The sequence below is a fragment of the Pseudomonas sp. KD5 genome (assembly GCF_012932895.1).
In the GTDB taxonomy this organism is placed as follows: Bacteria; Pseudomonadota; Gammaproteobacteria; order Pseudomonadales; family Pseudomonadaceae; genus Aquipseudomonas.
Genome location: NZ_JDWJ01000014.1, coordinates 55,839 through 111,690, shown reverse-complemented (window position 1 = coordinate 111,690; position 55,852 = coordinate 55,839). Strand labels below are relative to the sequence as shown.

General features: G+C 59.9%; 57 protein-coding genes (2 of these 57 only partly in view). 36 read left to right on the top strand and 21 right to left on the bottom strand.

The genetic code is table 11. The features are described from left to right. On the bottom strand, positions 1-734 hold the 5' portion of the coding sequence (locus AF70_RS26205; protein ID WP_028940249.1) for a sulfite exporter TauE/SafE family protein. 73 nt of this gene lie to the left of the window's left edge; 734 of the gene's 807 nt are visible here — the first part of the coding sequence; the start codon lies at positions 732-734; its stop codon lies beyond the left edge, outside the window. A 42-nt stretch (positions 735-776) separates the two neighbouring features. Further along, on the bottom strand, positions 777-1,112 hold the full coding sequence (locus AF70_RS26200; RefSeq protein ID WP_026331709.1) for a helix-turn-helix transcriptional regulator: 336 nt from the start codon (positions 1,110-1,112) through the stop codon (positions 777-779). A 103-nt stretch (positions 1,113-1,215) separates the two neighbouring features. Between AF70_RS26200 and AF70_RS26195 the strand changes: the two genes are divergently transcribed. Then, the gene (locus tag AF70_RS26195; RefSeq protein ID WP_019579412.1) at positions 1,216-2,079 is read left to right on the top strand and encodes an MBL fold metallo-hydrolase; all 864 of its coding nucleotides are present in this window, start codon (positions 1,216-1,218) and stop codon (positions 2,077-2,079) included. A gap of 68 nt (positions 2,080-2,147) precedes the next feature. Here AF70_RS26195 and bkdR read toward each other — a convergent pair whose 3' ends face one another. Beyond that, on the bottom strand, positions 2,148-2,636 hold the full coding sequence (bkdR, locus tag AF70_RS26190; protein ID WP_017339472.1) for a Bkd operon transcriptional regulator BkdR: 489 nt from the start codon (positions 2,634-2,636) through the stop codon (positions 2,148-2,150). A gap of 185 nt (positions 2,637-2,821) precedes the next feature. On the opposite strand from bkdR, the gene AF70_RS26185 reads away from it, so the two are divergent. The 5 genes from AF70_RS26185 (at position 2,822) to AF70_RS26165 (ending at position 8,991) form a co-directional block, all read left to right on the top strand. Beyond that, positions 2,822-4,057 carry a 3-methyl-2-oxobutanoate dehydrogenase (2-methylpropanoyl-transferring) subunit alpha gene (locus tag AF70_RS26185; protein ID WP_019579413.1) on the top strand — a complete coding sequence of 412 codons (1,236 nt, stop codon included), beginning with the start codon at positions 2,822-2,824 and terminating at the stop codon, positions 4,055-4,057. 1 nt (position 4,058) lies between these two features. Continuing rightward, positions 4,059-5,117, top strand: a complete 1,059-nt coding sequence (locus tag AF70_RS26180; protein WP_019579414.1) for an alpha-ketoacid dehydrogenase subunit beta — start codon at positions 4,059-4,061, stop codon at positions 5,115-5,117. Continuing rightward, entirely contained in the window at positions 5,118-6,392 is a 1,275-nt protein-coding gene (locus AF70_RS26175) for a dihydrolipoamide acetyltransferase family protein (RefSeq protein WP_028940248.1), read from the top strand. It abuts the gene before it with no gap. Between the two features lie 3 nt (positions 6,393-6,395). Beyond that, positions 6,396-7,781 carry a dihydrolipoyl dehydrogenase gene (gene lpdA, locus AF70_RS26170; protein ID WP_028940247.1) on the top strand — a complete coding sequence of 462 codons (1,386 nt, stop codon included), beginning with the start codon at positions 6,396-6,398 and terminating at the stop codon, positions 7,779-7,781. A gap of 190 nt (positions 7,782-7,971) precedes the next feature. Continuing rightward, the gene (locus AF70_RS26165) at positions 7,972-8,991 is read left to right on the top strand and encodes a branched-chain amino acid aminotransferase (RefSeq protein ID WP_019579417.1); all 1,020 of its coding nucleotides are present in this window, start codon (positions 7,972-7,974) and stop codon (positions 8,989-8,991) included. A gap of 148 nt (positions 8,992-9,139) precedes the next feature. Here the strand turns inward: AF70_RS26165 and AF70_RS26160 are convergent, their stop codons facing one another. Beyond that, entirely contained in the window at positions 9,140-10,099 is a 960-nt protein-coding gene (locus tag AF70_RS26160) for a hypothetical protein (RefSeq protein WP_028940246.1), read from the bottom strand. 508 nt (positions 10,100-10,607) lie between these two features. Between AF70_RS26160 and AF70_RS26155 the strand changes: the two genes are divergently transcribed. Further along, entirely contained in the window at positions 10,608-10,949 is a 342-nt protein-coding gene (locus AF70_RS26155) for a hypothetical protein (RefSeq protein ID WP_028940245.1), read from the top strand. Here AF70_RS26155 and AF70_RS26150 read toward each other — a convergent pair. Further along, the gene (locus AF70_RS26150; RefSeq protein ID WP_028940244.1) at positions 10,939-11,865 is read right to left on the bottom strand and encodes a LysR substrate-binding domain-containing protein; all 927 of its coding nucleotides are present in this window, start codon (positions 11,863-11,865) and stop codon (positions 10,939-10,941) included. The genes AF70_RS26155 and AF70_RS26150 overlap by 11 nt on opposite strands. A gap of 104 nt (positions 11,866-11,969) precedes the next feature. On the opposite strand from AF70_RS26150, the gene AF70_RS26145 reads away from it, so the two are divergent. After that, positions 11,970-12,578: a LysE family translocator gene (locus AF70_RS26145; RefSeq protein WP_028940243.1), complete on the top strand. Its 609-nt coding sequence runs from the start codon at positions 11,970-11,972 to the stop codon at positions 12,576-12,578. On the opposite strand, the gene AF70_RS26140 is transcribed toward AF70_RS26145, so the two are convergent. Continuing rightward, positions 12,575-13,339 carry a helix-turn-helix transcriptional regulator gene (locus tag AF70_RS26140; RefSeq protein WP_028940242.1) on the bottom strand — a complete coding sequence of 255 codons (765 nt, stop codon included), beginning with the start codon at positions 13,337-13,339 and terminating at the stop codon, positions 12,575-12,577. The genes AF70_RS26145 and AF70_RS26140 overlap by 4 nt on opposite strands. Positions 13,340-13,420: 81 nt before the next feature. Between AF70_RS26140 and AF70_RS26135 the strand changes: the two genes are divergently transcribed. Further along, positions 13,421-14,524, top strand: coding sequence for a cytochrome P450 (locus AF70_RS26135; protein ID WP_028940241.1), 1,104 nt, complete (start codon positions 13,421-13,423; stop codon positions 14,522-14,524). An 8-nt stretch (positions 14,525-14,532) separates the two neighbouring features. Here AF70_RS26135 and dmeF read toward each other — a convergent pair whose 3' ends face one another. Together dmeF and AF70_RS26125 are read right to left on the bottom strand one after the other, a co-directional pair. Beyond that, positions 14,533-15,459, bottom strand: coding sequence for a CDF family Co(II)/Ni(II) efflux transporter DmeF (gene dmeF / locus AF70_RS26130; RefSeq protein WP_028940240.1), 927 nt, complete (start codon positions 15,457-15,459; stop codon positions 14,533-14,535). Positions 15,460-15,470: 11 nt separating this feature from the next. After that, a complete protein-coding gene (locus tag AF70_RS26125; RefSeq protein WP_028940239.1) occupies positions 15,471-15,746 on the bottom strand; it encodes a metal/formaldehyde-sensitive transcriptional repressor in 276 nt (91 codons plus the stop codon). Between the two features lie 264 nt (positions 15,747-16,010). Between AF70_RS26125 and AF70_RS26120 the strand changes: the two genes are divergently transcribed. Both AF70_RS26120 and AF70_RS26115 read left to right on the top strand, forming a co-directional pair. Next, positions 16,011-17,252: an S-type pyocin domain-containing protein gene (locus AF70_RS26120; RefSeq protein WP_028940238.1), complete on the top strand. Its 1,242-nt coding sequence runs from the start codon at positions 16,011-16,013 to the stop codon at positions 17,250-17,252. Next, entirely contained in the window at positions 17,249-17,584 is a 336-nt protein-coding gene (locus tag AF70_RS26115; protein ID WP_028940237.1) for a hypothetical protein, read from the top strand. The genes AF70_RS26120 and AF70_RS26115 overlap by 4 nt, the downstream gene beginning before the upstream one ends. 266 nt (positions 17,585-17,850) lie before the next feature. Here the strand turns inward: AF70_RS26115 and AF70_RS26110 are convergent, their stop codons facing one another. Then, positions 17,851-18,189 carry an FKBP-type peptidyl-prolyl cis-trans isomerase gene (locus tag AF70_RS26110; RefSeq protein ID WP_018929733.1) on the bottom strand — a complete coding sequence of 113 codons (339 nt, stop codon included), beginning with the start codon at positions 18,187-18,189 and terminating at the stop codon, positions 17,851-17,853. Positions 18,190-18,461: 272 nt separating this feature from the next. Here AF70_RS26110 and AF70_RS26105 point away from each other — a divergent pair, with 272 nt between their 5' ends. From AF70_RS26105 to AF70_RS26090, 4 genes are all read left to right on the top strand, one after another. Then, positions 18,462-18,923, top strand: a complete 462-nt coding sequence (locus AF70_RS26105) for a hypothetical protein (RefSeq protein WP_019579425.1) — start codon at positions 18,462-18,464, stop codon at positions 18,921-18,923. A gap of 216 nt (positions 18,924-19,139) precedes the next feature. Next, positions 19,140-20,213, top strand: a complete 1,074-nt coding sequence (locus AF70_RS26100; RefSeq protein WP_018929735.1) for a sensor domain-containing diguanylate cyclase — start codon at positions 19,140-19,142, stop codon at positions 20,211-20,213. A gap of 171 nt (positions 20,214-20,384) precedes the next feature. Continuing rightward, positions 20,385-21,677, top strand: coding sequence for an MFS transporter (locus tag AF70_RS26095; RefSeq protein WP_019579428.1), 1,293 nt, complete (start codon positions 20,385-20,387; stop codon positions 21,675-21,677). Positions 21,678-21,709: 32 nt separating this feature from the next. Then, complete coding sequence (locus tag AF70_RS26090) at positions 21,710-22,486, top strand: substrate-binding domain-containing protein (RefSeq protein WP_028940236.1); 777 nt, start codon at positions 21,710-21,712, stop codon at positions 22,484-22,486. Here the strand turns inward: AF70_RS26090 and AF70_RS26085 are convergent. Beyond that, positions 22,476-23,390, bottom strand: a complete 915-nt coding sequence (locus AF70_RS26085; RefSeq protein WP_018929738.1) for a LysR family transcriptional regulator — start codon at positions 23,388-23,390, stop codon at positions 22,476-22,478. The genes AF70_RS26090 and AF70_RS26085 overlap by 11 nt on opposite strands. Before the next feature lie 193 nt (positions 23,391-23,583). Here AF70_RS26085 and AF70_RS26080 point away from each other — a divergent pair, with 193 nt between their 5' ends. After that, complete coding sequence (locus AF70_RS26080; RefSeq protein WP_018929739.1) at positions 23,584-25,392, top strand: monovalent cation:proton antiporter-2 (CPA2) family protein; 1,809 nt, start codon at positions 23,584-23,586, stop codon at positions 25,390-25,392. 83 nt (positions 25,393-25,475) lie between these two features. Here AF70_RS26080 and AF70_RS26075 read toward each other — a convergent pair whose 3' ends face one another. After that, positions 25,476-26,048 (bottom strand): cytochrome b, encoded by a 573-nt coding sequence (locus tag AF70_RS26075; protein ID WP_019579431.1) that lies wholly within the window; start codon positions 26,046-26,048, stop codon positions 25,476-25,478. 186 nt (positions 26,049-26,234) lie between these two features. Here AF70_RS26075 and AF70_RS26070 point away from each other — a divergent pair, with 186 nt between their 5' ends. The 7 genes from AF70_RS26070 to AF70_RS26040 are packed head-to-tail and all read left to right on the top strand — an operon-like array spanning position 26,235 to position 32,539. Then, entirely contained in the window at positions 26,235-26,912 is a 678-nt protein-coding gene (locus AF70_RS26070) for a thermostable hemolysin (protein ID WP_018929741.1), read from the top strand. Next, a complete protein-coding gene (locus tag AF70_RS26065; protein WP_019579432.1) occupies positions 26,902-28,383 on the top strand; it encodes an AMP-binding protein in 1,482 nt (493 codons plus the stop codon). The genes AF70_RS26070 and AF70_RS26065 overlap by 11 nt, the downstream gene beginning before the upstream one ends. After that, positions 28,380-29,054 (top strand): TenA family transcriptional regulator, encoded by a 675-nt coding sequence (locus AF70_RS26060; RefSeq protein ID WP_028940235.1) that lies wholly within the window; start codon positions 28,380-28,382, stop codon positions 29,052-29,054. Before AF70_RS26065 ends, AF70_RS26060 begins: the two co-directional genes overlap by 4 nt. Beyond that, complete coding sequence (locus tag AF70_RS26055) at positions 29,041-29,850, top strand: SDR family oxidoreductase (protein WP_028940234.1); 810 nt, start codon at positions 29,041-29,043, stop codon at positions 29,848-29,850. Before AF70_RS26060 ends, AF70_RS26055 begins: the two co-directional genes overlap by 14 nt. Next, on the top strand, positions 29,847-30,491 hold the full coding sequence (locus AF70_RS26050) for a tetratricopeptide repeat protein (protein ID WP_019579435.1): 645 nt from the start codon (positions 29,847-29,849) through the stop codon (positions 30,489-30,491). The genes AF70_RS26055 and AF70_RS26050 overlap by 4 nt, the downstream gene beginning before the upstream one ends. A 12-nt stretch (positions 30,492-30,503) precedes the next feature. Beyond that, positions 30,504-31,166: a response regulator gene (locus AF70_RS26045; protein WP_018929746.1), complete on the top strand. Its 663-nt coding sequence runs from the start codon at positions 30,504-30,506 to the stop codon at positions 31,164-31,166. Further along, positions 31,163-32,539, top strand: coding sequence for an ATP-binding protein (locus tag AF70_RS26040; RefSeq protein WP_028940233.1), 1,377 nt, complete (start codon positions 31,163-31,165; stop codon positions 32,537-32,539). Before AF70_RS26045 ends, AF70_RS26040 begins: the two co-directional genes overlap by 4 nt. Positions 32,540-32,647: 108 nt before the next feature. Here AF70_RS26040 and AF70_RS26035 read toward each other — a convergent pair whose 3' ends face one another. Then, complete coding sequence (locus AF70_RS26035) at positions 32,648-33,007, bottom strand: DUF6124 family protein (RefSeq protein WP_019579437.1); 360 nt, start codon at positions 33,005-33,007, stop codon at positions 32,648-32,650. A gap of 495 nt (positions 33,008-33,502) precedes the next feature. Between AF70_RS26035 and AF70_RS26030 the strand changes: the two genes are divergently transcribed. Beyond that, complete coding sequence (locus tag AF70_RS26030; protein ID WP_218585023.1) at positions 33,503-33,901, top strand: carbohydrate-binding module family 20 domain-containing protein; 399 nt, start codon at positions 33,503-33,505, stop codon at positions 33,899-33,901. 130 nt (positions 33,902-34,031) lie between these two features. Here the strand turns inward: AF70_RS26030 and AF70_RS26025 are convergent, their stop codons facing one another. Then, a complete protein-coding gene (locus tag AF70_RS26025; RefSeq protein WP_028940232.1) occupies positions 34,032-34,958 on the bottom strand; it encodes a LysR family transcriptional regulator in 927 nt (308 codons plus the stop codon). A 133-nt stretch (positions 34,959-35,091) separates the two neighbouring features. Here AF70_RS26025 and AF70_RS26020 point away from each other — a divergent pair, with 133 nt between their 5' ends. Both AF70_RS26020 and AF70_RS26015 read left to right on the top strand, forming a co-directional pair. Then, positions 35,092-36,741 (top strand): GMC family oxidoreductase, encoded by a 1,650-nt coding sequence (locus AF70_RS26020; RefSeq protein WP_028940231.1) that lies wholly within the window; start codon positions 35,092-35,094, stop codon positions 36,739-36,741. A gap of 80 nt (positions 36,742-36,821) precedes the next feature. Beyond that, positions 36,822-38,444, top strand: coding sequence for an MFS transporter (locus AF70_RS26015; RefSeq protein WP_018929750.1), 1,623 nt, complete (start codon positions 36,822-36,824; stop codon positions 38,442-38,444). A gap of 66 nt (positions 38,445-38,510) precedes the next feature. Here AF70_RS26015 and AF70_RS26010 read toward each other — a convergent pair whose 3' ends face one another. Continuing rightward, positions 38,511-38,873 (bottom strand): DUF427 domain-containing protein, encoded by a 363-nt coding sequence (locus AF70_RS26010; RefSeq protein ID WP_019579442.1) that lies wholly within the window; start codon positions 38,871-38,873, stop codon positions 38,511-38,513. 232 nt (positions 38,874-39,105) lie between these two features. On the opposite strand from AF70_RS26010, the gene AF70_RS26005 reads away from it, so the two are divergent. The 4 genes from AF70_RS26005 to AF70_RS25990 all read left to right on the top strand — a co-directional run bounded on the left by AF70_RS26005 (position 39,106) and on the right by AF70_RS25990 (position 42,977). Then, positions 39,106-41,055 (top strand): DNA topoisomerase III, encoded by a 1,950-nt coding sequence (locus tag AF70_RS26005; RefSeq protein WP_028940230.1) that lies wholly within the window; start codon positions 39,106-39,108, stop codon positions 41,053-41,055. A gap of 62 nt (positions 41,056-41,117) precedes the next feature. After that, positions 41,118-41,657 (top strand): GNAT family N-acetyltransferase, encoded by a 540-nt coding sequence (locus tag AF70_RS26000; RefSeq protein WP_028940229.1) that lies wholly within the window; start codon positions 41,118-41,120, stop codon positions 41,655-41,657. A gap of 537 nt (positions 41,658-42,194) precedes the next feature. Further along, entirely contained in the window at positions 42,195-42,524 is a 330-nt protein-coding gene (locus AF70_RS25995; protein ID WP_028940228.1) for a hypothetical protein, read from the top strand. Between the two features lie 150 nt (positions 42,525-42,674). Beyond that, the gene (locus tag AF70_RS25990) at positions 42,675-42,977 is read left to right on the top strand and encodes a hypothetical protein (RefSeq protein WP_019579446.1); all 303 of its coding nucleotides are present in this window, start codon (positions 42,675-42,677) and stop codon (positions 42,975-42,977) included. Between the two features lies 1 nt (position 42,978). Here the strand turns inward: AF70_RS25990 and cynR are convergent, their stop codons facing one another. Further along, on the bottom strand, positions 42,979-43,863 hold the full coding sequence (cynR, locus tag AF70_RS25985; RefSeq protein ID WP_028940227.1) for a transcriptional regulator CynR: 885 nt from the start codon (positions 43,861-43,863) through the stop codon (positions 42,979-42,981). A gap of 118 nt (positions 43,864-43,981) precedes the next feature. On the opposite strand from cynR, the gene cynS reads away from it, so the two are divergent. Next, positions 43,982-44,449, top strand: a complete 468-nt coding sequence (gene cynS / locus AF70_RS25980) for a cyanase (RefSeq protein WP_018929757.1) — start codon at positions 43,982-43,984, stop codon at positions 44,447-44,449. A 196-nt stretch (positions 44,450-44,645) separates the two neighbouring features. Next, the gene (locus AF70_RS25975) at positions 44,646-45,305 is read left to right on the top strand and encodes a carbonic anhydrase (protein ID WP_019579449.1); all 660 of its coding nucleotides are present in this window, start codon (positions 44,646-44,648) and stop codon (positions 45,303-45,305) included. Positions 45,306-45,423: 118 nt separating this feature from the next. Here AF70_RS25975 and AF70_RS25970 read toward each other — a convergent pair whose 3' ends face one another. The 3 genes from AF70_RS25970 to glsB all read right to left on the bottom strand — a co-directional run bounded on the left by AF70_RS25970 (position 45,424) and on the right by glsB (position 48,505). Then, complete coding sequence (locus AF70_RS25970) at positions 45,424-45,774, bottom strand: BON domain-containing protein (protein ID WP_081625598.1); 351 nt, start codon at positions 45,772-45,774, stop codon at positions 45,424-45,426. A 245-nt stretch (positions 45,775-46,019) separates the two neighbouring features. After that, entirely contained in the window at positions 46,020-47,522 is a 1,503-nt protein-coding gene (locus tag AF70_RS25965) for an aldehyde dehydrogenase family protein (RefSeq protein WP_028940226.1), read from the bottom strand. 74 nt (positions 47,523-47,596) lie between these two features. Further along, positions 47,597-48,505, bottom strand: coding sequence for a glutaminase B (gene glsB, locus AF70_RS25960; protein ID WP_018929762.1), 909 nt, complete (start codon positions 48,503-48,505; stop codon positions 47,597-47,599). A 228-nt stretch (positions 48,506-48,733) separates the two neighbouring features. Here glsB and AF70_RS25955 point away from each other — a divergent pair, with 228 nt between their 5' ends. The 4 genes from AF70_RS25955 to AF70_RS25940 all read left to right on the top strand — a co-directional run bounded on the left by AF70_RS25955 (position 48,734) and on the right by AF70_RS25940 (position 52,055). Then, a complete protein-coding gene (locus AF70_RS25955; RefSeq protein WP_019579451.1) occupies positions 48,734-49,363 on the top strand; it encodes a ferric reductase-like transmembrane domain-containing protein in 630 nt (209 codons plus the stop codon). A 190-nt stretch (positions 49,364-49,553) separates the two neighbouring features. After that, entirely contained in the window at positions 49,554-50,069 is a 516-nt protein-coding gene (locus AF70_RS25950; RefSeq protein ID WP_028940225.1) for a DoxX family protein, read from the top strand. A 47-nt stretch (positions 50,070-50,116) separates the two neighbouring features. Further along, positions 50,117-50,815, top strand: a complete 699-nt coding sequence (locus tag AF70_RS25945; protein ID WP_019579453.1) for a dienelactone hydrolase family protein — start codon at positions 50,117-50,119, stop codon at positions 50,813-50,815. Between the two features lie 52 nt (positions 50,816-50,867). Beyond that, the gene (locus AF70_RS25940) at positions 50,868-52,055 is read left to right on the top strand and encodes an MFS transporter (RefSeq protein WP_028940224.1); all 1,188 of its coding nucleotides are present in this window, start codon (positions 50,868-50,870) and stop codon (positions 52,053-52,055) included. Here AF70_RS25940 and metC read toward each other — a convergent pair. The 3 genes in view from metC to AF70_RS25925 are tightly spaced (at most 17 nt apart) and all read right to left on the bottom strand, a layout consistent with a single transcriptional unit that may run on beyond the window. Then, positions 52,052-54,811, bottom strand: a complete 2,760-nt coding sequence (gene metC / locus AF70_RS25935) for a cystathionine beta-lyase (RefSeq protein ID WP_028940223.1) — start codon at positions 54,809-54,811, stop codon at positions 52,052-52,054. The two genes, AF70_RS25940 and metC, sit on opposite strands and share 4 nt — an antisense overlap. Next, positions 54,808-55,404, bottom strand: coding sequence for a cysteine dioxygenase (locus AF70_RS25930; protein ID WP_028940222.1), 597 nt, complete (start codon positions 55,402-55,404; stop codon positions 54,808-54,810). The genes metC and AF70_RS25930 overlap by 4 nt, the downstream gene beginning before the upstream one ends. A gap of 17 nt (positions 55,405-55,421) precedes the next feature. Beyond that, positions 55,422-55,852 carry the 3' portion of an amino acid ABC transporter ATP-binding protein gene (locus AF70_RS25925; RefSeq protein WP_019579456.1) on the bottom strand. 406 nt of this gene lie beyond the right edge of the window, so only the last 431 of its 837 coding nucleotides appear in the window; its start codon lies off the right edge, out of view; its stop codon occupies positions 55,422-55,424.

The window sequence follows — 55,852 nt, the reverse complement described above, 5'->3', positions numbered from 1 at the left end:
CGGGCCGGCACCCGCGCGCAGAGTTTTCGGCCAAGGATCATCCCGACGATGCTGGCGACAATGAACGACACGCCCAAACCATCGATCCGCACCCCGGCGTGAAACGCGCCAATCACCCCGATGATCGAGATCAGGCTGATCACCATCAACGACGTGGCGACGATCCCGCGCATCTGTACATCGGTCAGTTGCTTGAACGCAGGCACTATCAGAAAACCGCCACCGACCCCGAGCAACCCCGAGACGACGCCGGTGACCGCGCCGAGCGCGGCAAGGGTCGCGGTGCATTTGGCGGTCCAGGAAAAACGCCCGGTCTGCTGATCGAGCATGCAGTTTTTCTGGCCCCAGTTGGCGTGGCCGTGATCGCTCGGGCCGGCGTCGAGCTTTTCCGGGCGCAGCATCCGCCAGGCCACCATGACCATCAGCAGGCTGAACAGAATCATCAGGATCTTTTCCGGTAACTGATGGGCGAAGTAGATGCCCACCGGCGAAAACACCGCGCCGAGCAAAGCAATCAACAACGCCGCGCGATAGCGCACCAGGCCATGGCGCAAACCGTCGATCGCACCAACCGCCGCCGCACTGCCCACCGCGAACAAGGCGACGGGCGCCGCTTGGGTCATGCTCAGACCCAGCCCGAGTACCAAGGCCGGCACCGCAAGAATACCGCCACCGGCTCCGGTCAAGCCGAGCACCAGGCCCATGACCAGACCAAAAAAACTTGCCAACAACATAGAGTTTTCTCTTCAGTCGTTCCTGTCGACACGGCGCCGGGATCAGCCCCAGCTTTTCAGCACCGCTCCGCAGTACAGCCCGGACAGCGTCTTCATCACCTGAATCACTTCGTGACTGGCTAAACCATAGAATATGTACTTGCCTTCACGACGGGTCGCGACCAATCCCTCGTCGCGCAGGATGCCCAGCTGTTGGGACAGTGTGGGCTGGCGCACGCCGGTCATTTTCTCCAGCTCGCCGACGTTGCGCTCGCCCTGGGTCAGCTGGCAGAGAATCAATAAGCGGTCCTCGTTGGCCAAGGCCTTGAGCAGCGCGCACGCCTTGGAGGCCGAGGCCCGGAGCTGGGCGACTTCACATTCGGTCAGACTGGATTGCATTTGCAGGATGCCTTCGACGTCACTTAAGCTGCGGACATTATGTTTAAACATAAAGTGTTGCAACCGGTTATTTCCCTCCTGCCCTTTCCACAGGTTCCTGCCCATGTCTGCGCTGATTGAAGCCTTCCTCGACCCTGCATCGTCGACCTACAGCTACGTAATCTACGAGCACGATGGCGGGCACTGCGCGATTGTCGATCCGGTGCTCGATTACAACGCCGCCGCCGGGCGCACTTCGACCGTCCAGGCCGACAAGATCATCGCCTTCGTTCGCCAACACCAGTTGCAGGTGCAATGGCTGCTGGAAACCCATGCCCACGCCGACCACCTGTCGGCCGCGCCTTATCTGCGTCGGGAACTGGGGGGCAAGATTGCGATTGGTCAGTCGATCAGCAAGGTTCAGGGGGTGTTCAAGACGCTGTTCAATCTTGAGCCGGGATTCAGGGTCGACGGTTCGCAGTTCGATCACCTGTTCGCGCCGGACGAGTCATTCCGCATCGGCAACCTCAAGGCCACGGCCCTGCATGTGCCAGGGCATACTCCGGCAGACATGGCTTATTTGATCGACGGCGATGTGATTCTGGTGGGCGACACGTTGTTCATGCCGGACGTCGGCACCGCGCGTTGCGACTTCCCCGGCGGCAACGCCAACCAGATGTTCGCCTCGATCCGCAAACTGCTGGCCTTCCCCGCCAGCGTGCGCCTCTTCGTCTGCCACGATTACCCGCCCGAGGGCCGCGCCCCGCAATGCCAGAGTACGGTTGGCGAGCAGCGCAAAAGCAACATTCATATTCACGACGGCGTCGACGAAGCCTCCTTCGTCGCGATGCGCACTCAGCGTGACGCCGGTTTGTGCATGCCGACGCTGTTGCTGCCGGCGATTCAAGTGAATGTGCGGGCGGGGAATTTGCCGCCCGCGGAAGACAATGGCGTCACTTACCTGAAGATCCCCCTGAACCAACTCTAGCCCCGTAGCAGCTGTCGAGCACCGCGAGGCAGCTGCTACGGCCGCTACAGCCGCTACAGCCGCGATCTTCAATTGGCCAGAGTCAGACCATTCGCCGGCAACGGCAGCGCCGTCTTGTAGCGCACTTGCTTGAGCGCAAAACTCGAACGAATGTTCGCCACCCCCGGCACCTTGGTCAGAAAGTCCATCATGAAGCGCTCCAGCGACTGGATGGTCGGCACCAACACACGGATCAAATAGTCCGGGTCGCCGGCCATCAGATAGCACTCCATCACTTCCGGGCGATCCGAAATCGCCTCTTCGAAATGCTGCAATGCCTCTTCCACCTGCTTCTCCAGGCTGACGTGAATGAACACATTCACATGAAGCCCCAGCAAGTCGGCATCCAGCAACGTCACCTGCTCGCGAATCAACCCTAATTCTTCCATCGCCTTGACCCGATTGAAGCATGGCGTGGGCGACAGGTTCACCGAGCGCGCGAGGTCGGCGTTGGTGATGCGCGCGTTCTCCTGAAGGCTGTTGAGAATGCCGATGTCGGTACGGTCCAGTTTGCGCATGAGATAAAAACACCTGTTTTTTATGTTTATGCAGATTTTTTATCCTCAAATAGCCTCCAGCGCAACGAAACACAGAGAAATATTCTTCTTGGCCCGGCCTATGATTGTTGTAGGACAAGAATTCTTTTACCGAAGAATGACTGCCAGCTCACTACAAGAAATTCACAAGATCGAGCGTAGAAGCCATGAACCAAGCGTACGAACCGCTGCGCCTGCACGTTCCCGAACCTTCGGGCCGTCCCGGCTGCAAAACCGACTTCTCCTACCTGCATCTGACCGATGCCGGCACGGTGCGCAAACCCCCAATCGACGTAGAACCGGCCGATACCGCTGATCTGGCCAGAGGCCTGATTCGCGTGCTCGACGACCAGGGTAATGCCCTCGGCCCATGGGCTGAAGGCGTACCCGTCGAGATCCTGCGTAAAGGCATGCGCGCCATGCTCAAGACGCGGATCTACGACAACCGCATGGTGGTCGCCCAGCGCCAGAAAAAAATGTCGTTCTACATGCAGAGCCTCGGCGAAGAAGCCATCGGCAGCGCCCAGGCCCTGGCCCTGAACATCGACGACATGTGTTTCCCCACCTACCGTCAGCAAAGCATCCTGATGGCCCGCGAAGTGCCGCTGGTGGACCTGATCTGCCAACTGCTGTCCAACGAGCGCGATCCGCTCAAGGGCCGTCAGTTGCCAATCATGTACTCGGTCAAGGAAGCCGGTTTCTTCACCATCTCCGGCAACCTCGCCACCCAATTCGTCCAGGCGGTGGGCTGGGGCATGGCTTCGGCGATCAAGGGCGACACCAAAATCGCCTCGGCGTGGATCGGCGACGGTGCCACTGCTGAATCGGACTTCCACACCGCCCTCACCTTCGCCCACGTGTACCGTGCGCCAGTGATCCTCAATGTGGTCAACAACCAGTGGGCGATCTCGACGTTCCAGGCGATTGCCGGCGGTGAAGCCACCACCTTTGCCGGACGCGGCGTCGGTTGCGGCATCGCCTCCCTGCGGGTCGATGGCAACGATTTCTACGCGGTCTACGCTGCATCCGCCTGGGCTGCCGAACGGGCACGGCGCAACCTCGGCCCGACCATGATCGAATGGGTCACCTACCGTGCCGGCCCGCACTCGACCTCCGATGATCCTTCCAAATACCGTCCTGCCGACGATTGGAGTCACTTCCCGTTGGGTGACCCGATTGCGCGCCTCAAGCAGCACCTGATCAAAATCGGTCAGTGGTCCGAAGAGGAACACGCCGCCGTCAGCGCCGAACTGGAAGCCGAAGTGATCGCCGCACAGAAAGAAGCCGAGCAGTACGGCACCCTCGCCGGCGGCCAGATTCCGAGCGCCGCGACCATGTTCGAAGACGTCTACAAAGAGATGCCGGAGCACTTGAAGCGCCAGCGTCAGGAGTTGGGGATCTGACATGAACGATCACAACAATAATATTCAGTTGGAAACCGCCATGACCACGACCACCATGACCATGATCCAGGCCCTGCGCTCGGCCATGGATGTGATGCTTGAGCGTGACGACAACGTCGTGGTGTTCGGCCAGGACGTCGGCTATTTCGGTGGTGTGTTCCGTTGCACCGAAGGCCTGCAGACCAAGTACGGCACCTCCCGGGTGTTCGATGCGCCGATCTCCGAGAGTGGCATCGTCGGCGTCGCCGTGGGCATGGGTGCTTACGGTTTGCGGCCGGTGGCCGAGATCCAGTTCGCCGACTACGTGTACCCGGCATCGGACCAGATCATTTCCGAAGCGGCGCGCTTGCGTTATCGCTCGGCCGGTGAGTTCACCGCGCCGATGACCCTGCGCATGCCTTGCGGCGGCGGCATCTATGGCGGCCAGACTCACAGCCAGAGCATCGAGGCGATGTTCACCCAGGTCTGCGGCTTGCGCACCGTGATGCCATCCAACCCTTACGACGCCAAAGGCCTGCTGATCGCCTCCATCGAAAACGATGACCCGGTGATCTTCCTCGAGCCAAAACGCCTGTACAACGGCCCGTTCGACGGCCACCACGACCGCCCGGTAACCCCGTGGTCGAAACACCCCGCCGCGCAAGTGCCGGACGGCTACTACACCGTACCGCTGGATGTTGCCGCCATCACCCGCCCGGGCAAGGACGTGACCGTGCTCACTTACGGCACCACTGTCTATGTCTCGCAAGTCGCCGCTGAAGAAACCGGCGTCGATGCCGAAGTCATCGACCTGCGCAGCCTGTGGCCGCTGGACCTGGAAACCATCGTCAAGTCGGTGAAGAAAACCGGACGTTGCGTGGTGGTGCACGAAGCCACCCGCACCTGCGGTTTCGGCGCCGAACTGGTCGCGCTGGTGCAAGAGCATTGCTTCCACCACCTGGAAGCGCCAATCGAGCGCGTCACCGGTTGGGACACCCCCTACCCGCACGCGCAAGAGTGGGCGTATTTCCCTGGCCCGTCCCGTGTGGGCGCGGCTTTGAAACGGGTCATGGAGGTCTGAATGGGCACGCACGTTATTAAAATGCCGGACATTGGCGAAGGCATTGCAGAAGTTGAATTGTCTCAGTGGCACGTCAAGGTCGGCGACATGGTCGTCGAAGATCAGGTGCTGGCCGATGTCATGACCGACAAGGCGATGGTCGACATCCCCTCGCCGGTGCACGGCAAGGTGATTGCACTGGGCGGACAGCCAGGCGAAGTCATGGCGGTCGGCAGCGTGCTGATCAGCATTGAAGTCGAAGGCGCGGGCAACGTTAAGGAATCGACTGCGCCAGCGGCTGTTATTAAAGAAGCACCTGTGGCGGCGCCAAAAGTTGAAGCCGTCGTAGAAAGCAAACCGGCTGCAGCGGCCCCGCGTCCGGCTGCCGCTTGCCAAGGACCGATGGTCGCGCGTGAAGCCGATGAACGTCCGCTGGCCTCCCCGGCCGTGCGCAAACATGCGTTGGACCTGGGCATTCAATTGCGCCTGGTGCGTGGCAGCGGCCCTGCCGGGCGGATTCTGCACGAAGACCTCGAAGCCTATCTGGCTCAGGGTCAGTCGAACGCATCGACGGCCACCGCCGCTTACGCCCAGCGCAACGACGAACAGCAAATCCCGGTGATCGGCATGCGCCGCAAGATCGCCCAGCGTATGCAGGACGCCACCCAGCGTGCCGCCCACTTCAGTTACGTTGAAGAAATCGATGTCACCGCCGTCGAAGAATTGCGTGCGCACCTGAACGAAAAACACGGCGCGACCCGTGGCAAGCTGACCTTGCTGCCGTTCCTGGTGCGCGCCCTGGTCGTGGCCCTGCGCGACTTCCCGCAGATCAACGCCCGCTACGACGACGAAGCCCAGGTCATCACCCGCCTCGGCGCGGTGCATGTAGGCGTCGCCACGCAAGCCGACATCGGTTTGATGGTGCCGGTGGTGCGTCACGCCGAAGCCCGCAGCCTGTGGGACAACGCCGCGGAAATCTCCCGTTTGGCCACGGCTGCACGCACTGGCAAGGCCAGCCGCGATGAGCTGTCCGGCTCGACCATCACCCTGACCAGCCTCGGCGCATTGGGCGGCATCGTCAGCACGCCGGTGCTGAACCTGCCGGAAGTGGCGATCGTCGGCGTGAACAAAATCGTCGAACGGCCAATGGTGATCAAAGGCCAGATCGTGATCCGCAAGATGATGAATCTCTCCAGCTCCTTCGATCACCGCGTGGTCGATGGGATGGACGCGGCGCTCTTCATCCAGGCCATTCGTGGCTTGCTCGAACAACCCGCAACGCTGTTTGTGGAGTAAGGAATGCAACAGACTCTAAATACTACGCTGCTGATCATCGGCGGCGGCCCTGGCGGCTATGTAACGGCGATCCGTGCCGGTCAGTTGGGCATTTCGACCATTCTGGTGGAAGGCCAATCGCTGGGCGGCACCTGCCTGAACATCGGCTGCATTCCGTCCAAGGCGTTGATCCACGTCGCCGAACAGTTCCACCAGACACAGCACCACAGCCAGTACTCGGCGTTGGGCATCAACGTATCGGCGCCGACCCTGGACATCGGCAAAAGCGTCGAGTGGAAGGACGGCATCGTTGATCGCCTGACCACTGGCGTCTCGGCGCTATTAAAGAAACACAAGGTCCAGGTCATTCACGGCTGGGCGAAAGTGATCGACGGTAAAACCGTTGAAGTCGGCGACACGCGGATTCAGTGCGAACACCTGGTGCTGGCCACCGGTTCGACAAGCGTCAACCTGCCAATGCTGCCAATTGGCGGGCCGATCATCTCCTCCACCGAAGCCCTGGCGCCGAAAAGCGTGCCGAAACGACTGGTCGTGGTCGGTGGCGGTTATATCGGTCTGGAGCTGGGGATTGCTTATCGCAAGCTCGGCGCCGAGGTCAGCGTGGTCGAGGCGCAGGATCGTATTCTGCCGGCTTACGATGCCGAACTGACCCATCCGGTGCACGAAGCACTCAAACAACTCGACGTGAAGCTTTACTTGAAGCACAGCGTTGAAGGCTTTGATTCTCAAAGAAATTTACTTCATGTTCGCGACCCGAACGGCGACATCCTGAATCTTGCAACCGATCAGGTGCTGGTGGCCGTCGGTCGCAAACCCAACACCCAGGGCTGGAACCTCGAAGCCTTGAACCTGGACATGAACGGTTCGGCAATCAAGATCGACAACCGTTGCCAGACCAGCATGCGCAACGTCTACGCCATCGGCGACCTGAGCGGCGAACCGATGCTCGCCCACCGGGCTATGGCCCAAGGCGAGATGGTTGCCGAACTGATCAGCGGCAAACACCGCGAATTCAACCCGACCGCCATTGCCGCCGTGTGTTTCACCGACCCGGAACTGGTGGTGGTCGGCAAGACCCCGGACGAGGCCAAGGCTGCGGGGCTGGACTGCATCGTGTCCAGCTTCCCGTTCGCCGCCAATGGCCGGGCGATGACACTGGAGTCGAAAAGCGGCTTCGTGCGGGTCGTGGCGCGGCGTGACAATCATCTGATTGTTGGCTGGCAGGCGGTGGGTGTGGGTGTTTCGGAGTTGTCGACGGCGTTCGGTCAGAGCCTCGAAATGGGCGCCCGGCTGGAAGACATCGCCGGCACCATCCACGCGCATCCGACGCTCGGCGAGGCAGTGCAGGAAGCGGCGTTGCGTGCGTTGGGCCATGCCCTGCACCTTTAAAGACTAACGCAACCCTTGGTAGCAGCTGTCGAGCACCGCGAGGCAGCTGCTACAACGAGGTGCATCGATGGTCGCGGAGTTCGTAATCCGGGCTGCGATTTAGGCCCGGAATGAAGTATTGTTGTCCCCATCCAGAAAAATGTCAGAAGCCTTGAACCGTTTCGACGGTTGTTAAGTGATAGAGGGTGTCATGGGTAACGAAAGCATCAATTGGGACAAGCTGGGTTTTGACTACATCAAGACAGACAAGCGCTATCTGTCGCACTGGCGTAATGGCGAGTGGGACAAAGGCACCCTGACCGAAGATAACGTGCTGCACATCAGCGAAGGGTCTACGGCCCTTCACTATGGCCAGCAGTGCTTCGAAGGCCTGAAGGCCTACCGTTGCAAGGACGGTTCGATCAACCTGTTCCGCCCGGACCAGAACGCCGCCCGCATGCAACGCAGCTGCGCGCGCCTGCTGATGCCGCAGGTGTCCACCGAACAGTTCATCGAAGCGTGCAAGGACGTGGTCCGCGCCAACGAGCGTTTCATCCCGCCTTACGGCACCGGCGGCGCGCTGTACCTGCGCCCGTTCGTGATCGGCGTGGGTGACAACATCGGCGTGCGTACCGCACCCGAGTTCATCTTCTCGATCTTCTGCATCCCGGTCGGCGCCTACTTCAAGGGCGGCCTGACCCCGCACAACTTCCTGATCTCCAGCTACGACCGTGCCGCCCCACAAGGCACCGGTGCGGCCAAGGTCGGTGGCAACTACGCCGCCAGCCTGATGCCAGGCTCCCAGGCCAAGAAGGCGCACTTCGCCGACGCCATCTACCTGGACCCGATGACCCACACCAAAATCGAAGAAGTCGGCTCGGCCAACTTCTTTGGGATCACCCACGACAACAAGTTCGTCACCCCGAACTCCCCTTCGGTGTTGCCGGGCATCACCCGTCTGTCGTTGATCGAACTGGCCAAGACCCGTCTGGGCCTGGAAGTGGTTGAAGGTGACGTGTTCATCGACAAGCTGTCCGACTTCAAGGAAGCCGGTGCATGCGGTACTGCCGCGGTGATCACCCCGATCGGTGGCATCAGCTACAAGGACAAGCTGCACGTGTTCCACAGCGAAACCGAAGTCGGCCCGGTCACCCAGAAGCTCTACAAAGAGCTGACCGGTGTACAGACCGGCGACATCGAAGCGCCAGCGGGCTGGATCGTCAAGGTTTGATCTGACCGGACCTGCTCTAAGCGGCACATAGCCCATCCATCGCTTTGGCGGTGGGTGGGTTTTTTATTGCGCAAAGTATGACTGACTATGTGTGCTCATTCCCTATCACTCGCTGGCGACAATAGGTCACCAGTGGTTTTGCGCGCGTTTATGCGCGCCTGCTGGAATCTTGCAGTGCTTGTAAACGTTCAAGCATGGTCTCCGGACAATGCTTTTTCAGGGCTTGCCAATCAATCGGTTTTGAGGGTGACGCCAAAAATCGAGAAATAGCTTCCTTGTCAAATACTTCTAAAACATAGAAACGACTAGGATCATAAAAACCTAATTCCCTGACTGTTTCATTGGTAGTAATTAGCTTTTTGTCAAAAAATGCAGCCTCTAAGGCTCGAAGAGTGAGGCCAGATTGCCCTGGCTGGTTGATCTCTATCAGCACATCTGCATTAATTACCATCTGAAGATTTTCTTCATACGGCAATACTGCGTCAGTATGATATTTTGATATTGAGGTGGATGAGTCATCCTTCACGATTTGAAATTTAATGCTACACCCTAAGGACTCGAGATCATTAGCAATGCCTTCTATCAGGCGAGCCCGACCTTTATCCCTACCGAGAAAAAAACAACTAGTACAACTGGCAGATCCCTGCCTTTTTGCACTCAGTTTTCTTGCAGCTTCAGCATTGAAAGGAAAGAACTGTTCCAAATAGTCAATACCAAATGACCTGCACTGATCGGGGTCGAAGCTGTAGATTTTGTCAAAAAGCCCTTTCATCTCTTCTACAAACGGCGCATCAACCAAATCTCTGATCAGAAGGACCTTCACGCCTCTGAAAGTACTAATAACACTAGGGTTTAATCCGCGCTTAACTTGCCCCTCATTACAAACCAGTATATCTTCAGCACTTACAAACTTACCTGCATTGACCAACTTACCAAGCCAAGAGACGGACACACTTAGTGGAACTTTCTTTTGAAATGACCTTACAGCACGGTTGATTCTTTTGGCATAAGTCGGAACATGAAACATATGCACATTATTTTTTTCAGCAAGACCATCAATCATAATTTGCTCGTATCGAGCTTTCCAGCCTAAAAAAAACACTCTCATCGATATATTCCAGGTGTTAAATTGCAGGCTACCCAACGGAGTTCAGAATGCCACCAAACAATCAGACATGTAATGGCCAAGATAACAAATCATCACCAAAAACAACGGTACCCAGAACAAACATCGTTAGTCCCATTTGTTTTCACGGACGCAGCAGGCTCCTTTCTACTGGCTGGCCGCTATAAAAGCCGAGACCACGAGCTCCTGAAATTGGCCTACTGCACCAGCCATGGCACATAGCCACCGCACAAGCAGTTTGACACAATGACCTTCCGTTGGTGAAGTGCGCCTTGAAAAATGGACAACATAACCTGACCGCATTGCAGAATTGCGCGGGTAAAAATAGTTTCATCGCCGCAGCGAGCGCCCAATGGGTGATAGCAATTACGAACCTACGCGCAAGTCGTCTGCATGCCCCTCGTCGAATCGGATCAAATCAGCGCCCTGCTTCTCAATTCGTCACTAGACTTGCCACGTGCAACCGCCATCAACAGGTGCCACCAAAACCATGAGTAAATTCTGGCGAAAGTATCTGGCCTTGCTGGAAACAGACTTCACCACGCAAGTGTTCGACAACATCAAGAACCTGCTCGTGTGCGCCCTGCTATTCGCGGCGGGCACCAACGCGTTGCACGGCGGTCATCAGCTGTTTATGGGAATGCTCGCCTCAAACCTCGCCGGCTGGGGATTGATTGCAACGTCAGCACTGCTGATGCTGCTCAGTGTCAGCGACGGCTTGCGTCGGCTGTCCAGGTTGCCGTATCACATGGCGTTCCAGATCATCCTGGGTCTGGTTTACCTGGTGCTCGCGGTGCGGGTGGTGGAGATCGTCTGGGACTTCAGGGCGTAGCGGTCACGGCACGAGGTGTCTGCCAACTCAGCTCATCCTGAGCGATCCGGGCAAACAACCACTCCACAAAGATCCGCGTGTGCGCCGTCACGTCCGGCGCAACACCGTAGTAATAACGCGGCAACGGCATGCGCAACTCGGGTAACGGGCAGATCAGGCGTCCGCTCGAGATATGGCTGCCCAGCAAAGAGGTCGGGCACAGGGCAATGCCCTGTCCATCCACAGCGGCCTGAAGCACCAGGTGCATGTGATCAAACTGCCGGGTTACCTGAGTGGCTGACTGGGATTGACCGAAGTGCATGGCCCAATTGTGCCAGTCTTCGCGACGTGCCTTGGCGGTCAGTAATGTATGCCGACTCAGGGACGTGAGGTCTTCAAGTGGCAGGCGCTCGATCAGCGATGGCGCCGCGACCAGCAACAGTTCGTCTTCGAACAGCGCTCGCGCCTCAATCGCCGGAGCCCAATCGTCACGACCACGGCGAATGACGATATCGAACCCGTCGCGTGCCTGATCGGGTGCCTGGGTCTGGGTGATCACCTGCGGCTTGATGCCGGGGTGCTGCGCAACGAAGTCCGCCAGCCTGGGCGTCAGCCAAAGCATGGCGAAAGACGGACGCACATTGATCTTCACCGTAGGCAGCGAGGCATGCTGCTTGAGCGCAGTGGCGGCATTGGCGATCTGCGACAGCCCGGCGCTGACCTGTTCATAGAAGCGCTGGCCGGCCGGCGTCAGCACCGATTGACGGATACGCCGCTCAAACAGCAGCACCCCCAGGTATTCCTCGAGCAATTTGATGTGCCGGCTGACGGCACTGTGGCTGACATGCAGCTCTTCGGCCGCCAGGCTGAAGCTCTGATGACGAGCAGCAACGGCAAAGGCGCGAACGGCATTAAGGGGCGGTAATAGATTTATCATGTGTCTAATTTAGTCACCTATGCGCTGCAATTAAAGCGTTTGTCACACTCTCGCCGCCACGCCAATCTGCCAACACGCAGCCAACGCCACTGACGGAGCAAGCCATGAACAGTTACGGACTCTTTGTACTCTTCGCCACCCTGACCATTTTGAGCCCGGGGCCGGGCGTGGTCCTGACCCTGTCCAACGCGGTGCGCCACGGTTGGAGGGGCGCCGTGCCGGGCATTCTGGGGATCGCGTCGGGGGCATTTGTCGTCGCTGCCATCAGCGCCACCAGTGTTGGCCTGATACTCAGCACCTCCGCGAATGCCTTTACCGCATTGAAATACGCAGGGGCTGCCTATTTGTTGTACCTGGGCTACAAAAGCTGGCGCTCGGATCGTTTCAGCACGCTGCTTGAAACGCGCCCCTCAAGCCCGGGTTATCGCTTCCTTGAAGCGGCTTCGATGCAGCTTCTGAACCCCAAGGCGGTGTTTTTCTTTTTGGCGGTGTTCCCGCAATTCATCGACACTTCGGCGCACTTCTACAGCCAGTTCATCAAGCTGGTCGCCTCCTACGGCGTACTGGTAATCCTGGTGCACGGCAGCTATGCCTTGCTCGCCAATTCCGCCAAAGGCTGGTTGTCGAGCCCGAAAGGTTCATGGCTGACCGCGAAAGTTTCGGGTGTGACCTTCGCCGGTTTTGGCGTACTCATGGCCTCGACCAGTCGTTAAGTCGCAGGACTGGCAATCACGCGGCGCCTGTTCTCGGTGGATGTGAGTGGCGCTGTCGCTCCCTGAATCGGCAGTTCAACGGCGAACCGGCGACCGAGTTCCTTTCGCCCCACTGCCGTCAACGCCAACGCCCGACTGTCCAGGTCCTGCGTCACCCATTGGCGTTTGATCGCCGTTTGCAACAACGCCGCGCCCAAGGCACCGCCCAGGTGCGGCCGACGCATGCTCCAGTCCAGGCACGGGCAGGCAAAGCGGCGGCGCAAAGTGCCGAGGTCTTTGACGTCGATGCCCAATCCTTCGAACAACGCTTCACCACTGTCGCTCAATCGATAAGCCTGCTCATCGGTTTGCAGCAGCCACCCCGCGTCGATCATCCGGTCATGCAGCACCACCGCCAGCGTGCCGGCCATGTGGTCGTAGCAGGTGCGGGCGAATTGCAGGCGGTCCGGGGTGCGCGTGTTGAACGTCGGCGCGGCGTTCTGGCCGATCACCATCAGTGCTTCGAGTGCCTGGGCCACGCGTTTGTCCGCGAGGCTGTAATAGCGGTGACGGCCCTGAACGTGCAAACGCACCAGCGCCAGCTCCTTGAGTTTTGCCAAGTGCGCGCTGGCGGTCGAGGCGCTGACTTCGGCAACCGCCGCCAGCTCGGTGCTGGTGCGGGCGTGGCCATCCATCAGCGAACAGAGGATTTTCGTCCGCGCAGGCTCTGCAATCGCTGCGGCCACTTGAGAGACGCCAACGTCATGTTGTTCTGCGTTCATATTTCGCTCCCGGACGAATCAAGGCCCTTTCGGACTGGTGATAGTAGCAACACTTTTCAACCATCGATAAGGCTGCGACCCATGGACCCGATCATCGCTGCGACTCACGCCGACCCTTACCCCTACTACGCGCAACTGCGTGCCGAGGGTGGATTGGTTTTTCATCAGGGACTGAAACTGTGGGTGGCCAGCAGCGCCCGAGCGGTCGCCGCCCTGCTGGCGCATCCGGATTGCCATGTGCGGCCGGCGCATGAGCCGGTGCCCAAGGCAATTGCTCAAGGCATGGCCGGCAAGGTGTTCGGTCAGTTGATGCGGATGAGCGAGGGTGAGCGGCAGCGTTGCCCGAGGGCGGCGATTGAGCCGGGGCTGGCGCTGATTGATGTGAATGAAGTCAACTCACTGGTCAGTGCTCGGTTGATTACCCCTGGAGCCGATGGGTTGTACGCGGCGATGTTTCGCGGGCCGGTCTGTGTAGTGGCGGCGTTACTGGGCTTTTCTCCAGCTCAGGGCCGGGCCATCAGCGAACTGACCGCTGACTTCGTCGCCTGCCTGTCACCCCTCAGCGACCAGGCCCAACTGGACGCTGCCCATGTTGCGGCAGAACAGCTGAAGGGATATTTCATCGAGCTTCTGGCTGATCCGAACAATCGAAGCACCCTGCTCGCCGGTATCAGGCAGCGCTTCGCCACCTCGACCGACCCGCAAACCTTGATCGCCAACCTGATTGGCCTGTTCTCCCAGACCTACGACGCCACCGCCGGGCTGATCGGCAATGCGCTACTGGCGTTGAGCCGAAACCCGCAGATCGACTCGACTCAAGTCAACGACCTGATCGCCGAAGTGCAGCGCTTCGATCCTCCGGTGCAGAACACCCGCCGCTTCGTCGCCGCACCGTGCGAAATCGACGGCGTGAACCTGAACCCCGGCGACGTGATTCTGGTGCTGCTGGCCTCGGCCAATCGTGATCCGCAGCTTAATGACGATCCCGATACGTTCCTGCTCGAGCGCCCAAACCGCCGCAGCTTCACCTTCGGCGCCGGCCGTCATCAATGCCCGGGGCAGGTGCTGGCGTTGAGCATCGCCCGCGCGACGCTGACTCAGATCCTGATGATGAAACCGGCTTTGGATCGGTTGACCTGGCACTACCGCCCTTCCCTTAACGGGCGCATTCCGCTCTTTGCCTGAAAAACACCTCAAGCGTTGCGATATTCGACCGTCAGGTGAGACAACTCATGAACCGGCGCCAGACGTTCGCGGATGGCGTCTGTACTGACGCTCGCCGTAGCCACGACACTGACAATTGCGGCTCGCGCCTGGGGCCCGACTTGCCAGACATGAAGGTCACTGATGCGAACATCATCCGTCGATTCAAGCAGCTCACGAATTTCGGCGGCGACGTGCTCGTCAGTGGTGTCGAGCAATACCGCGGCGCTATCGCGCATCAAGCCATAGGCCCATTTCGCGATAACAAGGGCTCCGACGACGCCTATCACCGGGTCCAGCCAGACCCAACCCAAATAGCGCCCGGCCAACAATGCCACGATAGCCAGTACCGACGTCAATGCATCGGCCAGCACATGGACATACGCCGAGCGCAGGTTGTTATCGTGATGATGGTGACCGTGGTTATGGTTGTGATGATCATGGCCGTTATCCCCATGGTTGCCCGCCAGCAGCAATGCGCTGACGACATTCACCACCAGCCCCACCGCCGCAATCACCGTCGCTTCGGTGAAGGCCACGGTGATAGGTTGAAACAGCCGCAGGATCGATTCGCCGGCGATGCCAATCGACACCAGGCCCAGCACCATGGCAGAAGCAAACGCCGCCAAGTCCCCGACCTTGCCAGTACCGAAGCTGAAGCGCGAATTGTTGGCGTGTCGCCTGGCAAAACTGTAGGCCGCCGCGGCGATGCCCAAGGCTACGGCGTGGGTCGCCATATGAAAGCCGTCCGCCAGTAACGCCATGGAGCCGGTGATATAACCGGCGGCAATCTCGCCAATCATCATCACGAACGTCAGCGCCACTACCCACAACGTGCGGCGAGCATTTTCATCGTGGGCGGGCCCCAGAAACAGATGGTCGTGGGTAAAGCGCGAAGCCTGAAGTGTCAGTGTCATGGGGCAGGCCTCTATTTCGAGTAACGGCGGATGGCTTGCAACAAGTCTTCCACGCCTTCGGCGCGTGCTTCGTCGCTGAGGCCGGGACGTGCCACATGTTCACGGGCGTGGGCGTCGATGAACTGATCCATCAGACCATTGACCGCACCGCGAATTGCCGCAATCAGGTGCAGGGTTTTGGCGCACTCGGCATCGGACTCCAGCGCCCGCTCCACAGCCTGGACCTGACCGGCAATGCGCCGGACGCGATTGAGCAAATCGTCTTTGTGTTCGTGGATGTGCGACATACCTATACCCCCTACCCCTATATAGGCGGGCATAGTTACCGATATTGCCAGGGCTGGCAAGTCGGGTTGACTGCGTCATGGCTCAACAAAATAAAAAAACGCCATATCTGTGAGAAGTGATGGCGGTTTTTTCCGACTGAGCCAAGTGCATAGCGACAAGCAGCTTTTGTAACAACGGCCAGAATTTCAGACCGGTCCTACATCTATCAAATGCCCTTTGATATAGCGTCCGCATCGCTTTCAAAAAATGAAACAGGGACGCTCATGGCTCGCAAAACAGACATACCTCGGGTTCAAAACCCACCGTCGGGCGACGGACACCTCATCACCAGCCGCTACATGACCGCCACTGAACTGGCAGAGCGCGAAGCCAGACAAAAATCCTATGACGACATGTTGGCCCGACAGCAGGCATATGAAGACCGCTTTATCAGACAGCCTCAACAGCTGGGCCAATCCAACTCCATAGGTTGTGTGTTCGCCAAAAGCTGCAACCTCCCCGACGGCGTAATCAACCGCGACAGCCCAGCCGGTTTTGTCCCTGTCGAGAAACTGACCGACTACGGAAAATTCTCCCTGCTGGGTGGCCGCGAAAGGGATGCAGCGGGAAACATTCCGCTCAAAAAAATCAGTGCCGGGGCGTTACCTGCTGCGCTGGGGACGCTACTTCTAGGTGGAGTTGGCACTACTGGCACTGGAACGGGTGCGGCTGGTGGTGCAGGTGTCGTGACGGCTGGTGTTGCTGCTGGCGCATTGGTCGGAATGGTCGCATTGCTGTGGCCGTCGAGCTTGGGCGACAGCTCCCTGTACACAGAAGAACAGCTCAAATCGCTCAAGGAAGGTAGAACACGGGTTCGACTGCATGTCGAGCAACAAGCTGATGGCACCTTGAAGGGTTATGGCTACAACACCCAGAAGCGCCGCGATTGGGAAATGATTCCTGTCGTCCGGTTCAAGAGTCAGGGTTCTCAGCAGGTGGCTGACTTTGGTGATGGGATAACTCTGATATGGACGCCAGCGGTTGACCTATCCAGCACCTCAGGGATTCCCCCGCTAGAGGCGGCACCACAAGCGCCTCAGATCTGGATTTATCCGCCTACCGAACAGGCAGATAACATCATCGTCAACCCGATCTACCCGCCTGAGTACAAGGACTTCATTCTTGTATTTCCGGCCGACTCCGGCATTAAACCTCTCTATATAGTTTTGACCCTGGAGTTCGACGCAGCCAGTTACCATGGCAAGACTGACACACCGGTAAAAAGTAAGGGGCCTGTTAACGGACAGGAGGCACTGGATAATTCAGTACAGGTAAAACCTACCTCACCACGTCGAATCGGTGTCGACCCGGACACAAAAGAGATCGTTGTCTTCGATCGTACCGGAGGGGACGTTTACCATGGACATGTCAGACCATGGGATAAACTCCATCAAGATATGAAAAATGCTCTGATCAAGGCAGGAAAAACCGATCACAAAGGCAACATTCAGGGAGTTAAAAAGTGAGCCTTCTCTACCAAGATCCAACAATGAGCCACGAGGAAGCGACGAGACTTCTAGCTAGCAACGTAGAAACCAGCGTTGTTGCTGCATTGATTTCTATTGGCCTGAATGAACAAGACAAGACCTGGGCTCGGAACACCTGTCTGAAGTACCTCGAGAGTGAGTCCGAATCGGTTGCAGCAGCTGCCATCACCGCGCTCGGTCACATAGCCCGCAGACATGCTGATCTGGACGTGGGTGCTGTCATCCCGGCCCTTGAGAAGGTGAAGGAAAAATTTCCATCCCTGGAAGGGATTGTGGCGGACACCCTTGACGATATTGAGACATTCACCTGATTCGCCGTTTAGGCAAAAGAACATTTTTTCCGCGAACCGAACACTGAATTGTGGCGAGGGAGCTTGCTCCCGCTCGGGTGCGCAGCAGCCGCAAAACTGGCGAGTGGAGATTCCCTGAAACGCCGCATGCACAGGTTTCAGGGTCGCTGCGCAACCCAACGGGGGCAAGCCCCCTCGCCACAGCAAGCTCCCTCACCACAGATAGCAAAAACCCCGCTCTCTCCTCTCAGAAACAGCGGGGTTAATCATTTCAATTCACTCGCCCATCAATCATCCCGCGTCAGCACTTCCAGCAATTCAATCTCGAAAATCAGATTCGAATTCGGCGTAATCGCCCCCATCGAGCGCTCGCCGTAGGCCAGGTGCGCCGGCACCAGCAGCTTGCGCTTACCGCCGACCTGCATGCCCATGATTCCCTGGTCCCAGCCCTTGATTACCCGCCCGGTGCCAATCACGCACTGAAACGGTTTGCCCCGGCTGTAGGAAGAATCGAATTCGGTGCCGTCTTCCAACCACCCGCGATATTGGGTAGTGATCAGCGCGCCTTTGACGGCGGCTTTGCCGTCGCCCACTTCAAGGTCGATTACCTGCAATTCATCATTCATTACATTCACTCTATCTGTGCGCTTGCCCGAGCGGGCTTGATGGGCGCCGTTTTCCCAGAAATGCAGGCTATTGGCAACCATTTCGCTCTGCATCCGGCAGTGGTCGTGAACTGGGCACTGTACGAAAACTGCCTGATCGCAACTCGGCGACTTTTCGTACAGACCCTAATTTACACAACAGGACTTATGTAACCCGACAATACGCCGATACCGTGCAGCGGCACGGAAGCACCGAAGCAGCACTTACTCCATAGAAGGCAGGAGCCTGAACAATGTTTGAACACATCTGGCGCAGCATCCATTCCCCGGGCTACTTCCCCAACGTACTGGAGTGGATGATCAATATTCTCCTCAACCCGTTCATGGTGATTATGTGCCTGATGGTCGGAGCGCTGGCCGGTAAATGGTGGAGAGCCATCCCCTACGGCAGCCTCATTTGTTATGTGGTGTTCCTGAGCCGGTCGTCATTCTATCGGTGGGGAAGCATTTTCCCCGAAGCCGGCCTGCCTGCGCTGTTGATTGACGGCGCACTGCTGGCCCTCCTCGGCTTCTATTTGAAAGGCGTACTCAGAACCCGCTCAGAAGCAAAACCCGAAGGCCATTGGTTGCGCTGGCTTTATCAAAGCCTGAAGGTCGTCATGCTGACAGTCATGGTGATGTTCTGGGTACTCGTCGTGCTGGTTGTCGTGACCTTCACCGTCTCGGTCGCGACGCAACCGTCAGTGGTGAACTGACCCACCTCCTGCTTGCCAGGGTCTGTACGAAAAGTCGCCGAGTGTCGATCAGGCAAGGCAAATACAGGCGAAGAAGCGGAGTTTACGGGTTGTAAATGAGCATTCCGAGCCTGTTTTTAACGCATCATGATCGACACGCAGGCAGTTTTTCGTACAGAGCCTTAATATACCCGCCACCTCCCCCACGGTTCGATACGCCATGAGCGCAATTCCTCAATGAGTCAGCTCTGGACCGACGTCACCATCGGCTCGCTGACCCTTGCCCTGATCGTCGCGCTGATTTGGCGCGATCGTTCGCTGCAAAAGCAGTTGGCCGAGTGCCGTGCGCTGATCGATAGCCTCACCGAGGGACAAAGTATCCACCAGGAAGGCGACGCCGAGCGCTTCAAACGCAGCCAATACTTCGCCCGCATCGGCACCTGGGACTGGGAGGTTGATACCGACAAACTCTATTGGTCGGATGCAATCTACGGGATGTTCGGATTCAAGATCGGCGAGGTGACGCCCTCCTACGCCCTGTTCTGTTCCTGTGTGCACCCGGACGACCGGGTCAAGGTCCGCGCCGGTGAATTGCGTTGCCTGGAAACCGGCGAAAACCACGACGAGGAATACCGCGTGGTCTGGCCGGACGGCAGCATCCGCTGGCTGCGGGAGACCGGCAATGTGGTCAAGAATGAGCATGACGCAACGATCAAGATGATGGGCGTGGTCCGCGACATCACCGAGGAAAAAGCCTCCGCCAGCTACCTGCAACACCTGGCCCATTACGACCCGCTGACCGGCCTGCCCAATCGCCTGGTGCTCGAAGAGCGCCTGTCCGCTGCCCTGGAACACGCCCGCCTCAGCGCCACGCGGGTGGCACTGGTATTTGTCGACCTCAATGGTTTCAAGGCGATCAACGACCACTATGGCCATGCGGCCGGCGACCGCGTGCTGATCACCACCGCGACACGCCTGAAGAAGATCCTGCGTTCAACCGACACCGTTGCCCGGATCGGCGGCGACGAGTTCGTGGTCATCCTCCAAGGCCTTCCCCAAGGCAACAGCCTGCAAGACGAAGCCCGCAGCATCTGCCAGAAAATCTTCATCGAACTCGCACCGCCGGTGACCATCGGCAACGACCAGCGCCACATCGGCAGCAGCCTTGGGGTTGCGGTGTTCCCGGACCATGCGCCGAGCATGGACCGGTTGATTCACATTGCCGACCTGGCGATGTATGAGGCCAAGCGCAGCGGGAATAATCAGTATCGGTTGGGGAACATCAGCCCGATACGCGTACACAGCGAATAGCCTTGGGTAAACGCCGCGTCTCTGGGTCGGCAGCATTGATCCGCTTCATGCATCAATACATACCAACTATGCAATTAACATATCGATGTCCCTGCTCCACTATCCACCCCAATAAGAACCGTGCACCGCGTCCAGGCAGTGCACGTCATAAAAGCGGTGGAGTACACGTCAATGACAGCATCAATCCATTCCGGTCGCTCCCGGACCAGTGCGATTTTCCGAGTGACCTCGGGCAACTTCCTCGAGCAATTCGATTTCTTCCTTTTCGGCTTCTATGCCACGCAGATCGCTGCCGTATTTTTCCCTGCCAGCAGCGAGTTTGCGTCCCTGATGATGACGTTCGCGGTGTTCGGCGCCGGCTTCCTGATGCGTCCGTTGGGCGCCGTGATACTGGGCGCATACATCGATGATGTGGGGCGCCGCAAAGGGCTGATCGTCACCCTGTCGATCATGGCCAGCGGTACGATTCTGATTGTGCTGGTGCCCGGATACGAAACCATCGGGCTGTTCGCCCCGGCCATCGTGCTGATCGGCCGATTGCTGCAAGGCTTCTCGGCCGGTGCGGAACTGGGCGGTGTATCGGTGTACCTCGCGGAGATCGCCACTCCCGGCAACAAAGGTTTCTTCACCAGTTGGCAATCCGCGAGCCAGCAAGTGGCGATCATCGTCGCGGCGGCTTTGGGCTATGGTCTGAACCAATGGATGGCGCCGACGATGATTGCCGATTGGGGATGGCGGATTCCGTTTTTCGTCGGCTGCATGATCGTGCCTTTCATCTTCTTCCTGCGCCGTAACCTGGAAGAAACCGAAGAGTTCGCCGCCCGTAAACACCGGCCAAGCATGGGCGACGTGTTCCGCACCCTGGGACAGAACTGGGTCATCGTGTTCGCCGGGATGATGATGGTCGCCCTGACCACTACCGCGTTCTATCTGATCACCGTGTACGCGCCGACCTTCGGCAAAACCGTGCTGCACCTGAACACCTCCGATGCGCTGTTGGTGACCTTGCTGGTGGGCGTTTCGAATTTTTTCTGGTTGCCGATTGGCGGCGCGCTTTCAGATCGCATCGGTCGTCGCCCGGTACTGATCGCCATGGCGTTGCTGACGTTGGCCACGGCCTACCCGGCGCTGACCTATCTGGTGCAAGCACCGAGCTTCATCAACATGCTGTTGGTGCTGCTGTGGCTGTCGTTCATTTATGGCTTGTACAACGGCGCAATGATCGCCGCGCTGACGGAAATCATGCCGGTCGAGGTTCGGGTCGCAGGTTTCTCTTTGGCTTATAGCCTGGCGACGGCGGTGTTCGGCGGTTTCACACCGGCCATATCGACCTTCCTGATCCAGTACACCGGCGATAAGGCCGCACCCGGTTACTGGATGAGTTTCGCCGCGTTCTGTGCCCTGTGCGCGACGCTGTTTCTCTATCGCCGTGCCTCTGGCCGCCTGCAACCGGCCGTGTCGTGAACCACCCAACCTCTAACTGCGAGAGCTACTTGATGAAAAGGTTTTTCAACTTTACCGCCCTGGCCCTGGTGGCCAGTCTCGGTCTGAGTTCGATCGCCCAGGCTGAAGAAATCCGTGTAATGACCTCCGGTGGTTTCACGGCGGCCTACAAAATCCTCGGTCCGAAATTCGCCGAGTCTAGCGGCAACACCCTGGACACCGCCCTCGGTCCATCCATGGGAAAAGCCCCGGAAGCGATTCCCAATCGTCTGGCCCGCGGTGAGAAAGCCGACGTGGTCATCATGGTCGGCTATGCCCTCGACGACCTGATCAAGCAAGGCAAAGTCGATCCCGCTTCACGGGTCGAACTGGCGGATTCGCGGATCGGCATGGTGGTGCGTGAAGGTGCGCCGAAGCCGGACATCAGCTCGGTGGAAGGCCTGAAAAAAACCTTGCTCGATGCCAAGTCAGTCGCCTACTCCGACAGTGCCAGCGGCGTGTATATCGAGGATCAACTGTTCAAACGTCTGGGCATCGAAAACCAGCTCAAACCCAAATCGAAGATGATCCCGAAAATCCCGGTGGGCTCGGTGGTTGCCACCGGCGATTATCAACTGGGCTTCCAGCAGGTCAGCGAATTGCTACCGGTGCCTGGGGTGAGTTTCGTGGCGAAAATTCCGGAATCGGTGCAATCGGTCACCCGTTTCGCCGCCGGTATTCCAGTCGATGCGCAACACCCGGCCGAGGCCAAGGCGCTGCTTGCGTACCTGGCCTCCAGCGCAGCCCAGCCGGACGTAAAAGCGACGGGGCTGGACTCAGTCAGCCACTGACCGAAGGTTGCTGGACTTTCATTTCCACTACAAGACGCTCCAACGCCAATGCCGCCGGGGTTAACGTACGACCCCGGCGCTTGATCAACCCAACATTGCGCATCACCTGCGGATCGGTCAACGGTACCCGCGTCAGAATCGGGTGGTCCGCCGCCGGCATCGCCATCAACGGCACGGCAGCCACGCCCAACCCGGCCTCCACCAGACCGATCATGGTCGTCACATGACGGGTTTCGCAGATGCTCGGCCGCTGCGGCACCACGCCAGCCAGCGCTTGATCCAGCAAAAAGCGATTGCCCGAAGTCTTGTCCAGCGAGATGTAATCCTGCTGATAAAACTCATCCCATGTCACGCTGCTGCGTCCTGCAAGGGGGTGATCTCGTCTGCACGCCACCACATAACCTTCCTGCACCAGCGGCTCGAATTCGACTTCGGCCTCCAGGGTGCCCATGAAGCTCAAGCCGAAGTCCGCTTCACCGTTGACCACGGCACTCAATACCTCGTGAGCACTGGAGTCGAGCACCTTGACCTTGATCCGCGGAAATTGCCGATGGTAGTGGGCGATCACCCGCGGCATGAAGTAGTACGCCGCCGACGGCACACAGGCGACGGTGACATGCCCGAGCCGGGTCGAGGCGACTTCGCTGATGCCCAGTAGCGCCACGTCCAGGTCATCCAGCAGGCGTTCGACGCTGGGCATGAAACCACGCCCGGCCTGAGTCAGGCTGACCCGGCGAGTCGTGCGTTCGAACAATTTCACGCCCAGAGCGTCTTCGAGCTTTTCGATCCGCCGGCTGAGGGCTGGTTGGGAGATGCGTACGGTGTCCGCAGCCTTGCGAAAGCTGCCCTGCTCAACCACGGCGCGAAAGGCTTGCAGATCGTTAAGGTCGAAGTTGATGGTCATGGTGCGCACTCGGGAACGAACAGATTGATCAGCTTATCCTATGAATGTCACTAATTGATGCTAAATGTAACGACATCTTGGCTGCCTGCAAAATTGCCATCGCGAGGCCCAAACATTTTCGTTCATGGCTGACGCATCCGGCTCCAGCCTTTATCCTTATCGCCCCCGCCGTATCGAGTTTTTGGAGTTTCACATGCCCCATGAAGGCAACCTGTTACAAGCCGCTGTCGTCTTTTTGTTCGCGGCGGTGCTCGCCGTTCCCTTGGCCAAGCGCCTGCAATTGGGGGCGGTGCTCGGCTATCTGTTTGCCGGGGTGATCATCGGGCCGTCGGTGCTGGGTTTGATCGGTAATCCACAAAGCGTCAGCCACATCTCCGAACTCGGGGTGGTGTTGTTGCTGTTCATCATCGGCCTTGAGCTGTCGCCGCGACGTTTGTGGGTGATGCGCAAATCGGTGTTCGGCGTGGGCCTTGCGCAGGTGCTGTTGACCGGTTCGGTGATTGGTGTGCTGGCGTTGTTCGTGTTCGGCCAGTCCCTGAACAGTGCCATCGTGTTGGGCCTCGGCCTGGCGTTGTCGTCCACCGCGTTTGGCTTGCAAAGCCTGGCCGAGCGCAAGGAGCTGACCAGCCCCCATGGGCGGTTGGCGTTCGCGATTTTGCTGTTCCAGGACATCGCCGCGATCCCTTTGATCGCGATGGTGCCGTTGCTGGCCGGCGGTGATCACACCAGCAGCGCGGCCGAAGATTTGAACCATGGCTTGCGGGTGCTGGGCAGCATCGCGGTGGTGGTGATCGGCGGGCGTTATCTGTTGCGCCCGGTGTTTCGCGTGGTGGCCAAGACTGGTCTGCCGGAGGTGTCCACCGCCACCGCATTGCTGGTAGTGATCGGCACGGCGTGGCTGATGGATCTGGTGGGCGTGTCCATGGCACTCGGCGCGTTCCTCGCCGGTTTGCTGCTGGCGGACTCCGAATACCGTCACGAACTGGAAGCGCAGATCGAACCGTTCAAGGGCCTGCTGCTGGGGCTGTTTTTCATCAGCGTCGGCATGGGTGCCAACTTGAGTCTGCTGCTCAGTGCGCCGGTCGTGGTGCTGGGGCTGACCCTGCTGCTGATCGCCATCAAGCTGCCGCTGCTGTTTGTGGTCGGTCGACTGGCCGGAGGGTTGGGCAAGGTTAATGCGATTCGTCTGGGGATCGTGCTGGCGGCCGGTGGTGAGTTTGCCTTCGTGGTGTTCAAGATCGGTCGGGATCAGGGCTTGTTCGAACCGCGCCTGTACGACTTGCTGGTGCTGACCATCACCCTGTCGATGGCGCTGACGCCGCTGTTGCTGCTCGCCTGCGCACGCCTGGTCAAACCCAAGGTGCAACCGGTGGAGGTGCCGCAGAAGTTCCGCGAAATCGACGCCGACACGCCCCGCGTGGTCATCGCGGGCATGGGCCGCATGGGTCAGATCGTGGCGCGGATTCTGCGGGCGCAGAACATCAAGTTCATCGCCCTCGACACCTCGGTGGAAACCATCGAACTGTCCCGCAGCTTCGGTGGCGTTCCGGTGTTCTACGGCGACCCGATGCGCCCGGAAATCCTCAGCGCGGCCAAGGTCGAGCAAGCGGAGTTCTTTGTGATCGCCACCGATGATCCGGACACCAACATCAAGACGGCCGAGGTGGTGCACAAGCTGTATCCGCACATCAAAATCATCGCCCGCGCCCGTAACCGTCAGCATGTGCACCGCTTGGTGGATGTCGGGGCGCAGGCGGTGCGGGAGACCTATTACTCCAGCCTGGAAATGACCCGGCGCACCCTGGTTGGCCTCGGGCTGACCCAAGCCCAGGCGGATGCGCGGATCAAGCGCTTTACCCATCACGATGAGCAGGTGCTGGAAGCTCAGCACGCGGTGTATGACGATGCCGCCAAGGTAATGCAAACGGCGCAGGAAGCGCGGGCGGAACTGGCGAAGTTGTTTGAGTCAGATCAGCTGGAGGAGCAAGCGGGTAAGGTTTGAGGTGACAGTGATGGCTTCATCGCGAGCAAGCTCGCGATGAATGATGACGCAGCGTTCGAGGCAACCCTGACGTCCAGGGAAGCTTATCGCTGACGCTCGTTGACACCCGCACTAAATCCCTTGGGCAACATGCGCGTGAGCGTGTTGTCGCGAACCCAGTAGTGATGGACCAACCCCGCCGCCGCATGCAAACCGATCAGCCAGTAACCGGCACTGCCGAGCCACTCATGCCAATGCTTGAATTGCTTGGCCAGCACGGGATCAACCGCCACGGGCGCCGGCAGGAAAAACTCGAAATACGGCATCGGCTTGCCACCGGCGGCCAGCATCAACCAGGCCAATAGCGGCGTTGCAATCATCAGCACATACAGCGCCAGGTGCATGAGGTGCGAGACGCCGGTCTGCCAGGTTGACAGGGCCGGGGTAATCGGTGGCCGGGGCGTGAGACGCCCGAGCAGGCGGACCCAGACCAACGCAAAAATGCTCAATCCGAATAAGCCGTGAAGCCCCAGGAAAAGGCCCCTCGAATCACTTCCACGGGGCAGTAGCCCTTTGATCTCGATGCAGCCATAAACGCCGACGAACAGCGCCAACATCAGCCAGTGCAAGGTGATCGAGAGTTTTCCATACCGGTGTACTGCTGAATCTGGGGTCATACAGAACCTCGTGTAGATCGGTGGCGGCTGCCGACTCATTTCGTGCAGCCTGGATCCGGTTTCGTCGAACCGACCGGCGCCACCCTGCCTGTCCAGTCTTAAGACAATCTGAAGATAACCTTCAGACTTCGTTAAGAATCGCCTTTGATACTCCCCCCAAACTGACTCGGGGAGGCGTTCTTGCCCATGCACGATTTTGACTGGAACATCCCTCTGCCCCTGCACTTCGGTCAAGCCGAAACCTCGCAGATGAGTCTGGTCAGGGCCTTGCCGGACGATGCCCAGCGACCCGTCTTCGAAGCTTTTATCCAGCAGCGTTTTCGCAAGGCCCATGGCGCCGATATCCGCCATTTCATGCCACAACTGTTCGGCCTGAGCGATGAGTCCGACACGCTGTGTGCGGTGGCCGGCTTACGACTGGCCAGTGCCGAACCCTTGTTTCTGGAGCGTTACCTGGACGAGGCGATCGATCCGCTGATCAGCGCCGCTGCCGGCCAACCGGTGGACCGGGCCGGGATTGTCGAGGTCGGTAACCTCGCCGCCAGCGATACCGGCAGCGCGCGGCTGAGCATCGTCGCCATCACCTATCTGTTGGCCATGGGCGGGCTGGAATGGGTGGCGTTCACCGGCAACATCGGGCTGGTAAACAGTTTTCATCGCCTGGGTTTGAAGCCAGTGACGCTGTGCGCCGCCGATCCCGAGCGGTTGGGCGACGACCGTCACCACTGGGGCAGTTATTACGAGAGCCAGCCATGGGTGCATGTCGGCAACATCCGCGCCGGTTTCATTCATCTGCGCAACATCGGCCTGTTCAATCGCCTGGGGCTGCCAACCTCCCTTGAGGAGTCCAGCCATGTCGCCTGAAATGGAGCGTTTCAAACAAACCCTGCGCCATCACGCCGAACATAAAAGCAGCGCGATTGCCTTGTGGGGCGATCAGTTGAAATTGGACTACGCCACGCTGTATGCCGAGGTCATGGATCGCCAACAGCGACTGCGCGATGAGCACGTCAAAGTGGTCGCGCTGGCTCTGGACAACGGCACCGAGGCGATGCTCTGGGACCTGGCCATCCTGTTCGAAGGCCTGACCTGCCTGACATTGCCGCCCTTCTTCAGCCCGGCACAACGCATCCATTGCCTGGAACAGAGCCAGGCCGAACGGGTGATTGCCGAACCGGAACTGGAAGCCGAGCTTCAAGGAGCAGGCTATGAGCACAGTGGTGAATTCTGGCGTCGTCCCTTCAGCGGCCCGAACCTCATACCCGAAGGCACCGCCAAACTCACCTTCACCTCCGGCACCACCGGCACGCCCAAAGGCGTGTGCCTGAGCGCCGAAAGCCTTTTGCGGGTGGCCCGTGAGCTGGATCAGGCGAGCAAGCCCACCCACCCGCGACATCACCTGGCACTGCTGCCCCTGGCGATCCTGCTGGAAAACCTCGGCTGTTATGCCGCGCTGTATGCCGGCGCGACCCTCAGCGTGCCGAGCCAGAAAACCCTGGGCATTCAGGGCGCCAGCGGTGTCGATGTGCCGCGCTTGTTGGGGTGTCTGGCCTCCCGCGCGCCCGAGAGTTTGATCCTGGTGCCACAGTTGTTACTGATGCTGGTCAGCGCCGCCGAGCAAAAAGCGTTCAACCCCCAATCGTTGCGTTTTGCCGCCGTGGGCGGTGCGCGGGTTTCCGAAGAGCTGCTGCACCGTGCCCAACGCATCGGCATGCCGGTGTACGAGGGTTACGGGTTGTCGGAATGCGCGTCGGTGGTGTGCCTCAATCGCCCGGGAGCACACCGCCCCGGCAGCGTCGGCCGGCCCCTGCCCCATGTCGAAATTCGCCTGGCCGACGACGGCGAAGTGCTGGTCAAGGGCTCGACCCTGCTTGGTTATCTGGGGCAAGCGCCCCACCACGATGAATGGTGGCCGACCGGTGATCTCGGCGAATTCGACCCGGAAGGTTTTCTCTACCTCAACGGGCGCAAGAAACATCAGTTCATCACCAGTTTCGGCCGCAACGTCAACCCGGAATGGGTCGAGGCCGAACTCACCCAGCGTCGCCATATCGCTCAGGCGTTCGTCTACGGCGAAGCGATGCCGAGCAACCACGCCCTGCTCTGGCCCCATCGACCGGACTGCACCGATGAAGAGCTGGCCACCGCCGTAGCCGAGGCCAATGAGGCCTTGCCCGATTACGCCCAGGTTCATCACTGGACCCGTCTCGATCAACCCTTCACCCCCGCCAACGGCTTGCTGACCGCCAATGGCCGACCGCGCCGCGACGCCATCGTCGAGCGTTACCGGGCGCAGCTCACTGAATCCGTTTTCCCCGAGGTATCTGCACCATGAGTTTTTTCGACACCCTGCAAGAAGCCACTCATCAGGAACGCCACGAGCTGTTCAATCTGCCGATCATCCGCGATGCCCTTCAGGGCAACGTGAGCCTGGACAGCTACCGCGCCTTCCTCACCCAGGCCTACTACCATGTGCGCCATACCGTGCCGTTGATGATGGCGTGCGGCGCACGTCTGCCGCAGCGTCTGGAATGGTTGCGCAAAGCGGTGTGCGAGTACATCGAAGACGAATACGGTCACGAACAGTGGGTGCTCGACGATATCGCGGCCTGTGGCGGTGACAAAGACGCCGTGCGTGATGGTCGTCCATCGCTGCCGATCGAGTTGATGGTCAGCTTTCTTTACGACCTGATTGCCCGGGACAACCCGGTGGGCCTGTTCGGCATGGTCAACGTGCTGGAAGGCACCAGCATCGCCCTGGCCACCCACGCGGCCGCCAGCATCCGCGAACGCCTGGCGCTGCCAGAAAGCGCCTTCAGCTATCTGAGTTCCCACGGCTCACTGGATATCGAACACATGCAGACCTACCGCCGCTTGATGAACCTGCTCGAAGACCCGGCCGATCAAGCCGCGGTGATTCATGCCTCGAAGGTCGTGTACACGCTCTACACCGACATGTTCCGCGGCCTGCCGCGTGATGGGGAGAATCTGCATGCGCCCGTCTGAGACGCGCGTGGTATTGACCGGCGCCAGCGGCGGCATCGGCCTGGCCATCGCCGGCACCCTGTGTGCCAGTGGTGCACACGTATTGGCCGTAGCCCGACATCGAGAGTCGCTGGAGCCCTTGCTCGAGCGCTACCCGGAGCAGTTGCGCTGGGTCGGGGCGGACCTGACCCTGCCCGATGACCGGCGCAAAGTGCTGGCGGCGGCCGAGGCCATCGGCGGCATCAACCTGCTGATCAATGCCGCGGGCGTCAATCACTTCGCCATGCTCGAACAGCTCGATGACAGCGAGATCAACGCCATGCTCGCAGTGAACGTCAGCGCGCCAATCTGCCTGACCAGGCTATTGCTGCCGCTGCTCAAGCAGGTCGAGAGTGCCATGGTGGTGAACGTCGGTTCGACCTATGGTTCCATCGGCTACCCCGGCTACGCCAGCTATTGCGCCACCAAGTTCGCCCTGCGCGGTTTCTCCGAAGCCCTGCGCCGGGAACTGGCCGATACCCGGATCAACGTGCTCTATGTCGCTCCCCGGGCAACCCATACCAGCATGAACAGCGCGGCGGCCCAAGCGCTGAACGATGCGCTCAAAGCCAATGTCGACGACCCGCAAACCGTCGCTTCGGCGGTCATCCACGCCATTGCCGGCGACCGTCGCGACTTGTACCTGGGCTGGCCTGAACGCTTTTTCGTGCGCCTGAACAGTCTGTTGCCGCATCTGGTGGACCGTGGCTTGCGCAAGCAATTGCCGCTGATCCGTCGCCTGAGTCAGAAGCCCGATAAGGAGAGCCTCAAACCATGAAGAAAATCCTCACCTGCTTGTTGCTCGCCGTGCTGAGCCAAAGCGTCTGGGCGCTGGAAGCCGCCGATCAGCAGCGCCTCAACGCCATTCAACAAAGCTGGGCGCACATCCAGTACGAATTGCCCGCCGAACAGCGCAGCGCCGCCTTCGAAAAACTTGCAGCCCAGGCTTCCGCGTTTACCCGGGAACGCCAGTCCCTGGCTGAAGCGTGGATCTGGTCCGGTATCGTCACCAGCAGTTGGGCCGGCGCCCAGGGTGGCCTCGGTGCCCTGAGCAAGGCCAAGGCAGCCAAAGTCGATCTGGAAAAAGCCTTGGCCATCGATCCCAAGGCCCTGCAAGGCTCGGCCTATACCAGCCTCGCGGCACTGTATGATCGGGTGCCCGGCTGGCCTATCGGTTTCGGCGATGCCGACAAGGCCGAACAGCTGTTGAAGCAGGCCCTGGAACTGAACCCGACCGGCATCGACAGTCTGTACTTCTGGGGTGATCACCTTTACCGTCAAAAGCGCTATGGTGAAGCTCGGGATGCGCTGCAAAAAGCCCTGCATGCCGCGCCCCGTCCTGGCCGGGAAAGCGCCGACGCCGGGCGTCGCAAAGAGATCGAAGCATTACTGGGTGACGTGAACAAGAAACTCGACTGACAGGAGTCCCGTGTGCGCTTATTACTGATCGAGGATGACGTAGCCCTTGGCGAGGGCATTCATCAGGCCCTGGGCCGTGAGGGGTACACCGTCGACTGGCTGCAGGACGGCAGCAACGCTTTGCATTCACTGCTCAGCGAAACCTTCGATGTGGCCGTGCTCGACCTCGGCCTGCCGCGCATGGACGGTCTGGAAGTGCTACGCCGCTTGCGTGACAGCGGTTCGAACCTGCCGGTGCTGATCCTCACCTCTCGGGATGCCACTGAAGACCGCATCGCCGGGCTGGATGCCGGCGCCGACGATTACCTGGTTAAACCCTTCGATCTGGCCGAACTCAAGGCTCGCCTGCGAGCTTTGTTGCGCCGCAGTGCCGGTCGCGCGCAAGTGCTGATCGAACACGCTGGCATCTGCCTGAACCCCGGCACCCAGCAAGTCAGCTATCAGGGCGAACCGGTGGCGCTGACGCCCAAGGAATATCAACTGCTCCATGAATTGCTCTCGCCTCCGGGCCGGGTCATGACCCGCGATCACCTGATGCAACTGCTTTACGGCTGGAACGAAGAAGCCGAAAGCAACACCCTGGAAGTGCACATCCATCACTTGCGCAAGAAGTTCTCCACCGACCTGATCCGCACCATTCGTGGGGTGGGTTATCTGGTGGAGGAGCGTCGATGACTTCGATCCGGCGTCGCACCCTGACGCTGATCATCGGCCTGATGCTGACGGGGTTGGCAATCCTCAGCGTGTTCAACCTGCACGACAGCAATCACGAAATCGCCGAAGTCTACGACGCCCAACTGGCGCAGAATGCCCGGCTGCTGCAGGGTGTGATGCGCATGCCGCTGGCCAGCCATGAACACGCCGAACTGTATCAAGCGTTCAACAAGGCCTTGAGTGAAGCGGTGCCGGGCGTCGATGGTCACCCCTATGAAGGCAAAATTGCCTTTCAGGTGTGGAATAGCAAAGGCGAAGTGCTGGTGCACACCGCCAGCGCCCCCTCCTTCACCGTGCCGCCGACGACACATGGTTTCAGCGATGTGGTGGATTTGAGCAGCCGTCATTGGCGGGTGTTCGTGCTCGAAGACAAAGAGAATGACCTGCGCATCTGGGTCGGTGAACGGGACGACGTGCGTGCAGACCTGGTCGACCGGATCGTGCGTCACACCCTGTGGCCCAATGTGCTGGGCAGCCTGATGCTGGCGGCCATGGTCTGGCTGGCCATTGGCTGGGGGCTCAAACCCCTGGCCGATATGGCGGCAACGTTGCGGGCACGGCACAGCGGTTCTCTGGAGCCGTTGCAACTGACCCCGTTGCCCAGCGAACTGGAACCGATGCAAGCGGCGCTCAATCGGATGCTCGCGCAAATTCAAGAGGTGCTTGGCCGTGAGCGGCGCTTCATCGCCGACGCCGCCCACGAATTACGTACGCCACTGGCCGTGTTGCGGGTGCATGCGCAAAACCTGCTGGAAGCCGGCACGGAACAGGAGCGTCGTGAGTCCCTGGCGTTTCTGATTGCCGGGGTCGACCGCGCCAGCCGTCTGGTCAATCAATTGCTGACCATGGCCCGTCTCGAACCCAAGGCCGTGACGCCGGTGCTGCACAGCATCGACCTGAGTGAAACCGTGCGCGCCAGCCTGGCCCAGCTCACACCCTGGCTGCTGAGCAGGAACCTGGAATTGGCTTTCGACGCCGAGGACCGGCCTTTCAAAGTCCTCGCCGACGCCGGCACCATCGACATCGCCCTGAACAACCTGGTCAGCAACGCGGCGAATTTTTCGCCGGAGCATGGCGTCATCACCGTGCAACTGAGCCAGGACGACGGGTTCTACAACTTGAGCGTCCAGGACCAGGGACCGGGCATCGACGAAGCGGATCGCGCACGATTGTTCGAACGCTTTTACAGCCGTGGAAACACCGGCGGCGCAGGCTTGGGACTGGCCATCGTCAACACCATCGCGACGCAGCTGGGTGGGCGGATTACCCTGGTCAACCCACCAGAAGGTGGGTTGCGGGCGACGCTGTCGATTCCTGTTGACCAGCACCATTGAACACTCTGTGGCGAGGGAGCTTGCTCCCGCTGGGGCGAGAAGCGACCCCAAAAAAGGGACCGCTGCACAACCCAACGTCAGCTATCCACTCACCACAGCAGAGCGCACCTACTTGGGCAGATCAATTTTATCCAACACCCGGTTCGCAGTGATCTCCGCCACCATGATGCTGTTTGAAATGCCCAGCAGGGCGTAGCGCGACTCACCCTCCAGATGATCCACCAACTGATGGACCATCACATCGACCGAGGCCAGTGTCTCGACCAAAAAAATCGCCAGGGTTTCGGTCGTGGCCTCTGGGGCCACAGCAAACAGCCTGCTGGGTTTACGCGCGGTGGCTTTGATGTCGGCATTCGACGGAAAGTGGAAGTTCAGAGCCCGCTCGGCGGCCTCGTTGAGCTTCTTTGAATCGGGTTCGTACGGGGAGACCGGATCGGCGTCCGGCGGATTGGGTGTGACCTTGAACATATTCTGAGTTTCCTATTGGGTGCCACCCCTCTTGCGACTAAACGAGAGGGGAGGCAGCTGCACGCAGGTTAGTCGACCGGGAAACTCAGAAATCCGGCGCGCCCGAAGGCGCCCTACGTACAGCTACCATCAAGTACAGGAATGAAAGACCTGCATGACAGATGCACGCACAACTGAGTTAACGCGGGCGACTAAACCCGATCACTGATGGGCAGTGACGGGAATCAAGTTACCGAGCGGGCCCAAGGCGCACAAGCCGGCGGATTCTGTCTTACGTGTAGGGGGTGGCGCAAGGCGTTGTAGCCTTTGGATGGTAACGGCAAGCTTCATTTAAACGATCGCGATTGTTCTTGTTTAAGCGCAAGAAAGCTCGCCGTTAACAAGCAACGATTAGAACTATTGCGAAGAGATCTAATGAACTGTCAGTTCTAACAGGTCACTTTCAGTTTGGCCGGGGCTAAGCTGCGTCCACTGGAATGAGTTGAGGTGTTCATCATGTCTCGCAATCGTTACCTGTTGCCGCTGGGCGTTCTCTTGTTGGCGACGCTGTCGGTGTTCCGCGATGTCCAAGGCGGCCAGTGGACGCCCTTACAATCCGAAGTGAACTTCCAATGCGACAACGGCGTCACGACGCTGGGCTACAGTGTTTATGTTGTCGGCAACCGTCCAGAGTTAGGGAATTGGGATCCGACCAAGGCCGTAAAGCTTGCCCCTACTGCCTATCCAACATGGACCGGCAAGGTACTTTTCCCAGGCACGGACGATGGCAAAGATGTGGAGTGGAAGTGTGTCGTGCGCAACGAGACCATACCGACCGACGTGCAGAAGTGGCAGAGCAATCCCAACAACATAGTGAAGGTGACTTTCAAAACAGCGAGTGTCGGCACGTTCTGAGGCGTGAGTGAACATATGGGAAAGTGAATCTGTCATTCTTCCGAGATCAAAAAATCGCAGCCTTCGGCAGCTCCACACTTATCCCCGGAGCGAGGCTTGCCCGCGAAGGCATCAGGTCTGGCACACTGCGTTATCGTTCTTCGCGGGCAAGCCTCGCTCCTACAGGGGGAACGGTGCCTCGCAGCAGAGCCTGCTCACGCTCACACAACTCCACCACGTAATCCCACAGCACCCGCAGCCGCACCGACTTGTGCAGCTCGCGCCGCGTACTGATCCAATAGCTGCGCTGGATGCTTTCGTCCGGCAGCAACGGCACCAGTTCAGGATCGGCGCTGGCCATGTAGCACGGCAGCACCGCGATGCCGAGGCCCGAGCGCGCGGCCTGTTGTTGGGCGATGACGCTGGTGCTGTGAAACACCACCTGGGGGTTGCGGCAGAAACTGTTGAGGAACATCAGTTCCTGGCTGAACAACAAGTCGTCGACGTAGCCGATCCACGCATGGCGGCCGAGGTCTTCGCGGCTGCGCAGTGGTGGCGAGCGGTCCAGATAGGCTTGGCTGGCGTAGAGCGCCAGTCGATAGTCGGTGAGTTTGCGGGTGACCAGCATGTCGGCGGCCGGGCGTTCCAAGTGAATGCTGATCTCCGCTTCACGGTTGAGAATGCTGACGAAGCGCGGCACCGCCACCAGTTCCACTTCCAACCCTGGATAGCGTTCGAACAAGCCGTTCATGCGGCTGGCGAGGAACATGATGCCCAGCCCCTCCGTTACCCCGACGCGGATCTTGCCCAGCGGCGCGGTGGATTGGGTGATTTCTTCCTGGGCCAGCAACGCGACGTTTTCCATGGCCTCGGCATGCTTGAGCAGCGCTTCGCCAGCCGGGGTCAATTCGTAGCCCTGGGCATGCTGGACGAACAGCGCGGTGCCGAGGCTTTTTTCGATGGCCTCGATGTGCCGGGCCACGGTGGCGTGGGTGGTGTTCAAGCGGCGGGCGGCGGTCAGCAAGCGGCCGCTGCGCTGCAATTCGAGAAAAAACCGTAGGTCATTCCAGTCGAACATGAACCATCCTTGACGTTATGCCGTTAATGACGCTGTTTAAAAACGCACAGCAGCTGCGCAAAAACTAACATTCTTTTAACGAAAGCTAACAACTAGGATGACCGACAACAAGAACAACAATACGAGGTCAGGGATGCAGACTTCCCTTGATGAATACGACTACATCGTGGTCGGCGCCGGCCCTGCCGGGTGTTTGCTGGCCAATCGACTGTCGGCCACCCCGCAACACCGGGTGTTGCTGCTCGAAGCCGGCGGCCGCGACAACTATCCGTGGATTCATATCCCCGTGGGTTACCTGTTCTGCATCGGCAACCCGCGCACCGACTGGTGTTTCAAGACCGAGTCGCAACCGGGCCTGCAAGGCCGTGCCCTGAGCTACCCGCGCGGCAAGGTGCTCGGCGGCTGTTCCTCGATCAACGGCATGATCTACATGCGCGGCCAGGCTGGCGACTACGATGGCTGGGCGGCCGAGGGCAATCCCGGCTGGGGCTGGCAAGACGTGCTGCCGCTGTTCAAACAGAGCGAAAACCATTTTGCCGGCGATTCGGAGTTTCACGGCGCCGCTGGCGAATGGCGGATCGAGCGGCAACGTCTGTCGTGGCCGATTCTCGATGCCTTCCGCACTGCTGCCGAACAAAGCGGAATTGCCAGCATCGATGACTTCAACCGGGGCGACAACGAAGGTTGCGGCTATTTCCAGGTCAATCAGAAGGCCGGGGTACGCTGGAACGCGGCCAAGGCGTTTCTCAAACCGATCCGCCACCGCGCCAATCTCACGGTGCTGACCGACGTTGAAGTCGACCGCGTGCTGCTGGAAAACGGCCGTGCCTCGGCGGTCAGCGCACGCTGGCAAGGCCAGGCGAAAACCTTCAAGGCACGCAAGGAAATCGTCCTGTGTGCCGGCTCCGTCGGTTCACCCGGCATCCTCCAGCGTTCCGGCATCGGCCCTCGCCCGCTGTTGCAACAACTCGGTATCGGCGTTGCCCATGAACTGCCCGGCGTGGGCGGCAACCTGCAGGATCACCTGCAACTGCGGCTGATCTACAAACTGGAAAACGCCCGCACCCTGAACCAGATCGCCGGCACGCTGTGGGGCAAGATGGGCATGGGCCTGCGTTATCTGTATGACCGCAGCGGCCCGTTGTCGATGGCGCCAAGCCAACTCGGCGCCTTCGCCCGTTCGGGGCCGGAACAGACCTCGGCGAACCTCGAATACCATGTGCAACCCCTGTCGCTGGAGCGTTTTGGCGAACCGCTGCACGCCTTCCCCGCCTTCACCGCGTCGGTCTGCGATCTGCGCCCGCAAAGCCGTGGGCGCATAGACATTCGCTCCGCCGACCCGCGAGAAGCGCCGCTGATTCAACCCAATTACCTGAGCCATCCCGAAGACTTGCGCGTGGCGGCCGACGCGATCCGCCTGACCCGCCGCATCGTTCGCGCCCCCGCCCTGCAAGCGTTCAAACCGGTGGAATACCTGCCCGGCGACAGCTTGCAGAGCGAAGAGCAATTGCACGAAGCCGCCGCCCGGATCGGCACCACCATTTTCCACCCGGTGGGCACCTGCCGGATGGGCAACGACGCGGAAGCAGTAGTCGACGCTGAGCTGCGCGTGCATGGAATCCCCGGCCTGCGCATCGCCGACGCCTCGATCATGCCGCGCATCACCTCGGGCAACACCTGCTCGCCGACATTGATGATCGCCGAGAAAGCCGCGCAACTGATCCTCGAAACAACCGCAAGGAGTTTTGCCCCTGACGAAAAAGCACTGACCGCAGTCTCTTGAGCAAAGGAATAGCGGCACCCGCCCACAAGGCTGGCGTCGACAGTGGAACAACAAAAACAATCACTGTGAGGGATACCGATATGTCAGAACATGTTCAACCCCTGGAAGCCGTCCGCAGCGCGGGCACCAGTCAGGAAACCCAGAAAGTCATCTTCGCCTCGTCCCTGGGGACGGTGTTCGAGTGGTACGACTTTTTCCTCTACGGCGCCCTCGCGGCGGTCATCAGCAAACAGTTCTTCGCCGGGGTCAACGACACCACGGCGTTCATCTTCGCGCTGATGGCCTTCGCCGCCGGCTTTATCGTGCGGCCGTTCGGTGCGTTGGTGTTCGGACGCCTGGGGGACATGATCGGGCGTAAATACACGTTCCTCGCGACCATCGTCCTCATGGGCCTTGCAACCTTTTGCGTCGGTTTGCTGCCGACCTACGCGAGCATCGGCATCGCTGCGCCGATCATCCTCGTGGTGCTGCGCATGCTTCAAGGTCTGGCGCTGGGTGGTGAGTACGGCGGCGCTGCCACTTACGTCGCCGAACACGCACCGATCGGCAAACGCGGCTTCCACACCAGCTGGATTCAATCCACCGCCACCCTTGGCTTGCTGCTGTCGCTGCTGGTGGTGCTCGGTTGCCGTTATTTCACCGGCGACCAGTTTGAAGTCTGGGGCTGGCGCATCCCGTTTCTGTTTTCGATCGTGCTGTTGGGCATTTCCACCTGGATTCGCCTGAGCCTGCACGAGTCGCCTGCGTTCGTGAAAATGAAAGAGGAAGGCAAACTCTGCAAGTCGCCGCTGCGCGACTCCTTCGGCAAATGGGAAAACCTTAAAGTGGTGCTGATCGCCCTGTTCAGCATCAACGCCGGGCAAGCGGTGACCTTCTATGCCGCGCAGTTCTACGTGCTGTTCTTTCTCACACAGTTCCTGAAAATGGACCCGGCCCTGGCCAACAGTCTGCTGATTGTCAGCGTGATCATTGGCGCGCCGTTCTTCATCTTTTTTGGCTGGCTGTCGGACAAGGTCGGACGCAAACCGGTGCTGATGATCGGCCTGCTGCTGGCGACTGCACTGTACTTTCCGATCTTCAAGTCCATCGCCCACTACGCCAACCCGGCCATCGACCAGGCCAGCCGTCAGGCACCGATCACCGTACTGGCCGACCCTGCCACCTGCACCTTCCAGTTCGACCCGGTGGGCAAGGCGAAATTTGATAGCCCGTGCGACAAGGTCAAAACCTTCCTGGTCAAACAGGGCCTGCCCTACAGCAGCGAAGCGGCCCCGACCGGCAGCGGTGTGCAGGTGAGCGTCGGTGACGTGAAGCTCGACGGCTTTGACGAAGCGGCCCTGCGTGGCGCAGTGACCCTGGCCGGGTATCCGTCAAAAGCCGACATCCAGCTGATCAATAAACCGATGATCGTGGTGTTGATCGTCGCGCTGATCATCATCTCCGCCATGTGCTACGGCCCGCTGGCGGCGCTGATGGTCGAACTGTTCCCGACCCGCATTCGCTACACCTCGATGTCCCTGCCCTATCACATCGGCAACGGCTGGTTTGGTGGTTTCCTGCCAACGGTGTCGTTTGCCCTGGTGGTGTACACCGGGGATATTTTCTACGGGCTGTGGTACCCGGTGGTGATTACCGGGGTGAGCCTGGTGGTGGGGATGATGTGTTTGCGGGAGACGAAGAACGTGGACCTTGATAAAAACTGAGCGCTAACGGGAGGTTAGTTTGTGGCGAGGGTGCAAGCCCCCTCGCCACAAAATGTTTTCTGCACATCAGGTCTTGAGCACCTCAAACGTCACTTCGTCAGGATAGAACGCCACATACCCGCCAATCTGCGCAACCGACACCTTGGGGTGCTCATAACTCCATACCGCGTTGGCACTTTCATGCCCGGGGATCTGCAGGCTGTAATAGCTGGCATCGCCCTTGTACGGGCAATAGCTGGTGTGGTCGGTGCGGGCGAAATACTGTTCGGCGATGTCCTCCCGCGGGATGTAGTAGACCGGAGGATAATTGGTCTCATGCATGACCAGCGCCCGAGTGGACGACGCCACTTGAATGCCATGGAACTTCACCACCACGCAGCCGGGCTGGGGGACGATGGAGATGGGATTACCGGCACCTGGGACTTTCATGAGGTCGGCTCCTCTGTTGCTGTTGAGCTGTGTTTGCGCCCCATCAGGTATACCCCATGTTCCGGGTCTCGCGAATATTTCGCAGCCGAACGGAGCGTGCTTCAGTCGCTGGATTGACCGCTGTCATCAACAGCAACAGCTCAAGCTGTACATCCATACAGATAAAGATTGCTCCATCGCTCATCACCCGCCATTCTGTGCACCTCTCGAACACTGATCGATGATGGTGGTTATGCGGCTGTACCTCTGTGAAAAACCTTCCCAGGCCAAAGACATCGCGGCCGTGCTCGGCGCCAGGCGTCGGGGCGACGGCTGCTGGCTGGGAACGGACGTCACGGTGACCTGGTGCATCGGCCACCTGCTGGAAACCGCGCCGCCGGATGCCTACGACGCGCGCTACAAGCGTTGGGTGCTGGCGGATCTACCGATCATTCCCGAAAAATGGAAAATGACCGTCAAGCCGCGCACGGCCAGCCAGTACAAGGCAGTCAAACGCCTGCTCGGCGAGGCCAGTGAACTGGTAATTGCCACCGACGCCGACCGTGAGGGCGAGATGATCGCCCGGGAACTAGTGGAGCATTGCCGTTATCGCGGGCCGATCCAGCGGCTGTGGTTGTCGGCGCTGGACGATGCGTCGATCCGCAAGGCATTGGCGGCGCTCAAGCCGGGGGCCGAGACGTTCAGCCTCTATCATTCGGCGTTGGGGCGCTCCCGGGCCGACTGGTTGATCGGGATGAACATGAGTCGGCTGTTCACCCTGCTGGGGCGTCAGTCCGGCTATCAGGGCGTGTTGCCGGTCGGTCGGGTGCAGACGCCGACCTTGCGCCTGGTGGTGGACCGCGACCGCAGCATTGCCGATTTCGTCCCGGTGGCCTACTGGGCCATCGACGTGCAACTGCTGCACGATGGCACGGCATTCATGGCCCAATGGCGTGCAGCATCGGACGCCTGCGACGATCAGGATCGCTGCCTGAATCAGGCGCTGGCCCGGCAGGCGGCTGCGGCCATTGGCAACGCGGCGAGCGCTCGGGTGATCAAGCTGCGTACCGAGCGCATGCGCGAAGTCGCGCCGCTGCCGTTCGACCTGGGCACCTTGCAGGAAGTCTGCTCGAAAAAACTCGGGCTCGGCGCCCAGGAAACCCTCGATATCGCCCAGGCCCTGTATGAAACCCACAAAGTCATCACCTACCCGCGCAGCGACTGCGGCTACCTGCCCCTGAGTCAGCATAGCGAAGCGCCGGGTATTCTGGCGGCGCTCCGGCAAGCCGACCCGGCGCTGAACGCCTTGCACGATTATCTGGAGCCGCAACGCCGCTCGCGAGCCTGGAACGATGCCAAGGTCAGCGCACACCACGGCATCATTCCGACCGCCGCGGCGAAGAACCTCGACCGACTGGCGGGCAAGCAACGGGCGGTCTACACCCTGATTCGTGCGCGTTACCTGGCGCAGTTCCTGCCCAACCACGAATACGACCGGACCCAGGCCGACTTCGACTGTGCCGGTGAGGCCTTGCGCGCCGTGGGCAAGCAGATTGTCGAGCCCGGCTGGAAACGCGCCCTGCCCGAAGCCCTCGCGCCTGCCAAGGGCCGCGAAGCACCGGCACCGCAAACACTGCCGACACTGGCCGAAGGGCGTGACTGCGCGGTGGCCGACGTGAAACTCAAGGACCTCTGGACCCAACCGCCCAAGCCATTCACCGAAGGCGATCTGATCAAGGCGATGAAAAACGTCGCCAAACTGGTGGAAGATCCGCTGCTCAAGCAAAAGCTCAAGGACACCACCGGCATCGGCACCGAAGCCACACGCGCCTCGATCATCCAGGGCCTGCTGGATCGCGGTTATCTGATCAAGAACGGCAAGGCCCTGGCCGCGACGCCGGCGGCTTTCAGCCTGATCGATGCGGTGCCGCGAGCGATTGCCGACCCCGGCACCACGGCAATCTGGGAACAGGCGCTGGACATGGTGCAGAGCGGTGAAATGAGCCTGGAAGAATTCGTCACCAAACAGGCCGCGTGGATGAGCAAGCAAGTGGCACGCTGCGCCGGCCTGAACCTGACCATCAGCGGGCCGGCAAGCCCGGCCGGGCGTAGCGCCACACCGTGGAAGAACAAACGCAAACCCGCCAAACGCAAGCCTTCGACTGGAACCAAGCGCGCGGCGAAACCGGCGGGCAAGGTTTGAGGGCAGCGAATCGAAATGGTCTAGTGTTCTTCAATGTCAGTTAAGACACCGAAGGTACGACCATGGCGACAATCAGGAGCCAACCCTCAATAGAACTGCACGCCGCCCAGCGCGACGAACTGGAAACCATCGAAAACCTGATGCAGTTCTACATGTACGATTTCAGCGAATGGCTGCCGCTGAAGCTCGGGGAACATGGTTACTTCAACATCCAGCCCAAACTGGACTACTGGCGCAACCCGGCAACCCGGCCTTTTCTGATCAAGGTCGACGGCGAGCTGGCGGGGTTCGTGACGGTTGATGACGAAACCCATATCGTCGGCGCCGAGTACAACATCGGCTACTTTTTTGTCAGTCGACGCTTTCGTGGCCAAGGTGTCGCGAAGTTTGTCGTCTCTGCCCTCTTGAGCCGGTTCCCCGGTCAATGGCAGATTTTCCACATCGATGCCAACCAGCCTGCGCGGCTGTTCTGGGCCAGGGTGATGCCCGATCTCACGGGCGGAGCGTTCACCGTGCATCAACTGCCGATTGACGGTTATCCATGCACCGTTTACCGCTTTGAAAGATCGCAGCCTTCGGCAACGCCTCCGGGGCCCGGGTAAGCGCTGCCGAAGACTCCAAGCGCTGGCCACGCTGACTTTCTAATTCCAAAACCACTTTGTCCGACAATATGTAGTGAACAAAAATAATCACTACAAAACCGTTGACGCCTCCGATTTGCCCTTGCATGATGCAGACGTCTCCCCGATCGGGAGTACAGGCAACACGTTTGAGCAAGTTCGTCTGACCGCCGAGCTGTTTTTCCCGGATACACGCTGCCCACAAGGCAGATTGAAGAAGCTGACCTGGCCTGAACGTCCAGTACAAGGGCGAGAAGCGCTGGCGATCAATCCTCATGAAGCTTGTGGCCGACCCTGAAAACGTCGGCAGTGGCCTCCAGGTTTTCGCTGCTTCTCTTCGTTGTGACGCTATTGCGTAGCAGTTATTCAACACGACTACATGCAACAGACGCGTAACCCCGTCGTATTGACGGTCGACCGCTGACGTCCTGGTTTCGGTGCCAGGGATCAACTAACCGATGGGCTACCTGTATTAGCGAATCAACTTTGAAAGATCACCAAATGGTCAAGGGGCTTACTATGAATCTGAACAATCAACCTACTATCGATGAACTGGCTCGCTTGTTCGCTGCGCAAAAAGACAGCCAAGACAGCCATATTCTGTGGATCAGCAAATCGGGCCAGGTTCATATCGACTGCCTGTCGCCCCATGCCCACGAAGAAGAGTTCGACAAGAACAACCAGAACCTGCTGGCCCGTCTGAAGATGTACCGTCGCGGCCAGGGCTATGTCGGCAAGAAAGCCGCGGCCGACAAGGACTTCATCGGCAACGTGCTGCAAACGCTGAAGCAGGCCTGGGCCTCGATGCAGAACCAGAATGAAGTTCGGGTGATTGATCGGTTGTACTGATCTCCCCCAAATACAAGAAGGCCCCGCTCGGTTATCGAGCGGGGCCTTTTTTGTCTTTTGCGTCTGCACCTCTAACTTCGCACCGGGTCAAAAGAACAGAGCTATGGTTAACAGTGCGCTGGACATCGGTTTATCCGCTGGAGGTCTGCGATGAAAACAACCCTGACATTCATGCTACTGGCATTGGCGAGTGCAGCTTATGGGAACAGTGTTCCCGGCGTTCCCGCCTTCGATGTGGACTGCCCCGGGAAAATCATGGTCCACGCCGACCAGGATGGTCCGGTGATGATCAACAGCAAAGAAGCCCAGACCAAAATGATCAATGATCGCCTTTTCGAGGCCAAGGGGCCGGATGTGACGATCTCGATCAGCATCGCGGATGACGATACGGTAGCCGTGACCTATACCAGCAAGAAAGGCGGCAATGGCATCTGCCAGTCGGTGGATGATTGATTCACACGCTGGTGCTGCCGGCCATCACCAGGTTCGCGAACGCCACAGACGCGGCACTGTGATAGTTGTTCTTCCTGCGCAGCAATGCCGCGTCGCGCCGGGGTGCCTCGCCCTGTAATTCAATCCGGCACAATGCCCGTTCCGCCGTGGCGATGGGCTCCGGGAGGATGGTGGCCATCGGCGTGTGGCGAATGACCTCCAGCAACGTACTCACCGAATTCACCTCGATCGCCACCTTGGGCGTGATGCTCTGTTGCCGAAAATACTCGTCGACTGAGGATCGGGTGATGAAGTCCGGCGTCAGCAACGCGAATTCCAATTGCGCCATCTCCTTGGGCGATAGCGGGATCTGCCGTTCGTACAACGGATGACAGTGCCCGACCACCCCCCCCAGAGTCTCGACAAACGCCGGCACGCACTCGATATCCGGGCTCCTCACCGGGGTGAAGGCAATGGCAATGTCCAGCGAGTCATCAAGCAACCCCGCCTCGATGTCATCCATCGACAACTCGAAAATCTGCAGATGGATGTTCGGAAACTTCGCCGCGTAATCGCGCACCAGCGGCCCCACCAGATACGCCATGAACGTTGGCGTCATGGCCAGTCGCAAGGTGCCGCGAGACAAGTCCTTCACGTCATGCAGCGCGCGTTTACCCGCTTCCAGTTCCACCAGCACCCGCCGGGCGCATTCGATATAGGCCTGCCCCGCGTCGGTCGGTTTGACCGTGCGCGAGGTGCGGTCGAACAGGCTGACACCCAGGGTTTCCTCCAGTTGCCGGATCTGCTGGGACAGTGTCGGTTGGGAGACGTGCAACGCCTCGGCGGCACGGGTGAAGCCGCCGTGGTCGGCGACCGCCAGCAGGTAGCGCAAATGTCGGAGCAGCATGGGATTCATCATCTATAGGCAGTAATTATGCAAAACATTGTATATCGATCTTGGACGCTATGGATCAATCAACCGAAGATGGCTCCACTTTCCAGCCACAACCGATAGGAGTCACACCATGCAACAGTCCCACGCTTACCAGGACACTAGTCTGGCCCTGACCACTTCGATCCTCGATGCCAAGGCGCGCAAGAATCTGTCCTGGCAGGATCTGACCGACGGCACCGGCCTGGGTCTGGCCTACGTCACCGCCGCCCTGCTCGGCCAACATCCACTGCCGGAAGCCGCCGCCAGAGTGATCGGCGAAAAACTCGAGCTGGACGCCGACTCCGTGGCCCGCCTGCAAATCATCCCGCTGCGCGGCAGCCTGTCGGGTGTTCCGACCGACCCGACCATTTACCGCTTCTACGAAATGATCCAGATCTACGGCACCACGCTCAAAGCCCTGGTTCACGAGCAATTCGGCGACGGCATCATCAGCGCGATCAACTTCAAGCTGGACCTGAAAAAGGTCGAAGACCCGGAAGGCGGCTCCCGCGCCGTGATTACCCTGGACGGCAAGTTCCTGCCGCTGCGTCCTTTCTAAAACAACCGCTCAGCACCCCATGTAGCAGCTGCCGAGCCTGCGAGGCTGCGTTCGGCTGCGAAGCAGTCGCGAAATCAAACAGCGCGGTCTTTCAGGTAAACCGCGTGCACCGTGTTAACGACGGCTCCGCCGCCGAACGCAGCCTCGCAGGCTCGGCAGCTGCTACGCCCCCTTATTCATTGCAAGGAAGTCCGCCATGAAAGCGCTCATCGAAGGTTTATTGAAGTTTCAGAAAGAAGCGTTTCCGCAACGTACCGACCTGTTCAAACACCTGGCCACCACCCAGCATCCCGGCACCTTGTTCATCACCTGTTCCGACAGCCGCGTGGTACCGGAACTGCTGACCCAGCAAGAGCCCGGCGAACTGTTCGTGGTGCGCAACGCCGGCAATATCGTGCCCTCTTACAGCCCGCATCCGGGCGGCGTGTCGGCCACGGTGGAATATGCGGTCGCGGTATTGGGCGTGACGGACATCGTGATCTGCGGGCATTCGGACTGTGGCGCCATGACCGCCATTGCCCAGTGCAAATGCATGGATCACCTGCCCGCCGTCAGCGGCTGGTTGCAGCACGCCGAGTCGGCCAAGGTGATCAACGAATCCCGCCCTCATGCCAGCGACGCGGCCAAGGTCAGTTCGATGGTGCGGGAAAACGTCATCGCCCAACTGGCGAATATCCAGACCCACCCGAGCGTGCGCCTGGCCCTGGAAAAAGGCCTGTTGAACCTGCATGGCTGGGTCTATGACATCGAAACCGGCTCGGTCGATGCCCTGGATGCCGGCAGTCACAGCTTCGTGTCGCTGGCCGAACACCCCGGCACTTGCGCCGTGCACGGCAAAACAGTCGAAGCCGCCTGAAGGTGTCGACCGCACAAGCTGCACCAGGCTTGGCGCAGCGTTACAAAGTGGACAGGCGCGCTACTGCGCCCGTCCTCGTTTCCCGGCCGGGAATGTGCCACTCACACGATCGCCCCTGTTATTTGTCGTCCGTCTTGGCTGACGATTGTGGCCGACGTTCAGGTGTGTCTTCAGCGTTGGGCGCTTCTGGAAAACTGCCTGGCGTGAACACATGAGTGAGCAATTCGCTGGCATCGATGTTGACGACACCAGGAACCGAACGGGCCAGAGCAACAGCGTGCTCACACTGTCTATGGGTATTGACGCGACCGCTCAATGCCACCGCACCCGCATGGGTTTTGACATGGACATTCAGGCCAAGAGTGGTATCGGCCAATGCCAGGGCCGACTTTACCCGGGTGGTAATCCACGTGTCGTGAACGACCGTTTCCAGACCATGGGAGTAATGTTGGAAGTCATGAAGTTTCATGGCGCAATCCTCTCACACGTAATCAGATGCGCTGTCCGTCCCCGCGCAGGCACGGACACACAATAAGTATAGTGCGTGCCGTTGCCTGCGGTCAGAGGGCTGTCCCTGATGCCGGTAAGTTAATAAGAGCGACGAAATTCCTGTGGGAGCGTGGCTTGCCCGCGAAGAGGGAGTGTCAGTCAACATTGATGTCGCCTGACACACCGCTTTCGCGGGCAAGNCACGCTCCCACAGGTTTGCGCGTCTCAGCGTTTGACCGACAGACTCGTCTGGGTCATGCGGCTGCGGATCGTGAACACGCCATCACCCGAGAGAATCGCGCTGCGCGCAAACAGGCGACCGCTCTCCCAGTTCGAAAGCCCCAGTTCCGGCTTGTTCAGCGCGTACTGTCCGTCGACCCAGCGGGTGATCCCGTTGCCGACAAAAGGCGCGTTGACCGCGTTGTAGAAACGCGCCTGCGCCTGGGCATCTTCACTGATCAGCGACACGGTGAATTGCGGGCTGTAGCGGTTGAACAAGGCAATGGCCTGATCCAGATCGTCGACGATCTTCAGGCTGACTTCCGGGGTTTCTTCCCATTCCCACTCCCGGCCCAATTGGTCCTCGGGCAACGGTTCGGCCTGTGCTTCGGTCTGATAGCCTTCGGCGCGGTACACCTCGACGCTCGCGGTGCGCCAATCGCTCGGCAAATGCTGCTCGCTGCCCTCGACGATGTGCAGTTTGCAGCCTTGGCCCCGCGCGGTGCCGGCCTGTTGCAGTGCATCGAGAAACAGCGGCACCAGTTCGGCAGCTCGGTCGCGGTGGATCAGGCAAACGTTCAGGGTGTTGCAGACTTTGCGGTCCAGAGAGTTGCGCACCACGGCGGCGAAGCGCTGGGCATCGGCGTCTTTGTTCGCGATCAGCCAGGCGCCACCGGTGCCGTGCAGGCTGACGGCGGTGCCGGCCTGTTGCGCGATGCTGCCCAACTGGCTGACCGCACGCCCCGAACCACGGGCCACGGCCAGCGACAGGCGCCGGTCGGCGAACATTGCCCAGCCGGCGGCGTGATTGACACTTTCGACCAGCGACACTGCACCGCTTGGCAACCCGGCATCGGCCAGTGCCGGATTCAATGCATGGGTGACGATGGCCTGGGCGGTGCCCAACGCGTCGCTACCAATACGCAGCACCGCGGTGTTGCCAGTGCGCAATACACCGGCAGCGTCGGCGAAGACATTCGGCCGGCCTTCGAACACAAAAGCGACGATGCCCAGCGGCGAAACCACCTGCTCGACTTTCCAGCCATCGTGCTCGACGCAGCTCACGACTTGACCGCGGGTGACCGGTGCATCGCGCCAGGCCCGCAGGCCTGCGATCATGTCGCGGCGCATGCGCTCATCAGCCAGCAATCGCGTGGTGGAACGCCCGCGCGCCTTGGCCCGCTCGATGTCGGACAGGTTGGCGGCTGCAATCAAGGCCCAGCATTCCGGGGTTTCCAGGCGTTGCGCGAAGCGATCGAAGAACTCGCTGATGGCGTGATCCGAAACGCTGGACATTGCGGCAAACGCCGCCTCGGCGCGCTCGATGGCGACCGTCGCCGCCTGCTGATCCGCCACCGGGATCAGCAACAACTCGCCGCTGACCTGCTCCACCAGCAGATGGTCGCCGGGCTGAAAGCGCGCCGCCAGTTCGGGGCTGACGACAGTGACACGATTACCGGCAAATGGGATCGGCGTGCCAGCGACTAGACGTTCGAGCGCAAGAGACATGAAGCGGTTTCACCATGCAGGGGGCGGTCGGAAAATGTATAGCAAATTTCCCGCAGCGTCATGCCCACACCGCTCTAGAACACCGACCAACCAATCCGCTGACTCAACAACTCCAGCGCCGCCATGCCCGCGAGCGAGTTACCGGCGGCGTTCAATTCCGGGGACCAGACGCACACCGTGAATTGCCCCGGCACCACCGCGACGATGCCCCCGCCCACGCCGCTCTTGCCCGGCAGACCGACGCGATAGGCAAAGTTGCCCGCTTCGTCGTACAGCCCGCTGGTGGCCATGATCGAGTTGACTTGTTGGGTCTGGCGGGCGCTGAGGATCTGTGCGCCGCTGTGTTTGCAGAAACCGTCGTTGGCCAGGAAGCAGAACGCCCGGGCCAGGTCCACGCAACTCATGCGCAGCGCGCAATGGCTGAAGTAGCTGCGCAGCACCGCTTCGACATCGTTATGGAAGTTGCCGAACGACTGCATCAGATACGCCATGGCCGCGTTACGCGCGCGGTGCTGGTATTCGGATTCGGCGACCTTGCCGTCCACCATGATGTTCGGGTTGCCGGACAAGCGCCGGACAAAATCGCGCATCGACAATGCCGGCGCGGCAAAGCGCGATTGATTGATGTCGCAGATCACCAGCGCACCGGCGTTGATGAAGGGATTGCGCGGGCGCCCGCGCTCGAATTCCAGCTGCACCAGTGAGTTGAACGGCTGGCCGGACGGCTCGTGGCCCAGGCGTTCCCAAATCGCTTCGCCGGAGTGTTCGATGGCCTGCACCAGGCTGAACACCTTGGAAATACTCTGCACCGAGAACGGCGTGTCGGCGTCCCCCGCGCAAAACAACTCGCCATCATTGCCATACACGGCAATGCCCAATTGATTGCCCGGTACCTCGCCGAGGGCGGGAATGTAGTCAGCCACTTTGCCCTGACCGATCAACGGTCGGACTGCGTCAAGGATCTCGTTCAACAGCGCTTGCATGCCGGGTTCCGAAGTCTCGCCCCATGGGATTGCGGGGACACTGTCGCTAGACGCCGCTGGGCGGCGCTGAATCACAGTTTTGTATGGGAATGTATCTTTCACCGCCCGGGATACACCAACTTGCACCGGGGGGCCTTTCAGACATATCGCCAATACAGCTGATTGCAACACTTCTGTCGTCCGCTGACTACCGGCAAACCGGGTCGGCCCTTACTCAGGAGTGTTGTCATGATGACCCAAGTCCCCCGTTACCATGGCTGGTCGCTGTTTGGCCTGCTGGCCATGCTGGTGCTGTTGATGACCGGCCTGATTCTGCTGCTCAACCCCGATCTGGTGGAAGCCACCCGCATCGCCATTCGCGCCACCGCACGCACTTCGTTTGCGCTGTTTCTCGCCGCGTTCACTGCATCGGCCCTGGCGGTGCTGGTGCCCTCGCCTTTCAGCCGCTCGCTGGTGCGTGAACGACGCTTCATCGGCCTGGCCTTCGCGTTCTCCCATCTGGTCCACGCCATCCTGATCTACAGCTACGGCCAACTGAACCCCGAATTCTGGCCCGGTCGTACCACGGTCGGCAATATTCCGGGTTCGGTCGGTTACCTGTTCATTCTGTTGATGGCATTGACCTCATTCAAAACCACGGCGCGCCTGATCGGCCCCAAAGCCTGGAAAACCCTGCATACCAGCGGCATGTGGGTGATCGCGGCGGTGTTCGCCTTTTCCAACTTCAAACGCATCCCCCTGAGCGCCTGGTACGTCCTGCCGTTCGGCCTGATGTTTTCAGCGATTGTCATTCGGCTGCTGGGCAAAATTGCGCAGAAGTACAAACGGTCCGCCAGAAACACGCTATTGACCGAATAAAACCTCAACAACACCACCAATCCCCAGTGGGATCGGACTTTTGTGGCGAGGGGGCTTGCCCCCGTTGGGTTGCGAAGCAGCCCCAAAATCTCTGATGCATCAAAGATCTTGTGAGTGCTACGCACTCAAACGGGGGCAAGCCCCCTCGCCACAGTCCGCTCCCACAATGAATCCCTCGGAGATCAAACCCATGAACACTTCCCTTTCATCAGCCGTCAAAGGCCTGCACCTGAACCTCGAGCGCGTCGGCAACTGGATCGCCCCTCTCACCCTGCGGCTGTTTCTGGCCTGGGAGTTTTTCGAGTCAGGCCTGGAAAAATGGAACGGCCAGAACTGGTTTGCCGACATCCAGGATCGCTTCCCGTTTCCCTTCAACCACGTTCCCGCCACGCTGAACTGGGAACTGGCGATGTGGGCCGAGCTGATCTGCGCCCTCACTTTGCTGGCAGGCCTCGGGACACGGCTCTCGGCGATTATTCTAGTGGTGGTCACAGTCGTCGCGACCGCTGCCGTCCACTGGCCGGCCGATTGGTCTACATTGAGTGAACTTGCCCAGGGTTATGCCATCAGCAACAAGGGCCACGGCAACTTCAAGCTGCCGTTGATCTACCTCGCAGCCCTCATGCCGTTGTTGTTCTCGGGGGCCGGCAAACTCAGCATGGACGCGTTGTTGGCTCGACTCTTCTGGCGGCGCAGTCACCGCTGAGACGCCAGCGTCTCGATACCCCATCCAACTTGTGTAAAGGAGCCATCATGAGCGTAACCAGCCAATGGATCGAAATCAGCAGCCCCGAAGGCACCTTCGGCGCTTACCTGGCCATCCCCCACACCCGTAAAGGGCCGGGGATCGTACTGATTCAGGAAATCTTCGGGGTCAACGAACACATTCGCTCGGTTGCCGAGCAATACGCCGCCGACGGCTATCTAGTACTGGCGCCGGATCTGTTCTGGCGCCACGGCCACCGTATCGAACTGGGCTACGACGAAGCCGGCTGGAAACGCGCCGTCGAATTGATGAACGCCACCGACCGCTATAAAGCCCAGGCTGACATCAAACTGGCCATCGATACCCTGAAGACGCATACCGGGCTCGACGGCAGGATCGCCTCCATCGGTTACTGCTTCGGTGGCATGCTGTCGTACAACACCGCGGCCAACGGTTTCGTCGATGTGGCAATCGCCTACTACGGCGGCGGCATTCAGAACCAGCTGGATCGAGCCAGTGAAATCAAGGTGCCGCTGCTGATGCACTTCGGCGAACAGGACAGCCACATCCCCATCGATGCCGTGAAGCAAATCGCCGAGCGTTTCGAGTTCAACGACGACGTCGATATCGAGGTCTATCCGGGGGCCGAACATGGCTTCAACTGCTCGCACCGCGACAGCTACAACCAACGGGCTGCGGCCGAGGCGCATGGCAATACGTTGATCTTCTTGAGTCAGAATCTTTAAGGGCTGATCGCCGACATCAACAATCGGTAAGCATTCAACCCCGGAAACCAGCATGGACAACCTCGCAAAACCCAGACCAGCCTCACTGCGTATCCCCTCCACGGTCTGGGCCCTGGGTTTCGTCAGCCTGTTCATGGATCTGTCTTCCGAGCTGGTGCATAGCCTGCTGCCGGTGTTTCTGGTCACCACCTTGGGCGCCAGCGCCTTGACCGTCGGGGTGATCGAAGGCATCGCCGAGGCGACGGCGATGGTGGTCAAGATATTCTCCGGCGCCATCAGCGACTTTATCGGCCAGCGTAAAGGCCTGCTGTTGATGGGCTACGGTCTGGCGGCGTTGTCGAAGCCGCTGTTTCCCCTCGCGCACTCGGTTGATGTGGTATTTACCGCACGCTTTCTGGATCGCATCGGCAAAGGCATTCGTGGCGCGCCGCGCGATGCGCTGGTCGCCGATGTCGCCCCCGCCGAAATCCGTGGTGCCTGCTTCGGCTTGCGCCAGTCGATGGACACCGTGGGGGCGATTCTGGGTCCGGTTCTGGCGATCGTGCTGATGCTCTGGCTCGGGCAGATCCATCTGGTGTTGTGGTTCGCGGTGATCCCGGCGGTGATATCGGTGGTGCTGATTGTCGGTGGCGTCAAAGAACCGACCGATGTCGCCGGGAAACACACCTTTCGCTCGCCTATCCACTGGAAGGTTCTGCGGGAGTTTTCCCGGGGTTACTGGTGGGTGGTGATTGTTGGCGGGCTCTTCACGCTGGCCCGTTTCAGCGAGGCCTTTTTGGTCTTGAAAGCGCAGCAGACAGGCCTGACGGCCACTTGGGTGCCGATGGTGATGGTGGTCATGTCGCTGCTGTATGCGGTGTCTGCCTACCCGGCGGGCTGGCTGTCCGACCGGATCAGCCGCACCAAGTTGCTGTGTGTCGGCATGGGGCTGCTGATCCTGGCGGACCTGCTGCTGGCGCAAGCGGATTCAATCATGACCATGCTGGCAGGCGTGGCCCTGTGGGGCCTGCACATGGGGTTCAGCCAGGGCATTCTCGCGACGCTGATCGCCGATACCGCGCCTGAACATCTCAGGGGCACGGCGTTCGGCCTGTTCAATCTGATCAGCGGCGTGTGCCTGTTGATCGCCAGCGTACTGGCTGGCGCGCTATGGGAAACCTCGGGCTCCGCCAGCACTTTCATCGCCGGGGCGGTGCTGGCGGCTGCGGCGCTGTTGTTGCTTGTGCTGCGCAAGTCCTAGTCCGCGATCGCGGCGAACCCGCGTTGCAAATCCTCGATCAACGCGTCGACATCTTCCAGGCCAATGTGCAACCGCAGCACCGGGTTCAATGCGCGATCTGCCGCACTATTGCGATCCTGGGTGTCGGCGACGGTGATCAGGCTTTCATAGCCGCCCCAGGACGCGCCCAGACCAAACACCTGCAACGCATCGATGAAGCGCTCTACGTACGTGGCGTCGGCATCGCGCAGTTCGAAGGACAGCAGTCCGTTACTGCCCGTGAAGTCCCGCCGCCACAGTACATGATGGGGATGATCGGCCAGCGCCGGATGGAACACCCGTTTCACCTGCGGTTGCGCTTGTAGCCAATGAGCGATTTCCAGGGCCTGGCGTTCGTGCACCTCCAGGCGTGGCGCCAGGGTTCGGGCGCCGCGCAGCACCAGCCAGGCGTCGTCGGGGCTGACGGCGATGCCAAAGGTGTCGCTCATGGACGCCAGCGGCTGCCAGACTTCTTGCCGGGTACAGACGCTGCCCATGACCACATCGCTGTGGCCGCACAGGTACTTGGTCAACGCCATGATCGAGATGTCCGCGCCCAGCGTCAGCGGCCGGTACAGGTAGCCCGAGCCCCAGGTGTTATCGACGGCCAGCAGAATGCCTCGTGGTTTGCACAGCGCGGCGATGGCCGGCAGGTCGCTGAGTTCATACAGCAGCGAGCCGGGCACTTCGGTGTAGACCATTTTGGTGTTGGCTTGCAGTTGCGCTTGCAGGCCGTTGCCGTCAGGCGCGAAGTAGCTGACCTGGATACCGAACGGCTCAAGCAGTTCGCGGGCCAGACGTCGCACGGGCGCATACACCGCGTCGGTGATCAGCACATGATCGCCGGGCCGCAGGTAGGCCAGGAACGTCTGCGCGACCGCCGCCAGTCCGGTGCCGAACAGTCGGGTGCGGTAACCGCCCTCCAGTTCCGTCACCAGATCTTCCAAGGCAAAAGCCGTCGGATTACCCCGGGCGCCATAGCTCAGCACCCGCTCCCGGTCACGGCGAGCACGGGCATCGCGCATTTGCGCCAGGTTGTCGAACAGCACTGTGCTCAGGCGAGTGACCGGCACGTTGACACCCCGGCTGCCACTGCCCTTTTCGGTACGCGCCGCCTGCACCAGACGGGTACGCACCCGCGCATCACGAGTCGCTTGAGACGGCGCACGCAGCGGTTTGAGGCTGGCGATTTCGTCTGCGCTCATTTGCGCCAACAGGCCGATTTCCCAAGCCAGGTACTGACGCGCCGCGTCTTTGTTGCCGGCGTGACGATCATGGGTAAAGAACAGAAAATCGATGCACTGCTGATCAGGCGGCGTGTTGGCATCCTCTTGCAACGCAAGACCCGCCTCGCGCCAGGCGTCAACACCGCCGCTCAACAGCCGGGTTTGTGCACGCTGAACATCGGGTAATTCCAACGCTGCGAACGCGGCCAGCTGCGGGTCATCGGCCAGCAACACCAGAGGTCGCTGTTCACCGGCCACTTCACTTGCCAGCAACGAACGAATCGACCAGCGAGAGCCGGCGATATGGCCTTTACGGAAGGTCCTGCTCGGGCGCAGGTCAATCAATGCCACCGCGTCATCCTTCAACTCATCGGCCAAGGCTTGTGCCGTGGTGACCGGCAACGCTTCGTGTGCGGGCGTCTCATGCGTCGGCAACGCCAGACCGCTGCTCAGCCCTCCCTCCAGCACATAAGCTTCATGCCCCAACTGCCGAAGCCAACTGGCGATGATCGGCGCCCGTATGCCATCACTGTCGATCAGCACCAACCGCGCCTGACGTACGCCGATGTACAGGTCGGTAGACTGAATCAACTGCCCACCCGGCGTGTGTTGCGCACCCGACAGACTGCCGGCGACAAACTCCTCGGCGGTGCGCACATCGCACAAAAACAAACTGCGTGCGGCCTCCCCTGCCCACTGCTCGACCTGCGCCGCCGCAACGGTTTTTACCCCGGCCCGCTCGGCCAGTTGTGCCGCGGCGAGGCGTTGTTGCGGCAAGGTCTTCGATGACACCTCATCGGCATAGCGGCGGGTGCTGCCATGTTCCAGCCGGAAATTTTCCAGGTACCAGCCCTGCGTACCGTTTTCCAAGGCGTAGACCGGATTCTTTAATCCCAGATTGATCAGGGTCTGGGCGCCAATAATGCTGCGGGTTCGACCGGCACAATTGACCACGATCGGCGTGCTGTCGTCCGGCAACAGATCCTGTACGCGATAGCCCAGCTCGCCGTTCGGGCAGCAGACAGAACCGGGGATGGTCATCTTGCGGTATTCGTCGAACGGCCGACCGTCCAGCACCACCAGAGGCTCGCCCCGGGCTTGCCATTCAGCCAACTGCCTGGCGGTGACATGCGGCGTATCACTGGCTTCTTCCACCAACTCGCCAAAGGCTTTGGACGGCACATGCACACCCGCGAACAGTTGCAGGCCTGCCGCCTTCCAGGCATCGGCACCGCCGTCGAGAATATGCACGCGGCTGTACCCCAGCGCCTGCAAACGCCGGGCAGAACGCGCCGCGATGTCCCCGCCGTTCTGGTCATAGATCACCAGCCGCACTTGAGGATTCGGCGCCAGGCGTCGGACCTCCAGCTCCAGGCGACTATAGGGCAGGTTCACCCCGTGAAACAGGTGAGCCTCGCCATATTGGCCATGCTCACGCACATCAAACAGGGCAATTTCCTGCCCGTCGAACAGCCATTGCTGCAGTTGCTGTGGGGTGACGGTCCGATTCATGTGTAAGCCTTGATCGACGGCGCCATTTGCGAGGCGTTGTAATTGAGAATGCGCCCGTCGGGCTCGACCCCGTAACGGCCGTTGAGCGATTCCAGCGGCAAGCCATACAGGTGGAAATGCAGGGTTGGTTGCTCACCTTCGACACAGATGCCATGCAGGTCTTCACCGAGAAACGAGATCGACGTGCCGGGTTGCACGATCACTTCCTTTTCCAGGTGCAACGTGGTGAACCCGGGCTCGCGGCCCTCATCATCACGGGTGTAGACGTAGTTGATTTCCTGGCCTTCGATGGCGCTGATGATCGCCCAGGTTTCGTGGTTGTGCGGGATCGTACTTTTACCCGGCAACAATGAGTTGAGGTACAACGTCGGCGTGTCGCCATCGTCGTTCAGACGGTAGCGGAACGCGGTGCTGCCCTGCCCCGGCACGGGCGCCGGGAACGCGTCGAAATTGAACAGATCGCGGCGCTCGGCCAGGGTTTCGAGCAAAGCGACGATCTCCGTCAACGCGGCGCGGTCGACGCCACGCTGATGGATGACGCGGATTTTCTTGAGGAAATCCTCGATGACGGCGGCACGGTTATCGGTACTCATGAACAGACTCCTCGGTATTAGACGGACAGGCTGTAGCGGCTCAGGTTACTCAACAGATACGGATCGTTGGCGACACGGGGACGGCGTCCCGGATCGCCCAGGGCGTGACGCAGAAACTCCTGGGTCCGTTCGCTGGTGGGGTGCTGGAAGATCTGCTCGGCACTGCCGCGTTCGACAATCACGCCGTTTTCGGTGAAGTAGACGATGTCGCTGATCTCTTCGGCGAAGCGCATTTCGTGGGTCACCAGCACGCAGGTCATGCCCTCTTCGGTGAGTTCGCGAATCACCGTCAGCACCTCGCCAACGGTTTCCGGGTCGAGGGCCGAAGTCACCTCATCGAACAGAATCAGTTCCGGGCGCATGGCCAACGCCCGGGCAATCGCCACCCGCTGTTGCTGACCGCCGGAGAGTTGCCCCGGATAAGCATCGGCCTTGTGCTCCATGCGCA

Coding starts and splice junctions, on each gene's coding strand:
- AF70_RS26150 (WP_028940244.1), bottom strand. CDS start 11,865: ATGATAAATCTATTACCGCCCCTTAATGCCGTTCGCGCCTTTGCCGTT.
- AF70_RS26065 (WP_019579432.1), top strand. CDS start 26,902: ATGTCGCCTGAAATGGAGCGTTTCAAACAAACCCTGCGCCATCACGCC.
- AF70_RS25965 (WP_028940226.1), bottom strand. CDS start 47,522: ATGTCTCTTGCGCTCGAACGTCTAGTCGCTGGCACGCCGATCCCATTT.
- AF70_RS26075 (WP_019579431.1), bottom strand. CDS start 26,048: ATGACCCCAGATTCAGCAGTACACCGGTATGGAAAACTCTCGATCACC.
- AF70_RS26050 (WP_019579435.1), top strand. CDS start 29,847: ATGAAGAAAATCCTCACCTGCTTGTTGCTCGCCGTGCTGAGCCAAAGC.
- AF70_RS25950 (WP_028940225.1), top strand. CDS start 49,554: ATGAACACTTCCCTTTCATCAGCCGTCAAAGGCCTGCACCTGAACCTC.
- AF70_RS25930 (WP_028940222.1), bottom strand. CDS start 55,404: ATGAGTACCGATAACCGTGCCGCCGTCATCGAGGATTTCCTCAAGAAA.
- AF70_RS26090 (WP_028940236.1), top strand. CDS start 21,710: ATGAAAAGGTTTTTCAACTTTACCGCCCTGGCCCTGGTGGCCAGTCTC.
- AF70_RS26040 (WP_028940233.1), top strand. CDS start 31,163: ATGACTTCGATCCGGCGTCGCACCCTGACGCTGATCATCGGCCTGATG.
- AF70_RS26105 (WP_019579425.1), top strand. CDS start 18,462: ATGTTTGAACACATCTGGCGCAGCATCCATTCCCCGGGCTACTTCCCC.
- AF70_RS26125 (WP_028940239.1), bottom strand. CDS start 15,746: ATGTCGCACATCCACGAACACAAAGACGATTTGCTCAATCGCGTCCGG.
- AF70_RS26180 (WP_019579414.1), top strand. CDS start 4,059: ATGAACGATCACAACAATAATATTCAGTTGGAAACCGCCATGACCACG.
- AF70_RS25970 (WP_081625598.1), bottom strand. CDS start 45,774: ATGAAACTTCATGACTTCCAACATTACTCCCATGGTCTGGAAACGGTC.
- AF70_RS25995 (WP_028940228.1), top strand. CDS start 42,195: ATGAATCTGAACAATCAACCTACTATCGATGAACTGGCTCGCTTGTTC.
- AF70_RS26020 (WP_028940231.1), top strand. CDS start 35,092: ATGCAGACTTCCCTTGATGAATACGACTACATCGTGGTCGGCGCCGGC.
- AF70_RS26140 (WP_028940242.1), bottom strand. CDS start 13,339: ATGAACGCAGAACAACATGACGTTGGCGTCTCTCAAGTGGCCGCAGCG.
- glsB (WP_018929762.1), bottom strand. CDS start 48,505: ATGCAAGCGCTGTTGAACGAGATCCTTGACGCAGTCCGACCGTTGATC.
- AF70_RS26085 (WP_018929738.1), bottom strand. CDS start 23,390: ATGACCATCAACTTCGACCTTAACGATCTGCAAGCCTTTCGCGCCGTG.
- AF70_RS26055 (WP_028940234.1), top strand. CDS start 29,041: ATGCGCCCGTCTGAGACGCGCGTGGTATTGACCGGCGCCAGCGGCGGC.
- AF70_RS26035 (WP_019579437.1), bottom strand. CDS start 33,007: ATGTTCAAGGTCACACCCAATCCGCCGGACGCCGATCCGGTCTCCCCG.
- AF70_RS26080 (WP_018929739.1), top strand. CDS start 23,584: ATGCCCCATGAAGGCAACCTGTTACAAGCCGCTGTCGTCTTTTTGTTC.
- AF70_RS26095 (WP_019579428.1), top strand. CDS start 20,385: ATGACAGCATCAATCCATTCCGGTCGCTCCCGGACCAGTGCGATTTTC.
- AF70_RS26110 (WP_018929733.1), bottom strand. CDS start 18,189: ATGAATGATGAATTGCAGGTAATCGACCTTGAAGTGGGCGACGGCAAA.
- AF70_RS26135 (WP_028940241.1), top strand. CDS start 13,421: ATGGACCCGATCATCGCTGCGACTCACGCCGACCCTTACCCCTACTAC.
- cynS (WP_018929757.1), top strand. CDS start 43,982: ATGCAACAGTCCCACGCTTACCAGGACACTAGTCTGGCCCTGACCACT.
- AF70_RS25940 (WP_028940224.1), top strand. CDS start 50,868: ATGGACAACCTCGCAAAACCCAGACCAGCCTCACTGCGTATCCCCTCC.
- bkdR (WP_017339472.1), bottom strand. CDS start 2,636: ATGCGCAAACTGGACCGTACCGACATCGGCATTCTCAACAGCCTTCAG.
- AF70_RS26175 (WP_028940248.1), top strand. CDS start 5,118: ATGGGCACGCACGTTATTAAAATGCCGGACATTGGCGAAGGCATTGCA.
- AF70_RS26010 (WP_019579442.1), bottom strand. CDS start 38,873: ATGAAAGTCCCAGGTGCCGGTAATCCCATCTCCATCGTCCCCCAGCCC.
- cynR (WP_028940227.1), bottom strand. CDS start 43,863: ATGCTGCTCCGACATTTGCGCTACCTGCTGGCGGTCGCCGACCACGGC.
- AF70_RS26120 (WP_028940238.1), top strand. CDS start 16,011: ATGGCTCGCAAAACAGACATACCTCGGGTTCAAAACCCACCGTCGGGC.
- AF70_RS26060 (WP_028940235.1), top strand. CDS start 28,380: ATGAGTTTTTTCGACACCCTGCAAGAAGCCACTCATCAGGAACGCCAC.
- lpdA (WP_028940247.1), top strand. CDS start 6,396: ATGCAACAGACTCTAAATACTACGCTGCTGATCATCGGCGGCGGCCCT.
- AF70_RS26155 (WP_028940245.1), top strand. CDS start 10,608: ATGAGTAAATTCTGGCGAAAGTATCTGGCCTTGCTGGAAACAGACTTC.
- AF70_RS26160 (WP_028940246.1), bottom strand. CDS start 10,099: ATGAGAGTGTTTTTTTTAGGCTGGAAAGCTCGATACGAGCAAATTATG.
- AF70_RS26025 (WP_028940232.1), bottom strand. CDS start 34,958: ATGTTCGACTGGAATGACCTACGGTTTTTTCTCGAATTGCAGCGCAGC.
- AF70_RS26185 (WP_019579413.1), top strand. CDS start 2,822: ATGAACCAAGCGTACGAACCGCTGCGCCTGCACGTTCCCGAACCTTCG.
- AF70_RS26165 (WP_019579417.1), top strand. CDS start 7,972: ATGGGTAACGAAAGCATCAATTGGGACAAGCTGGGTTTTGACTACATC.
- AF70_RS26030 (WP_218585023.1), top strand. CDS start 33,503: ATGTCTCGCAATCGTTACCTGTTGCCGCTGGGCGTTCTCTTGTTGGCG.
- AF70_RS26100 (WP_018929735.1), top strand. CDS start 19,140: ATGAGTCAGCTCTGGACCGACGTCACCATCGGCTCGCTGACCCTTGCC.
- AF70_RS26005 (WP_028940230.1), top strand. CDS start 39,106: ATGCGGCTGTACCTCTGTGAAAAACCTTCCCAGGCCAAAGACATCGCG.
- AF70_RS26070 (WP_018929741.1), top strand. CDS start 26,235: ATGCACGATTTTGACTGGAACATCCCTCTGCCCCTGCACTTCGGTCAA.
- AF70_RS26195 (WP_019579412.1), top strand. CDS start 1,216: ATGTCTGCGCTGATTGAAGCCTTCCTCGACCCTGCATCGTCGACCTAC.
- AF70_RS26145 (WP_028940243.1), top strand. CDS start 11,970: ATGAACAGTTACGGACTCTTTGTACTCTTCGCCACCCTGACCATTTTG.
- AF70_RS25990 (WP_019579446.1), top strand. CDS start 42,675: ATGAAAACAACCCTGACATTCATGCTACTGGCATTGGCGAGTGCAGCT.
- AF70_RS26200 (WP_026331709.1), bottom strand. CDS start 1,112: ATGCAATCCAGTCTGACCGAATGTGAAGTCGCCCAGCTCCGGGCCTCG.
- dmeF (WP_028940240.1), bottom strand. CDS start 15,459: ATGACACTGACACTTCAGGCTTCGCGCTTTACCCACGACCATCTGTTT.
- AF70_RS25975 (WP_019579449.1), top strand. CDS start 44,646: ATGAAAGCGCTCATCGAAGGTTTATTGAAGTTTCAGAAAGAAGCGTTT.
- AF70_RS26000 (WP_028940229.1), top strand. CDS start 41,118: ATGGCGACAATCAGGAGCCAACCCTCAATAGAACTGCACGCCGCCCAG.
- AF70_RS26015 (WP_018929750.1), top strand. CDS start 36,822: ATGTCAGAACATGTTCAACCCCTGGAAGCCGTCCGCAGCGCGGGCACC.
- metC (WP_028940223.1), bottom strand. CDS start 54,811: ATGAATCGGACCGTCACCCCACAGCAACTGCAGCAATGGCTGTTCGAC.
- AF70_RS25945 (WP_019579453.1), top strand. CDS start 50,117: ATGAGCGTAACCAGCCAATGGATCGAAATCAGCAGCCCCGAAGGCACC.
- AF70_RS25955 (WP_019579451.1), top strand. CDS start 48,734: ATGATGACCCAAGTCCCCCGTTACCATGGCTGGTCGCTGTTTGGCCTG.